Source organism: Halopolyspora algeriensis (assembly GCF_003337235.1).
Lineage (GTDB): Bacteria > Actinomycetota > Actinomycetes > Mycobacteriales > Pseudonocardiaceae > Haloactinomyces > Haloactinomyces algeriensis.
The window spans coordinates 1-57,165 of the sequence record NZ_QPJC01000014.1 but is presented as its reverse complement, the minus strand read 5'-3'; the positions used below and the strand labels follow the sequence as shown (position 1 = coordinate 57,165).

At 69.1% G+C, this 57,165-nt stretch carries 56 protein-coding genes, 1 pseudogene and 1 riboswitch; of the genes and pseudogenes, 40 read left to right on the top strand and 17 right to left on the bottom strand.

The features are described from left to right. The first annotated feature begins 248 nt into the window (after positions 1–248). The 4 genes from DFQ14_RS18465 to DFQ14_RS18450 all read left to right on the top strand — a co-directional run bounded on the left by DFQ14_RS18465 (position 249) and on the right by DFQ14_RS18450 (position 4,610). Positions 249–1,394 (top strand): cobalt-precorrin-5B (C(1))-methyltransferase, encoded by a 1,146-nt coding sequence (locus DFQ14_RS18465; protein WP_114454572.1) that lies wholly within the window; start codon positions 249–251, stop codon positions 1,392–1,394. Beyond that, on the top strand, positions 1,391–2,593 hold the full coding sequence (gene cbiE, locus DFQ14_RS18460) for a precorrin-6y C5,15-methyltransferase (decarboxylating) subunit CbiE (protein WP_114454638.1): 1,203 nt from the start codon (positions 1,391–1,393) through the stop codon (positions 2,591–2,593). Before DFQ14_RS18465 ends, cbiE begins: the two co-directional genes overlap by 4 nt. 72 nt (positions 2,594–2,665) lie before the next feature. Next, positions 2,666–4,423, top strand: coding sequence for a precorrin-3B C(17)-methyltransferase (gene cobJ / locus DFQ14_RS18455; protein WP_114454571.1), 1,758 nt, complete (start codon positions 2,666–2,668; stop codon positions 4,421–4,423). Further along, a complete protein-coding gene (locus DFQ14_RS18450) occupies positions 4,413–4,610 on the top strand; it encodes a 4Fe-4S binding protein (RefSeq protein WP_114454570.1) in 198 nt (65 codons plus the stop codon). The genes cobJ and DFQ14_RS18450 overlap by 11 nt, the downstream gene beginning before the upstream one ends. A gap of 10 nt (positions 4,611–4,620) precedes the next feature. On the opposite strand, the gene DFQ14_RS18445 is transcribed toward DFQ14_RS18450, so the two are convergent. After that, a complete protein-coding gene (locus DFQ14_RS18445; RefSeq protein ID WP_246195493.1) occupies positions 4,621–4,905 on the bottom strand; it encodes a DUF1876 domain-containing protein in 285 nt (94 codons plus the stop codon). Between the two features lie 239 nt (positions 4,906–5,144). On the opposite strand from DFQ14_RS18445, the gene DFQ14_RS18440 reads away from it, so the two are divergent. Then, positions 5,145–6,245: a pyridoxal-phosphate-dependent aminotransferase family protein gene (locus tag DFQ14_RS18440; protein WP_114454569.1), complete on the top strand. Its 1,101-nt coding sequence runs from the start codon at positions 5,145–5,147 to the stop codon at positions 6,243–6,245. A 93-nt stretch (positions 6,246–6,338) separates the two neighbouring features. Here the strand turns inward: DFQ14_RS18440 and DFQ14_RS18435 are convergent, their stop codons facing one another. Beyond that, positions 6,339–6,935 carry a TetR/AcrR family transcriptional regulator gene (locus tag DFQ14_RS18435; protein ID WP_114454568.1) on the bottom strand — a complete coding sequence of 199 codons (597 nt, stop codon included), beginning with the start codon at positions 6,933–6,935 and terminating at the stop codon, positions 6,339–6,341. A gap of 106 nt (positions 6,936–7,041) precedes the next feature. Here DFQ14_RS18435 and DFQ14_RS18430 point away from each other — a divergent pair, with 106 nt between their 5' ends. The 8 genes from DFQ14_RS18430 (at position 7,042) to cobA (ending at position 15,496) form a co-directional block, all read left to right on the top strand. Next, positions 7,042–8,022, top strand: a complete 981-nt coding sequence (locus DFQ14_RS18430; protein ID WP_114454567.1) for an ABC transporter ATP-binding protein — start codon at positions 7,042–7,044, stop codon at positions 8,020–8,022. Between the two features lies 1 nt (position 8,023). After that, a complete protein-coding gene (locus tag DFQ14_RS18425) occupies positions 8,024–8,842 on the top strand; it encodes an ABC transporter permease subunit (RefSeq protein ID WP_114454566.1) in 819 nt (272 codons plus the stop codon). A gap of 260 nt (positions 8,843–9,102) precedes the next feature. Further along, entirely contained in the window at positions 9,103–9,888 is a 786-nt protein-coding gene (erm, locus tag DFQ14_RS18420) for a 23S ribosomal RNA methyltransferase Erm (protein WP_114454565.1), read from the top strand. Between the two features lie 182 nt (positions 9,889–10,070). Further along, positions 10,071–11,234 (top strand): FAD-dependent oxidoreductase, encoded by a 1,164-nt coding sequence (locus DFQ14_RS18415; RefSeq protein WP_158546721.1) that lies wholly within the window; start codon positions 10,071–10,073, stop codon positions 11,232–11,234. 148 nt (positions 11,235–11,382) lie between these two features. Next, positions 11,383–11,515, top strand: a riboswitch (cobalamin riboswitch). A 76-nt stretch (positions 11,516–11,591) separates the two neighbouring features. Beyond that, on the top strand, positions 11,592–12,704 hold the full coding sequence (locus DFQ14_RS18410; protein ID WP_246195492.1) for a HoxN/HupN/NixA family nickel/cobalt transporter: 1,113 nt from the start codon (positions 11,592–11,594) through the stop codon (positions 12,702–12,704). Then, the gene (locus DFQ14_RS18405) at positions 12,701–13,324 is read left to right on the top strand and encodes a precorrin-8X methylmutase (protein ID WP_257233764.1); all 624 of its coding nucleotides are present in this window, start codon (positions 12,701–12,703) and stop codon (positions 13,322–13,324) included. The genes DFQ14_RS18410 and DFQ14_RS18405 overlap by 4 nt, the downstream gene beginning before the upstream one ends. Next, positions 13,321–14,226 (top strand): sirohydrochlorin chelatase, encoded by a 906-nt coding sequence (locus DFQ14_RS18400; RefSeq protein ID WP_114454563.1) that lies wholly within the window; start codon positions 13,321–13,323, stop codon positions 14,224–14,226. Before DFQ14_RS18405 ends, DFQ14_RS18400 begins: the two co-directional genes overlap by 4 nt. Continuing rightward, entirely contained in the window at positions 14,198–15,496 is a 1,299-nt protein-coding gene (cobA, locus tag DFQ14_RS18395) for a uroporphyrinogen-III C-methyltransferase (protein ID WP_246195491.1), read from the top strand. The genes DFQ14_RS18400 and cobA overlap by 29 nt, the downstream gene beginning before the upstream one ends. Positions 15,497–15,548: 52 nt before the next feature. On the opposite strand, the gene DFQ14_RS18390 is transcribed toward cobA, so the two are convergent. From DFQ14_RS18390 to DFQ14_RS18380, 3 genes are all read right to left on the bottom strand, one after another. Continuing rightward, the gene (locus DFQ14_RS18390) at positions 15,549–17,018 is read right to left on the bottom strand and encodes a DEAD/DEAH box helicase (protein ID WP_114454633.1); all 1,470 of its coding nucleotides are present in this window, start codon (positions 17,016–17,018) and stop codon (positions 15,549–15,551) included. Positions 17,019–17,291: 273 nt separating this feature from the next. Then, positions 17,292–18,035: a peroxide stress protein YaaA gene (gene yaaA, locus DFQ14_RS18385; RefSeq protein WP_114454562.1), complete on the bottom strand. Its 744-nt coding sequence runs from the start codon at positions 18,033–18,035 to the stop codon at positions 17,292–17,294. 66 nt (positions 18,036–18,101) lie between these two features. Next, positions 18,102–19,415, bottom strand: a complete 1,314-nt coding sequence (locus DFQ14_RS18380; protein WP_114454561.1) for a cytochrome P450 — start codon at positions 19,413–19,415, stop codon at positions 18,102–18,104. A 236-nt stretch (positions 19,416–19,651) separates the two neighbouring features. On the opposite strand from DFQ14_RS18380, the gene DFQ14_RS18375 reads away from it, so the two are divergent. The 4 genes and pseudogenes from DFQ14_RS18375 to DFQ14_RS22450 all read left to right on the top strand — a co-directional run. After that, complete coding sequence (locus tag DFQ14_RS18375; protein ID WP_114454560.1) at positions 19,652–21,400, top strand: proline--tRNA ligase; 1,749 nt, start codon at positions 19,652–19,654, stop codon at positions 21,398–21,400. Positions 21,401–21,537: 137 nt separating this feature from the next. Continuing rightward, entirely contained in the window at positions 21,538–22,197 is a 660-nt protein-coding gene (locus DFQ14_RS18370; protein ID WP_114454632.1) for a DUF1326 domain-containing protein, read from the top strand. Next, positions 22,194–22,997 (top strand): DUF2182 domain-containing protein, encoded by an 804-nt coding sequence (locus DFQ14_RS18365; protein WP_114454559.1) that lies wholly within the window; start codon positions 22,194–22,196, stop codon positions 22,995–22,997. Before DFQ14_RS18370 ends, DFQ14_RS18365 begins: the two co-directional genes overlap by 4 nt. A 91-nt stretch (positions 22,998–23,088) precedes the next feature. Beyond that, a pseudogene (locus DFQ14_RS22450) lies at positions 23,089–23,366 on the top strand (NF041680 family putative transposase); the annotation flags it as partial. 9 nt (positions 23,367–23,375) lie between these two features. Here DFQ14_RS22450 and DFQ14_RS18355 read toward each other — a convergent pair. Both DFQ14_RS18355 and DFQ14_RS18350 read right to left on the bottom strand, forming a co-directional pair. Next, on the bottom strand, positions 23,376–23,636 hold the full coding sequence (locus DFQ14_RS18355) for a Txe/YoeB family addiction module toxin (RefSeq protein WP_114454558.1): 261 nt from the start codon (positions 23,634–23,636) through the stop codon (positions 23,376–23,378). Next, positions 23,633–23,884 carry a type II toxin-antitoxin system Phd/YefM family antitoxin gene (locus DFQ14_RS18350; protein ID WP_114454557.1) on the bottom strand — a complete coding sequence of 84 codons (252 nt, stop codon included), beginning with the start codon at positions 23,882–23,884 and terminating at the stop codon, positions 23,633–23,635. The genes DFQ14_RS18355 and DFQ14_RS18350 overlap by 4 nt, the downstream gene beginning before the upstream one ends. Before the next feature lie 146 nt (positions 23,885–24,030). Between DFQ14_RS18350 and DFQ14_RS18345 the strand changes: the two genes are divergently transcribed. Next, entirely contained in the window at positions 24,031–24,570 is a 540-nt protein-coding gene (locus tag DFQ14_RS18345; protein ID WP_338072631.1) for a GNAT family N-acetyltransferase, read from the top strand. A gap of 57 nt (positions 24,571–24,627) precedes the next feature. Here DFQ14_RS18345 and DFQ14_RS18340 read toward each other — a convergent pair whose 3' ends face one another. Continuing rightward, entirely contained in the window at positions 24,628–25,038 is a 411-nt protein-coding gene (locus DFQ14_RS18340) for a secondary thiamine-phosphate synthase enzyme YjbQ (protein ID WP_114454556.1), read from the bottom strand. A gap of 385 nt (positions 25,039–25,423) precedes the next feature. Here DFQ14_RS18340 and DFQ14_RS18335 point away from each other — a divergent pair, with 385 nt between their 5' ends. The 4 genes from DFQ14_RS18335 to DFQ14_RS18320 all read left to right on the top strand — a co-directional run bounded on the left by DFQ14_RS18335 (position 25,424) and on the right by DFQ14_RS18320 (position 28,472). Further along, positions 25,424–25,675, top strand: a complete 252-nt coding sequence (locus tag DFQ14_RS18335; RefSeq protein ID WP_114454555.1) for a hypothetical protein — start codon at positions 25,424–25,426, stop codon at positions 25,673–25,675. Positions 25,676–26,057: 382 nt separating this feature from the next. Further along, the gene (locus DFQ14_RS18330; protein ID WP_114454554.1) at positions 26,058–26,240 is read left to right on the top strand and encodes a hypothetical protein; all 183 of its coding nucleotides are present in this window, start codon (positions 26,058–26,060) and stop codon (positions 26,238–26,240) included. Positions 26,241–26,444: 204 nt separating this feature from the next. Further along, positions 26,445–27,479 carry an aminotransferase class V-fold PLP-dependent enzyme gene (locus tag DFQ14_RS18325; RefSeq protein WP_114454630.1) on the top strand — a complete coding sequence of 345 codons (1,035 nt, stop codon included), beginning with the start codon at positions 26,445–26,447 and terminating at the stop codon, positions 27,477–27,479. A 255-nt stretch (positions 27,480–27,734) separates the two neighbouring features. Beyond that, positions 27,735–28,472 carry a hypothetical protein gene (locus tag DFQ14_RS18320; RefSeq protein ID WP_246195490.1) on the top strand — a complete coding sequence of 246 codons (738 nt, stop codon included), beginning with the start codon at positions 27,735–27,737 and terminating at the stop codon, positions 28,470–28,472. A gap of 131 nt (positions 28,473–28,603) precedes the next feature. Here DFQ14_RS18320 and DFQ14_RS18315 read toward each other — a convergent pair whose 3' ends face one another. Both DFQ14_RS18315 and DFQ14_RS18310 read right to left on the bottom strand, forming a co-directional pair. Then, positions 28,604–29,056, bottom strand: coding sequence for a ferritin-like domain-containing protein (locus DFQ14_RS18315; protein ID WP_114454553.1), 453 nt, complete (start codon positions 29,054–29,056; stop codon positions 28,604–28,606). After that, positions 29,053–29,550, bottom strand: a complete 498-nt coding sequence (locus DFQ14_RS18310) for a hypothetical protein (RefSeq protein WP_114454552.1) — start codon at positions 29,548–29,550, stop codon at positions 29,053–29,055. Before DFQ14_RS18310 ends, DFQ14_RS18315 begins: the two co-directional genes overlap by 4 nt. Before the next feature lie 307 nt (positions 29,551–29,857). Between DFQ14_RS18310 and rimP the strand changes: the two genes are divergently transcribed. From rimP to DFQ14_RS18270, 8 genes are all read left to right on the top strand, one after another. Continuing rightward, positions 29,858–30,415 (top strand): ribosome maturation factor RimP, encoded by a 558-nt coding sequence (rimP, locus tag DFQ14_RS18305; protein WP_114454628.1) that lies wholly within the window; start codon positions 29,858–29,860, stop codon positions 30,413–30,415. After that, complete coding sequence (gene nusA, locus DFQ14_RS18300) at positions 30,412–31,491, top strand: transcription termination factor NusA (RefSeq protein ID WP_114454551.1); 1,080 nt, start codon at positions 30,412–30,414, stop codon at positions 31,489–31,491. The genes rimP and nusA overlap by 4 nt, the downstream gene beginning before the upstream one ends. A gap of 181 nt (positions 31,492–31,672) precedes the next feature. Continuing rightward, complete coding sequence (locus DFQ14_RS18295; protein ID WP_114454550.1) at positions 31,673–32,002, top strand: YlxR family protein; 330 nt, start codon at positions 31,673–31,675, stop codon at positions 32,000–32,002. 115 nt (positions 32,003–32,117) lie between these two features. Beyond that, entirely contained in the window at positions 32,118–35,201 is a 3,084-nt protein-coding gene (gene infB, locus DFQ14_RS18290; protein WP_114454549.1) for a translation initiation factor IF-2, read from the top strand. 80 nt (positions 35,202–35,281) lie between these two features. Next, positions 35,282–35,575, top strand: a complete 294-nt coding sequence (locus tag DFQ14_RS18285; RefSeq protein WP_114454548.1) for a DUF503 domain-containing protein — start codon at positions 35,282–35,284, stop codon at positions 35,573–35,575. A gap of 42 nt (positions 35,576–35,617) precedes the next feature. Further along, on the top strand, positions 35,618–36,127 hold the full coding sequence (rbfA, locus tag DFQ14_RS18280; protein WP_114454547.1) for a 30S ribosome-binding factor RbfA: 510 nt from the start codon (positions 35,618–35,620) through the stop codon (positions 36,125–36,127). A 143-nt stretch (positions 36,128–36,270) separates the two neighbouring features. Then, entirely contained in the window at positions 36,271–37,248 is a 978-nt protein-coding gene (locus DFQ14_RS18275) for a DHH family phosphoesterase (RefSeq protein WP_114454627.1), read from the top strand. A 130-nt stretch (positions 37,249–37,378) separates the two neighbouring features. Further along, positions 37,379–38,716, top strand: a complete 1,338-nt coding sequence (locus DFQ14_RS18270; protein WP_114454546.1) for an MATE family efflux transporter — start codon at positions 37,379–37,381, stop codon at positions 38,714–38,716. Positions 38,717–38,806: 90 nt separating this feature from the next. On the opposite strand, the gene def is transcribed toward DFQ14_RS18270, so the two are convergent. After that, positions 38,807–39,304 carry a peptide deformylase gene (gene def / locus DFQ14_RS18265; protein ID WP_114454545.1) on the bottom strand — a complete coding sequence of 166 codons (498 nt, stop codon included), beginning with the start codon at positions 39,302–39,304 and terminating at the stop codon, positions 38,807–38,809. Between the two features lie 147 nt (positions 39,305–39,451). Here def and truB point away from each other — a divergent pair, with 147 nt between their 5' ends. The 8 genes from truB (at position 39,452) to DFQ14_RS18225 (ending at position 47,211) form a co-directional block, all read left to right on the top strand. Then, a complete protein-coding gene (truB, locus tag DFQ14_RS18260; RefSeq protein ID WP_218956407.1) occupies positions 39,452–40,306 on the top strand; it encodes a tRNA pseudouridine(55) synthase TruB in 855 nt (284 codons plus the stop codon). 65 nt (positions 40,307–40,371) lie between these two features. Next, positions 40,372–41,355 (top strand): bifunctional riboflavin kinase/FAD synthetase, encoded by a 984-nt coding sequence (locus DFQ14_RS18255; protein WP_114454543.1) that lies wholly within the window; start codon positions 40,372–40,374, stop codon positions 41,353–41,355. Between the two features lie 142 nt (positions 41,356–41,497). Continuing rightward, positions 41,498–41,986, top strand: coding sequence for a helix-turn-helix domain-containing protein (locus tag DFQ14_RS18250; RefSeq protein WP_114454542.1), 489 nt, complete (start codon positions 41,498–41,500; stop codon positions 41,984–41,986). Between the two features lie 173 nt (positions 41,987–42,159). Further along, a complete protein-coding gene (locus tag DFQ14_RS18245; RefSeq protein WP_257233763.1) occupies positions 42,160–42,669 on the top strand; it encodes a 2'-5' RNA ligase family protein in 510 nt (169 codons plus the stop codon). A 322-nt stretch (positions 42,670–42,991) separates the two neighbouring features. Further along, positions 42,992–43,261, top strand: coding sequence for a 30S ribosomal protein S15 (gene rpsO / locus DFQ14_RS18240; protein WP_114454540.1), 270 nt, complete (start codon positions 42,992–42,994; stop codon positions 43,259–43,261). A gap of 264 nt (positions 43,262–43,525) precedes the next feature. After that, on the top strand, positions 43,526–45,799 hold the full coding sequence (locus tag DFQ14_RS18235; protein WP_114454539.1) for a polyribonucleotide nucleotidyltransferase: 2,274 nt from the start codon (positions 43,526–43,528) through the stop codon (positions 45,797–45,799). A 141-nt stretch (positions 45,800–45,940) separates the two neighbouring features. Beyond that, complete coding sequence (gene dapB, locus DFQ14_RS18230; protein ID WP_257233762.1) at positions 45,941–46,705, top strand: 4-hydroxy-tetrahydrodipicolinate reductase; 765 nt, start codon at positions 45,941–45,943, stop codon at positions 46,703–46,705. Positions 46,706–46,755: 50 nt separating this feature from the next. After that, a complete protein-coding gene (locus DFQ14_RS18225; protein ID WP_114454538.1) occupies positions 46,756–47,211 on the top strand; it encodes a hypothetical protein in 456 nt (151 codons plus the stop codon). A 219-nt stretch (positions 47,212–47,430) separates the two neighbouring features. Here DFQ14_RS18225 and DFQ14_RS18220 read toward each other — a convergent pair whose 3' ends face one another. Both DFQ14_RS18220 and DFQ14_RS18215 read right to left on the bottom strand, forming a co-directional pair. Beyond that, positions 47,431–49,770: a hypothetical protein gene (locus DFQ14_RS18220; protein WP_114454537.1), complete on the bottom strand. Its 2,340-nt coding sequence runs from the start codon at positions 49,768–49,770 to the stop codon at positions 47,431–47,433. A gap of 285 nt (positions 49,771–50,055) precedes the next feature. Next, complete coding sequence (locus tag DFQ14_RS18215; RefSeq protein WP_338072630.1) at positions 50,056–51,018, bottom strand: sporulation protein; 963 nt, start codon at positions 51,016–51,018, stop codon at positions 50,056–50,058. Between the two features lie 174 nt (positions 51,019–51,192). On the opposite strand from DFQ14_RS18215, the gene DFQ14_RS22445 reads away from it, so the two are divergent. Further along, positions 51,193–51,321 carry a hypothetical protein gene (locus DFQ14_RS22445; protein ID WP_257233765.1) on the top strand — a complete coding sequence of 43 codons (129 nt, stop codon included), beginning with the start codon at positions 51,193–51,195 and terminating at the stop codon, positions 51,319–51,321. Between the two features lie 111 nt (positions 51,322–51,432). On the opposite strand, the gene DFQ14_RS18210 is transcribed toward DFQ14_RS22445, so the two are convergent. From DFQ14_RS18210 to DFQ14_RS18200, 3 genes are all read right to left on the bottom strand, one after another. Next, on the bottom strand, positions 51,433–52,473 hold the full coding sequence (locus tag DFQ14_RS18210) for a sodium:calcium antiporter (RefSeq protein WP_114454536.1): 1,041 nt from the start codon (positions 52,471–52,473) through the stop codon (positions 51,433–51,435). 223 nt (positions 52,474–52,696) lie between these two features. Further along, entirely contained in the window at positions 52,697–53,185 is a 489-nt protein-coding gene (locus tag DFQ14_RS18205; RefSeq protein ID WP_114454535.1) for a VTT domain-containing protein, read from the bottom strand. A 94-nt stretch (positions 53,186–53,279) separates the two neighbouring features. After that, the gene (locus tag DFQ14_RS18200) at positions 53,280–53,843 is read right to left on the bottom strand and encodes a GNAT family N-acetyltransferase (RefSeq protein WP_114454534.1); all 564 of its coding nucleotides are present in this window, start codon (positions 53,841–53,843) and stop codon (positions 53,280–53,282) included. Positions 53,844–53,937: 94 nt separating this feature from the next. On the opposite strand from DFQ14_RS18200, the gene DFQ14_RS18195 reads away from it, so the two are divergent. Continuing rightward, a complete protein-coding gene (locus DFQ14_RS18195) occupies positions 53,938–55,164 on the top strand; it encodes a winged helix-turn-helix domain-containing protein (RefSeq protein ID WP_114454533.1) in 1,227 nt (408 codons plus the stop codon). Between the two features lie 21 nt (positions 55,165–55,185). Here the strand turns inward: DFQ14_RS18195 and DFQ14_RS18190 are convergent, their stop codons facing one another. Continuing rightward, positions 55,186–56,865: a C69 family dipeptidase gene (locus tag DFQ14_RS18190; protein WP_246195489.1), complete on the bottom strand. Its 1,680-nt coding sequence runs from the start codon at positions 56,863–56,865 to the stop codon at positions 55,186–55,188. Positions 56,866–57,165: the final 300 nt, after the last annotated feature.

Here is a 57,165-nt window from a genome sequence, read left to right as displayed (position 1 = left end):
GATCCGAGCCCGCGACCGGTTCCGCGGATCGGTCGGGATCGACGGCGGCACTCCCGACCGAGGGTGGTGACGGCGCCGCACAGGACGGTGCGGAGGCCGCGCCGAAACCGCGCAAGACCAAGTCGGCGGGCTCCGCGACGAAGTCCTCGGCCAAGGGGTCCGGGGGCGGCAACGGCAGGAAAGCCACGGGCAAGCAGGCATCCGGGAAGGCGGATCGGTCCCGTGGCCCGTCGCAACAAGGCTGATCCGTGTCGGAACCACCACTGAAGGAACCGGACCTTCCGCGTACGGCCAAGGTCCGGCCCAAAGCACTGCGCACCGGGTTCACCACCGGCGCCTGCTCGGCTGCGGCCGCGAAGGCCGCCGCGACCCTGCTCGCCGACGGTCACCTTCCGGCCACGGTGGACATTCCCTTTCCGGATGGTCGTCGGCGGCGCTTCGACGTGGACGGCGCGGCCATCGGGGAACCCGGCCGGGCCACGGCCGTGGTCGTCAAGGACGCCGGTGACGATCCCGACGTGACTCACGGCGCCCGGATGACCGTGACGGTCGAACCCCGCGGGGACGGTGAGGTCACCGTGCACGGCGGTGAGGGGGTCGGCACGGTGACCCAGCCCGGGCTCGGTCTCGAGGTCGGTGGTCCCGCGATCAATCCCGTCCCGCGCGAGATGATCACCGGCGCCGTGCGCGAGGTGCTGGGAGAGCGCGGTGCGGCGGTCACGATCACCGTGCCCGGCGGGGAGAAGATGTCGCGCAAGACGACCAACCGGCGGCTGGGCATTCACGGCGGTATCTCGATCCTGGGCACCACCGGCATCGTGCGGCCGTTTTCCACCGCCTCGTGGCGCTCCAGTGTCGAGCAGGCGGTGTCGGTGCTGGCCGCGCAGGGCGGAACCACGGCGGTGCTGTCGACCGGCGGGCGGACCGAGAAGGCCGCGATGCGGTTGCTGCCGGACGAGCCGGACGTGGCTTTCATCGAGGTCGGCGACTTCACCGGCGCCGCCCTGCGCCGGGCCGTCGAACACGGTCTCGAGCGGGTCGTGTTCGTGGGCATGATCGGCAAGCTGACCAAGCTGGCCTCGGGAGTCGTGATGACCCACTACACCAGATCCAAAGTGGACACCGAGCTGCTGGGCGGGATCACGGCCGAATTCGGTGGTGACGCCGAGCAGGTGGCCGAGGTCGAGCAGGCGAAGACGGCACGGCGAGCCTACGAGGTGTGGGAGCACAACGGTTCGCTGTCCGAATGTGCGCAGCGGTTGTGCGTGATGGTGGCCGGCGTGCTGGAGAGGTTCGGCGAGGAGTGCGGTCGCCGGTTGCACGCGTCGACCGCGATGGTGGACTTCACCGGTGAGCGGGTCGTTGCCGCCACCGAGGAGAGGTGGGTGACGTGACCGTCACGGTGATCGGTATCGACGGTGGGCCGCTGCCCGACGGAGCCGAGGATGCGCTGCGATCGGCGAAACTCGTGGTCGGAGCGCACCGCCACCTGCAGGCCCACGCGCCCGAGCACGTCCGCGCTCTCGAGCTCGGCTCCCTCGACTCCGCGCTCGGCGCGCTGTCCTCGCTCACCGGCGACGAGAACGGCGTCGTCCTGGCCTCGGGGGATCCCGGCTTCTTCGGGATGCTGCGAGCGCTGCGGGAGAAGGGAATCCGCTGCTCGGTGCTTCCCGCGGTCTCCAGCATCCAGCGGTTGGCGGCCCGCCTCGGGCGTCCCTGGGACGACGTGTCGGTGGTCAGCGCGCACGGGCGCGACCTCACCCGGGCCCTCAACGTCTGCCGGGCACGCTCGGCGGTGGTGGTGCTGACCGCGCCCGGAGCCGGGCCCGCGCAGCTCGGTTCGGGACTCGCGGGCTGGCGGCGCACCATGATCGTCGGTGAGGACCTCGATGGTGCGCACGAGAAGCTGACGACCGTCGAACCGTCCGAGGCGGCCGAGCGGACCTGGCGGGACCCCAACATCGTGCTGTGCCTGAGCGACCCCGACACCGTTCCCGCACGGGGATGGCATGCGGGCGGTGAACCACTGCCTCCGGACGGATGGGCACTGCCCGAGGACGATTTTTCCCACCGCAACAGCATGATCACCAAGTCCGAGGTGCGGGCCGTGGCGGTGTCCAAGCTGGCGCCCCGGCCCGGCACGCTCGTCTGGGACGTGGGTGCCGGATCCGGTTCGGTCGCGGTCGAGTGCGCCCGCTTGGGCGCGGCGGTCATCGCGGTCGAGTCGGACCAGGCGCAAGTGGTGCGGCTGGTCGCCAATGCGGCCGGGCACGGTGTGGACGTGCGCGTGGAGGACGGTGCTGCTCCCAGGGCGTTGCGGGAACTGCCGAGGCCGGACTCGGTGTTCGTGGGAGGCGGCGGCTCGGAGGCGGTCACCGCGTGCGCGCACGCCGGAGCCTCTCGGGTGGTGGTGGCGCTGGCCGCGCTCGACCGGGTGGCCTCCACGCGGGATGTTCTCCGCAATGCCGGCTACGCGGTCGAGGGCGTGCAGCTCACGGCCAACCGCCTGGCCGGGTTGCCCGACGGCTCCTCCCGTCTGGAGGCGGCCAACCCGGTGGTGCTGCTGTCCGGAACCCGCGAGGGCGACGGGTAGCGACGTGCGCACTGCGGCGGCTGGAGCAGTCACCGCAAGCCCGAAGAACAACTATGTGTCGATGGAGAAGTCATGATCGGACTGTTCGCGGTCACCGACGCGGGCCGGCGTGCGGCCGCCGAGCTGGCTGCACGGTGGCGGGAGGATGCGGTGGTCGCGGAGGGGCCGATCGGTTCCGCCCTGCGGCGCCTGTGGCCGCAGCTGGACGCCGCCGTGCTCTTCCTGGCCACCGGTGCGGCCGTGCGGCTGGTGGGCCCCATGTTGCGGGACAAGCAAACCGACCCCGGTGTGGTCTGCGTCGACGAGGCGCGCCACTTCGCCGTGGCGCTGGCCGGTGGGCATGCGGGCGGGGCGAACGCGCTGGCCGAGCAGGTGGCCGACGTCCTCGGATGCCAACCGGTGGTGACCACGGCCACCGACAGCACCGGCAGCACACCCCTGGACGAGATCGTCGAGCTGCTGGAGGCCACTGTGGAGGGCGATCTCGCCTCCTGCGGTGTCGCGATCCTCGACGGTGCACCGGTCCGGCTGGTCAACCCGCACGGTTTTGCGCTGCCCGCGCTGCCCGACAACGTCTCCGCCGACACGGAAAGTCCGCAGTGGACGATCGTCGTCGACGACCGCCGCCCGCACGAGGCCGACCCCGACAACACCCTGCGGCTGATCCCGCGCACCCTCGTCGTGGGCATCGGTTCGGCCAGTGACATCCCGCGCACCGCGGTCACCGACACGCTCGCGCGGCTCGACGGCGAACACGGGCTCGACCCGAGGGCCATCCGCGCCTTCGCCACCGTCGACCTCAAGGCCGCAGAGCGCGGCATTCTCGACGCGGTGCAGGACATGGGGTTCTGGAACTCGCCGGACGGTGACGAGCTGCCCTTGAGGCACTATCCCGCGCAGGAACTGGCCGAGGTGCGGGTCCCGCATCCCAGTGAGGTCGTGCGGGCCGAGGTCGGCACTCCCAGCGTGGCCGAGGCCGCCGCGCTGCGGGCTGCCGGGGAACTGGGCGGCGGTGCGGAAACCGAACTCGTCGCGGACAAGATCAAGGGTGACAACGTCACTGTCGCAGCGGCACGGATCCGCCCGCGGGGGCGGCTGGCGATCGTCGGTCTCGGCCCCGGTGCGCAGGAGGAGCGCACTCCCCGCGCCGATGCCGAGTTGCGCCGTGCCTCGGTCGTCGTCGGCCTCGACCAGTACATCGAGCAGGTGCGCCACCTGCTGCGTCCGGGGACCGAGATCCGCGCGAGCGGTCTCGGCTCGGAGGAGGCCCGGGCGGCCGACGCGGTGTCGCTGGCCCGGTGCGGCCGGGCCGTGGCGTTGATCGGTTCCGGTGATGCCGGGGTGTATGCCATGGCCAGCCCCGCGCTGGAGCAGGCCGGCGACGATATCGAGGTCGTGGGCGTTGCCGGCGTGACCTCGGCACTGGCGACCTCGTCCCTGCTGGGGGCGCCGCTGGGACACGATCACGCGCTGATCAGCCTGTCCGATCTGCACACGCCGTGGGAGGTGATCGAGCGGCGCGTGCGTGCGGCCGCCGAGGGGGACCTGGTGGTGTGTTTCTACAACCCGCGCTCGGCCGGGCGGCACTGGCACCTGGGCCGCGCACTGGAGGTGCTCGGCGAGCATCGCCCGGCCCGTACACCGGTCGGTGCGGTACGCCAGGCCGGCCGGGACGGTCAGCGCGTGTGGTGGGCACCGATCGACGAGTTCGATCCTGCCGAGGTGGACATGCTCACCACGGTCGTCGTGGGCTCGTCACACACCACCGTGAGCGCCGGACGGATGGTGACTCCGCGCGGATACCGCTGGATGAGCACGGATGGCGGATGAGTTCCGCACGAGTGCGCCACTGAGCATCTCCTCCGACTGCACGGCGTGTGGGGCGTGCCTGCTGACCTGCCCGGAACATGCCCTGCGACCCGCGGCGGGCCGCCCGCGCGTCGTGGCGGAGCAGTGCACCGCCTGCGGCGAGTGCGTGGAGATCTGCCCCGCCGACGCCATCGACCTGCTCGTGTAGGTACTTGCTCTCAGGCGGGTAGCCGAACCCTGGTGTGCTGACGTTCGCCGATCTCCTGGGCTGCGGTGTCCAGGAGCTTGTGGGCCAGTTCCGACAGGGCGCGGGCCGCCGCGATCTCGTCGCCGATCTGGGGGATGTCCGGATCGTCCGGATGACGCCGTGCCATGCCGTGGCCGTGTACGACCCGACCCGTTCCGGTGGCCATGGTGGCATCCGCCGTGGTCTTCATCCCCGATTCGGTGACCTGCATGTTCAGCGTGAGGGTCCGCGTGTCGTGCATCCGTTGCTCGTCCATGATCGCCTCCTTGGGCAGGCGTGACCGGTCCGTTCCGGCACGGCCACGACACCTCCAGGATGCTCCTGTCACGCTGCGGATGCACGTTTCCACGCTATGTATATGTGTACTTACTCACATGTACTGGCATCGCCGTAATGAAAGCGCGATTCCGCCTGTCGGAAAGGGGTTTGTCCAGGGGAAACGGGCCCACGCAGGGCATGGGCTGCGAGAAGTGGTGATATGCCTAGTCTGGCCGTATGGCACTGGTTGAACGCTCACTACTCGGGCCGGGCCCCTCGAACGCGTATCCCGAGGCGACCGCGGGGCTGGCCGCCCCGATGCTGGGGCACCTGGATCCCGAGTTCCTCGCAATGCTGGACGAAACGGGAAATCGCCTGCGCACGGTGTGGGGCACCGCGAACCAGCGGACGCTGCCGCTGTCGGGGACCGGCTCGATCGGGATGGAAGCCGCCTTCGTCAACTTCGTGCACCCCGGCGACGTCGTCGTGGTCGCGGTGAACGGCCTGTTCGGTGAGCGGATGTGCGATGTCGCCGCCCGCTACGGCGCCGAGGTCGTGCGGGTGGACCACGAGTGGGGCACGCCCGTGGACATCGAGCGGGTGCTGGCCGCGCACCCGGCACCGGCCATCGTCGCCGCCGTCCACGCCGAGACCTCCACCGGCGTGCGCAGTGACATCAAGCAGCTCGGCGCCGCGTTGCGCGAGCGCGACGAGCGCACCCTGTTGCTGGCCGACTGCGTGACCTCCATCGGCGGTGAGCAGATCGAGCTCGATGCCTGGAACGTCGACATCGCCTACGCGGGCACCCAGAAGTGCCTCGGCGTGCCTCCCGGTCTCGCCCCGTTCACGGTCTCCGAGCGTGCCTGGCAGCACCGGGTGGAAAAGCCCACGACCTGGTACCTGGATCTCGGTCTGATCGGCAACTACGTCACCGGCGGCGCTTCCGGGGGACGTGCGTACCACCACACCGCGCCCACCGCGATGGTGGCCTCGCTGCACGACGCGCTCGGGCGGATCATCGCCGAGGGCATGCCCGCCGTGGCCACGCGCCACCGCGAGGCGGGTGAGGCGCTGCAGGCCGGTCTGCAGGAGATGGGTCTGGAGCTCTTCGCCGCCGAGGGACACCGGTTGCACCAGCTCACCAGCGTGGTCGTGCCGGAAGGCGTGGACTCCGCCGACGTGCGCAAGCAGCTGCTCACCGACTACGGCATCGAGATCGGCGGCGGTGCGGGCAAGTACGCCAGCAGCGTGTGGCGCATCGGCCTGATGGGGCAGAACGCTCGTCTGGACCGCGTCGAGATGCTGCTCGGTGCGCTCAAACGGGTGCTGGGCCGCTGAGGCCACGACCGCATCGATCCCCACGGCCCGGCCGCTGCACGGCAGCGGCCGGGCCGTTTCGTGGCCGGGGAAACGCCGTGGGGCCGCACGGCATCATCCGAACAAGCGATCGAGCTGTCCGTCCACGGCGGCCAGTGCCTCCTCGACAGTGTAATGACCGACCATGAGGTGCGACACCAATCCGTCCGCCAGAGCCACCAGGGCGGTCGCCTCCTGTTCCGGGGCCACCTCGGCCGAGATCTCGCCGTTGTCCTGAGCGCGGCGGAGCTGCTCCACGACGAGGTCGCGGGTTCCGGTCCAGGCTCGGCGAATGAAGGCCGCGAGTTCGTGGTCCCCGGTGGCTCTGTTGAGGAATGCGAGCCAGACACCGGTTCCGACGCGTTGCTGCTCGTCCAAGGGCAGGGTCTGGGCGAATACGCCGCGCAGGACCGACCGCGGCGTTTCCGTGCCGTCGGCGGCCGTGGCGAGCTCCCGCGCGCCCTGTTCGGCGAGTTCGACCATGTGCTCGCAGGCGAAGAGGATCATCCGGTCCTTGCTCGCGAAGTAGTGCTGGATTCTGCCCATCGAGACACCGGCCTCCGCGGCGACCTCGCGAAGGCTCGCCGCCTCCAGCCCGCGGTCGGCTGCGATCCGCCACACGGCCTCCGCGATCTTTTGTCGTCTCTCCTCGTGGTCCACCCGTTTCGGCACGCGCCCTCCAACGCCCTCAATTTTTCAATGCGGCCGCATTGCAAAACCGTCACCCGAATTATACGATGCACTTGTATTGTAAAACGGGGCGACCGGAAAGACCACGATGATCGAGGTCAGAGAGCTGTCGAAGCGCTACGGGGACACGGTGGCGGTGGACGCATTGTCCTTCGACATCACCCCCGGCGTGGTGACCGGCTTTCTCGGTCCGAACGGGGCGGGGAAGTCGACGACGATGCGCATGCTTCTGGGCCTGGACCATCCGAGCGCGGGTTCGGTCACCGTGGACGGGCGAAGCTACCGGGACCTACCGGCCCCGATGCACGAGGTCGGGGCGCTGCTGGATCCGAAAGCCGCCCATCCGGCGAGAACGGCGCGAGCGCATCTGCGTTGGCTGGTCCGGGCCGGCGGCCTCCCGCGAAGCCGGATCGACGAGGTGCTCGCTCTCGTGGGGCTGAGCGAGGTCGCGGACAAGCGGGTGGGCGGTTTCTCCCTGGGGATGTACCAGCGGCTCGGGATCGCTGTGGCACTGCTCGGCGACCCCGCGACGCTGCTGCTCGACGAACCGGCGAACGGTTTGGATCCCGAAGGCATCCGCTGGATGCGAAACCTCCTGAGGGGTCTGGCCGCCGAGGGGAGAACCGTCTTCGTCTCCAGCCACCTGATGACCGAGATGCAGCAGACCGCGGACAGGGTGGTGGTGATCGGTCGCGGCCGCCTCATCGCGGACGTGGACACCGCAGAACTGGTACGCCGTGGTTCGGGTGGGCAGGTGAAGGTGGTCTCCCCGCAGCCGGCGGCACTGAGTGCCCTGCTCACCGACGAGGGAGCGACAGTCCGCGGCGACTCGGACGGTGCGCTGCTGGTGAGTGGCATGGACTCCGCACGCGTCGGCGACATCGCCATGGCTCATGGTGTTCGGCTGCACGAGCTGACCCCCCGGAGGGTCAGTCTGGAGTCGGCGTTCATGGAACTCACCGACGACAGCGCCTCGTACCGTTCCCGTGGTCTCGGAGCTGTCGACACCGAGGAAACGGCCACGGTCGCTCACACACCGGCGACAGGCCGTCCCGAAGGGAGCGACTGACGTGACCACCATGACTGCCGAGCACAGGCCGGCCTCTCCGGCGGCCTCTCGCTTCGTCAGGACACTGGCCGCGGAGTGGACCAAGCTGTGGTCGTTGCGCTTCACCCGCGCGATGCTGCTGCTGGCACTGATTCTCGCCGCAGGCGCTGCCGCGGTCTTCCTGCTGACCACCGAGACGACGCGCGGCGAGCCACTCGCCGAGATGAGTCCCTTCGAGATCGCCGGGGCGAGCTTGCTCGGCGTCGACTTCGCGGTCGTCGTCCTCGAAGTGCTGTGTGCGAGCGCTGTGGCTTCGGAGTACTCCACCGGAATGATCCGGCTCACGCTCTCCGTCGCCCCGCACCGCTGGAGGGTACTGGCGGCGAAAGGGCTCGTTGCCACGATGATCGCTCTCCTGGCCGGCCTGGCCGCCACCGCCGCAGCGGTCGGTGCCGGTCAGCTCGTCCTGCTGACACAGGGCCTGCCCGGGCTGAGCCCGGAACCTCGGCTGTTGAGGTTGGCGGTCGGAAGCATGCTGATGGTTCCCCTCTACTCGCTGCTCACCGTTGCTCTCGCTTTTCTCACCAGGAACGGGGGCGGAGCCATCGCGGTGGTACTGACGATCATGTCCGTACCGACGCTCGTCGGGGCGCTGCCGCCGGGATGGCAATGGTCGCTCCTGCCATGGCTGCCTGCTTCGGCGCTGCACAGCCTGTCCGGCGCGGCCTCCCCGCAGGCTCCCGAACATCTCGCACCGGGCTGGGCCGCTGTCGTCCTCGTCGCGTGGGCGGCGGCGCTTCTGCTGCTCGCCTACGTTGTCTTTTCCCGGCGAGACGCCTGAGCAAAGCACGCGTCGCCGACCTGCTATGGCTGCTAGAGTATCGCCCGATGAGTATCGATATGGGCTCCGTGTTCTCCATCAGGATCCGCCGCGCCTAGCGGCGGGCTGTCGCTGCTGGAGTGCTCACCATGGGTACGTTGTTCTCCGCCGCGCCGTAGCGGCGGACCGAACTCGCTTTCGCCAGCTCCGCCGCATTCCGGGCCACCGCCGGTGCGGCGCTTCATGCTGCCCGGCTCCGTCTCTTTCTTCGCGGAGCACCCATGTCCTCCCCGTATCAGGGTGGCCGACACGAGCTCGGCCAGAACTTCCTCACCGACACTTCGGTGATCAACACGATCGAGAAACTCGTCGCGCACACCACCGGGCCGATCGTCGAGATCGGTGCCGGTGACGGTGCTGTGACCATGCCGCTGAGCCGATCCGGCCGTCCGATCACCGCCGTCGAGATCGACCCGAAGCGCGCACGGCGACTGCGTCGGCGCGCACCCGAGCACGTCACGGTCGTCAACGACGACATGCTGCGCTTCCGGTTCCCCCACCACCCGCACGTGCTCGTCGGGAACCTTCCTTTCCACCTCACGACCGCCCTCCAGAAGCGTCTCCTGGCCGCGGAGCACTGGCACACCGCGATCCTGCTGGTGCAGTGGGAGGTCGCCCGCAGGCGGGCCGGTGTGGGTGGTGCGAGCATGCTGACCGCGAGCTGGTGGCCGTGGTACGAGTTCGCCGTGCACGCACGGGTGCCCGCTCGGTCCTTCCGGCCGGTTCCCTCCGTGGACGGTGGGCTGCTGGTCATGTCCCGCAGGAGCAACCCCCTGGTGAGGGACCGAGTGCGCTACCAGCGTTTCGTTCAGCAGGTCTTCACCGGGCGCGGACGCGGCCTGAGCGAGATCCTCGTCCGAACAGGACGGATCGGCCGTACGGTGCTGCACGGCTGGTCGGAAACCCATCGTGTGTCGCCCCGGGCACTGCCGAAGGACCTCACCGCCGAGCAGTGGGCGGACCTGTGGAACCTGGTCTGTGCGGACCGGCGAACAGCCGGACGCTGAGGGACTCTCGAACGGTCCGGCCGCCGCAACCACCAGCGGCCGGACCGTTTCGTGCTCGACCATCCGCGATTCGAGCCGGCCCCGGTCGGCTACTGACACGCGGCCGTGCCCCTGGTCGAGTGGATCCGCCACGGACGATGCTCGCAGAAAACCAACCGGGAACGTTCCGCGAGGAGGACAGGATGCGTGTGGTGATCGTCGGTGCCGGGCCTGCGGGGCTGAGCCTGCATCATCTGCTCCGTGCCCGCGGGCACGAGGTGCACCTGATCGAGCGGGCACGGAGTTTCGACCGTATCGGCTACGGAATCGGTCTGTGGGGAAACGCGTGGCGGATCCTGGAAGAGCTCGGAGCCGCCGATACCGTGTCGCGGTCCGCGACGGCCGTCGATCACTGGCAACTTCGCGACGCGGCCGGACGGGTGCTCGGCGATATCCGACTACAGCCGACTCCGGGGCGGAAAACCACTGCGGCGGACGCGGAACCGCGGCCCTTCAGCGTGATCCATCGTGCCGAGCTGCACGATGCCCTGTGGACGGGCGTGCCCGATGCGGTGGTGACGATGGGCACCACCGTAGAAGCCGTGGAGCAGGACGACGGCGGCGCCACCCTGACGCTCTCGGACGGAAGCAGGCAGCGAGCCGATGTGCTCGTCGGCGCGGACGGAGTGCACTCGCGGGTGCGGCAGCTCGTGTTCGGGGTCGAACCGCGCGATCTGGGAACGGCGGCATGGGGCTTCCGAATCCCTCCCGGGGTCGACCTCCCCGACGGATTCACCGAGCTGCTGGGCGAGGACGGCAAGGCACTGCTCCTCGTGGGGATGCCCGGCACCCGGATGGCGACCCTGTCCATGCGGGTGCCCTCGGAGAGGGTCGTCGAGGATCCGCTCGCCTACCTGCGGGCGCACTCGCGCGAATGGATCCTTCCCGAGATCCTCGACGCTGTCGCCGCGACCGATGCGGAGATCTTCTTCGATCGCAACCGTGAAGCCGACCTGGCGCGGTTCGACCGAGGCCGGGTCGTCCTGATCGGCGACGCCGCACACGCCCTGCATCCCATCGTCGGGATGGGAGCATCTCTCGCGCTGGAAGACGCGTGGGTGCTGGCTGATCAGCTCGGTGCTGCCGGGATCGGGCAAGAACCCGCTCTCGAAGGATTCACGCACCGGCGCCGCGGGCCCGTGCGGCGGGCCCGCAGGGAGGCGGCGCTTGCTCGGCGGCTGGTTCTCACGGAGAACGCGGCGATGCGCCGGCTCCGCGACTTTCTCGCAACCCGCGCCTCGTGGTTCGGCGGGAGCTTCGCCCGCAGGGCCGCCCGGCTCTCCCGACCGCCCTCCGAGCGGTTGTGATCGGCAGCCGGGCCTGTGCCGACCGTCGAGTCCGCGGTCTGCTCGCGGATGCCGCGCAGCTTCGCGGTGACGTGCTCGCCGCGTGAGCATTTTCACCGGAATTGACCTTTCGGCCTCCGACGGGTGAGGATGCCGGGTGCCGGTAGCGGAGGAACTCGGTGCGAATCCGAGACGGTCCCGCCACTGTGACCGGGGAGCGGCCCCCAACCACGCAACGCCACGGCTCGACGACGAGCTGGAAGGCATGGGGAGCCCGCTGTGATCCGGGAGTCAGGACACTCGCTGACGGCCCCGCGTCGCGCCGCGACGCGCGGATCGACGATCCCCTCGGGCGGGAGAACCCAGGAGGTCCATCACGTGACGTCGCTGGACGACCAGCCGGAGCAACCGCCGGCGCCACAGCGAACTACACAACAGCAGCTCACGGAACGGCCGGCCTCGGGCTGGGGGCAACCGGAGCGCCGGAAGGTCACGATCGTGGTGGCCGCTGTCGGCCTGCTGCATCTGTTCGGCTGGGGTGCCTACCTGCTGTCGCAGGACTCGTTCACCGCTGCCGGCGGGCTGGCCGGTGTGGGAACCGCCGCCTATCTGCTCGGCCTGCGGCACGGCTTCGACGCCGACCATGTCGCGGTGATCGACGACGCGACCCGGCTGCTGATGCAGCGCGGGCGGCGCCCGGTGTCCACGGGGATGTGGTTCGCGCTGGGACACGCCGGCGTCGTGATGGCCCTCGCGGTGGCGGTCGCCTTCGTCGCCGGATCGGCGGCCCAGGACTGGGCGGAACGGACCGGGATGCACACCGCGCCGATCGTCGATGTGGCCGTGGTGCTCGTGGTCGGCACGCTGGCCGTCCTCAATGGCCTGGTGCTGCGCGACACCGTCCGGCTGCAGCGCCGGGCGCGCCGGGGCGAGGTCGACCACACCGAGATCGAGCAGGTGCTCGGCAGGCGAGGACTGCTCGCGCGGGTGCTGCGAGGGCGGATGCGCCGCTTCGTGAGCCGGTCCTGGCACCTGTTCGGCATTGGGCTGCTGTTCGGTCTGGGTATGCAGACCGCCACCGAGATCACCGTACTCGCCCTGGTCGCTCCGAAGGGCGGTCTGCCCGTGGTGACCGTGCTGAGTCTGCCGCTGTTGTTCGCGGCGGGAATGTGCACGGTCGACAGTGCGGACGGGATGCTCATGTCCCGGGCCTACACCTGGTCGCTGGCCGAACCGCTGCGCAGGGTCCGGGTGAACATCGTCACCACGGCACTGACCGTGGCCCTGGCCGGAGTCATCGCGGTGGTGGTCCTGTCCGGGCTGCTCTCGGAACTCGGAATTTCCGTCGTGGATGGTGTCGCGGCTCTCGGTGACCACTTCGAGCTGCTCGGGTACCTGACGCTCGCGGCGTTCCTGACCGTCTGGGGCGTCGCCGCGCTCCGGGGGAAGCTGTCGGCGAAGAAATACCAGTACGGACCGGAAACCACGTGAACAGACGAGAGCGGCACCCGATCGAAATCGAGTCCTACCGGATCATGCGAGCGAGGGCGGACTTCGCTCATTTCCCCCCGCTGACCCGTGCGGCCGTGGAACGTGTCGTGCACACCACCGCGGACCCGAGCTGGGCAGGGGAGGTCCTCGCCGACGAGGCAGCGCTGCGGGCCGGGCGGCAGGCCCTGCTCAGCGGTGCCGGGCTGATCACCGATGTGCGCATGGTGGCGGCGGGGGTGACAGCGCGGGACTCGCGGATCGGGCTGGAATGCGCCGGAATCTCCGACCTGGCCGCGCGCGAGGGGATGACCCGTTCGGCGGCCGGTATCCGACTCGCGGCCGAGGAGTTCCCCGACGGTGCGGTGTGGGCGATCGGCAACGCGCCCACCGCGCTGGAGGAACTCCTGCGGCTCGCTGCCGCGGGCGCGATGCGCCCGGCGCTGGTGATCGGCGTGCCGGTCGGTTTCGTCGGGGCGGTGGAGTCCAAGGCCGCGCTGCGCCGCAGCGGGCTTCCGGCGCTGAGCACGCTGACCGAGCGGGGCGGCGCGGCGATCGCCGCCGCGGTGGTCAACGCCCTGCTGTACTTCGAACATGATCAGGAATCGGGAGGTATCCGGTGACCGAACAGCCACCACTGCTGGTTGTGGGCCACGGGACAGTGGATGACGGCGGGGTCGCCGAGTTCCGCTCGTTCATCGAACGGCTGCGCGGGCGGATGGCGCCGTCCGGGGTCGAGACATCCGGCGGATTCATCGAGTTGTCCGCCCCCGCGGTCACCGACGTGTGGTCGGAACTGGGGCAGCGGCACCGGCGGATGGTCGCCGTCCCGCTGGTGCTGGTCGCGGCGGGCCACGGCAAGGGCGACATTCCCGCCGCGCTGGAACGAGAGGTCCGGCGCCACCCCGGCACCTCCTACACCTTCGGGCGCCCCCTCGGGCCGCACCCGATCCTGCTGGAGCTGCTCGGCGAGCGCATCGGCGCCGTGGTGCCGAAGGAGGAATGGGCGGAGACCGCCGTGGTGCTCGTCGGGCGTGGCTCCACCGATCCGGACGCGAATTCCGAAGTGTCCAAGGTGTCCCGGCTGTTGCAGGAAACCGGAGGATTCGCCACGGTGGAGACCGCGTTCATCTCGCTGGCGCCGCCGGACGTGCCCACCGGGATCGAGCGGGCACGTCGCCTCGGTGCGACGAAGGTCGTGGTCGCCCCGTACTTCCTGTTCGACGGGGTGCTGCCTCAGCGGGTGGTCCACCAGTCCGAGGAGTACGCCGCGACCGCACCGGGCATCGACGTGCACGTGGCGAGCCATCTCGGCGACTGCGACGCCCTGGCGGACCTGGTGGTGGAGCGCTACCACGAGGCGATGCACGGCGACATCAGGATGAACTGCGACACCTGCGCCTACCGGGTGCTGCTGCCCGGCTTCGAGGACAAACTGGGGGCACCGCAGACACCCCACCACCACCCCGACGACCCGACCGGACACGGTCACGGACATGGGCACGCACATGGCCACTCCCGCTGAACACGACCCGAACCGACACGACCCGAACCGACACGAGCAGGACCGGCACGAGCAGGACCGGCAGGACCCGGAGGAACGGCACTATCTCGCCGGGCTCGATCTGGCGGGTCGCCGCGTGGTGGTCGTCGGGGCGGGCACCGTCGCGCAGCGGCGGCTGCCCCGCCTGGTGGGGGCCGGTGCGGTGGTCGAGGTCGTCGCACCGGAGGCCACCCCCGGCGTCGAGGCGATGGCCGATGCCGGCGACGTCACCTGGACCCGGCGCGGCTACACCGACGGTGACCTCGACGGCGCCTGGTACGCGGTGGCGGCCACCTCGGATGCGCAGGTCAACGCCGCTGTCGGGGCCGAGGCCGAACGCGAGCGGGTGTTTTGCGTGCGTTCCGACGACGCCACCAGGGGCAGCGCGGTCACCCCTGCCGTGGCCGAGCACGAGGGCCTGCTGCTGGGAGTGCTGGCAGGCGGGCGGCCACGTCGGTCGGTTGCGGTCCGCGACGCGATCCTGGAAGCCCTGCACTCCGGTGTCGTCGACGAGCACGCCGAGCCCCCGGCACCCGGCGTGGCGCTCGTCGGCGGGGGTCCGGGGGCTCTCGACCTGATCACGGTGCGGGGGCGGCGGCTGCTGGCCAAGGCCGACGTGGTGGTGACCGATCATCTCGCTCCTCGGGAGCTGCTCGACGAGCTCGGACCCCACGTGCAGGTCGTCGACGCCTCCAAGATCCCGTACGGCCGGGCCGCCAACCAGGAGGTCATCAACAGCACCCTGATCGAGCACGTGCGCGCGGGCCGGTTCGTGGTGCGGCTCAAGGGCGGCGATCCCTACGTGTTCGGCCGCGGTTTCGAAGAGCTGCTCGCCTGCTCCGAGGCCGGGGTGCCGGTGACCGTGGTTCCCGGCATCACCAGTGCGTTCGCGGCGCCGGCCGTGGCCGATGTACCGGTCACGCATCGGGGGGTGGCACACGAGGTCGTCGTCGTGTCCGGACACGTGGCTCCCGGCGACGAGCGCTCCCTGGTGGACTGGCCTGCGCTGGCGCGGCTGCGGGGCAGTCTGGTGCTGCTCATGGCGGTGCAGCGGATGGAGGCCATCGCCGAGGTTCTGCTGGAGCACGGTCGCCCCGCCGACACTCCCGTCGCCGTGGTGCAGGAGGGCACGACCTCCGGTCAGCGAGCGCTGCGCAGCACTCTCGCCTCGGTCGGTGCAGCGATCCGCGCCGAGGGCGTCAAACCGCCCGCCGTGATCGTCGTCGGCCCCGTGGCAGGACTGGCACCGTGATCGGTGCCGTGCGTCCTGTGGCGGCCCACAGGACGCACGGCACCTGCGGTGTCTATGTCCGGTGTGCTCCGCGCTGGGCGTCGCTGCGCCGTCCGCCGCCGTTGCGCGACGCACCCGCACGCCCGCGCGGAGCGCTGCGCGACGCGCCCGAGCCGGACTTGCGACTGGTCTGCGGTTTCGGCTCGGCCACGGCGACTCCGCTGGGCTCACGCGCGCCCGTCAGACGGGCGAGGCCCTCGCCCTGCGGTCGCACCTTCGTGATGGTGGGTGTGATCCCGGCCTTGTCCGCCATGGTGCGGAACGCGCGGCGCTGGTCGTCGGTGACGAGCGTGACGACGGTCCCGGTCGCTCCCGCCCGGGCGGTGCGGCCCGCGCGGTGCAGGTAGTCCTTCGGGTCCGCAGGCGGTTCGACGTGCACGACGAGACTGACGTCGTCGACATGGATCCCGCGCGCGGCCACGTTGGTGGCCACCAGCGCCGTCGTGGTGCCCTGGCGGAACTCGTCGAGGATGCGGGTTCGCGCGTTCTGCGCCTTGCCACCGTGCAGCGCGCCGGCGTGGACGCCGGCCGCCCGCAGCTTCCTGGTCAGCCGGTCGGCGTTGTGCTTGGTGCGCACGAACAGGATCGTGCGACCGTCCCGAGCGGCGATGCGGGTGAGCACGTCGTGCTTGTCCGCGGCGGCGACATCCAGTTGGTGGTGGTCCATGCTGTCCACACTGGCCGCCGAGGGGGTGAGTGAGTGCACGACCGGCTCCGACATGTACTCGCGCACGAGCCTGTCCACGTCACCGTCCAGGGTGGCGGAGAACAGCAGGCGCTGTCCCCCGGTGGGAACGTGGTTCAGTATCTCGCGGATCTGCGGCAGAAAGCCCATGTCGGACATCTGGTCGGCCTCGTCCAACGTGGTGCGTTCCACATCGGAGAGCACGCAGGTGCCCTGACGCACGTGGTCGTTGAGACGTCCGGGGGTGGCCACGACGAGGTCGACACCGCGCCGCAGCGTGTCCGCCTGCCGCGAGAACGACATCCCGCCGACGATCTCGCGGACATACAGGCCCAGGGCCTTGGCCATCGGTTTGAGGGAGTCGGTGACCTGGGTCGCGAGCTCACGAGTGGGGACCAGCACCAGGCCGCGCGGGTGCAGCGGCCGGGTGCTCGTTCCGTGGAGATCGGCCAGCATCGGCAACCCGAAGGCCAGCGTCTTGCCCGATCCGGTCTGAGCGCGGCCCAGCACGTCGGAACCGGCCAGTGCATCGGGGATCGTGGCGGCCTGAATCGGGAACGCTTCGGTCAGGCCGGTCCTGGCGAGCTCACGCACCAGGGCTTTCGGTAATCCGAGCTGGTCGAACGGGGCGGGATCGACGGCGGTCACTCCGACTTCGTCGAAGAGGGTCGGTTTCGGTGCGGCCGGGGTTCGGGGGGAACGGTTGTTGTTGCGGGAGCGCGGCGCGCGGCGCCGGGTATTGCCGCCCTGGGACGCGCGTGAGGGGGACTGGCGGGCGTTCGGGGGACTTGTGGGCACGAAGAAACCTCCGGAGGAGAGTGGCACGTCTCGGGGAGGCTTCGCGGGGACCGCGTGCTGATCACAAGGACGAGCCCGGCGCGGCAACAGCGCCGTTGGATGGGTATGGGCGCACCGGTGCGAACAGGAAAGCCCAGTGCCATGAGATCCGGGCGAAGCAAGCGCAATCGAACAGCGGGCCGATGCGGACACAGTCTATCAACGTGCGGATGGTGACCGGTGATGGCCGGGCCGGAGCAGCACGATGCGGTTGTCGGCGTCCCCGAGGCCGCCTCACGCCTCGACGACGACGCAGAGCCCGTGGTCGCCTTCCCGCTCGACACGCAGCCCGGCCTCTTTGGCCACGGTGAGGACGTCCTCGATGTCTCGTGGCTCGTCCGGAACCTGTGCCAGTGCGCGGGCGAGCCTGCCCTTGTGCGCCTTGTTGTGGTGACTGACCACCTTGCGCGTGCCGTGGGCGTCCTCCGAGAGCACGCGGACGGCGATCGCCCCGGGGATTTTCGCCAGCGCCGCGTACGCGCCCGAACGCAGATCCACGACGGGTCCGTCCACCGCGCCGAGCACGGGTTCCAGCACCGGCCGCCACATGCCGCGCAGCGTTCCGAGCCCCGGCAGGCTGCTGCTGGCCGACAGCCGGTAGGCCGGAATCGCGTCCGTGCCGCGCACCAGACCGAACAGGGCCGAGGCAACGGCCAGCCGCTCGTCCGCCCGGGCGCGTTCCTCGCCGGGCAGGGAGCCGACATCCAGCGCGTCGTAGAGCACACCGGTGTAGCGCTGCAGCGCCGGTGCCGTCGGTGCGTCCCACAGCTCGGCGTTGCGGTGCACCTCCTCCACCTGGCGCTCGGACAGTCCCAGCGCGTCCAGGCTCGCCGGGATGTCGTCGGCCAGTGCCGACAGCGTCTCGAGCAACGTGCGCCGGACCGGAGTCAGCTCCGGCGTGGACAGATGTTCCAGATCCAGCGGCGCTCCCTCGCCGCCTGCGGCCTTGGTTTCCGAAGGGGGTAGCAGAACCAGCACGCCGCCGAGGCTAGAGGAATGGTTCCGAAGGTGTGCGCAGGTGGTCGCCTCCGCCGCCCGGTTCGCTCATCCCGCCCGCACTCGCGCATTGCCGGTGGCCACCGGCAGGGAAGCGAGACCGTGGATGATCGTGGTCGGTCGCCGCGAGACCGGTCCCGCCCGGTGCAGTCCGGGGTACCGGGTGGCCAGGGTGCGAAACACGACCTCGGCTTCCATCCGTGCCAGCGGTGCGCCGAGGCAGTAGTGGATGCCGCTGGAGAACGCCAGGTGGGTGGTGTCGCCGCGCGTGATGTCGAAGCACCCCGGCGCCGAATGCACGGCAGGGTCGCGGCCCGCGGCGGCCAGCAGGACCAGCACCACACTGTCGGTGGGTACAGTCCGGCCCGCGACCTGCACCGGCTCGTGCGGGATCCGCGCGGTGGCCTGCACCGGCGGGTCCCAGCGCAGCGTCTCCTCCACCACGGCCTCGGCGAGTTCGGGCTGCTCGCACAGCCGCTCCCACTGCGCGGGGTGGTTCAGCAGAGCCAGCGTGCCGTTGCCGATCAGGTTGACCGTCGTCTCGAAGCCGGCGACCAGCAGCAGCGTGCACAGCTGCACGAGCTCGCCTGCGGTCAACCGGTCACCGTCCAGACCGGTGAGCAGGTCGCTGACGATGTCGTCGCCCGGTGTCGCCCTGCGCTGTTCGAGCAGTTCGGAAAACATCGTCTCGAGCTCGGCGAACGATCGGCGCAACCGCTGCAGCTGCCGCGGCGAGCGGATCCCGTCCAGGGAGCTGCCCAGGACGGCGCCGTGGTGGGCGAGTTGCTCGGCATCGACGGCGGGCAGGCCGAGCAGGTCACCGATCACCCGTACCGGCAGCGGGGTCGCGAGATCGTCGACGAGGTCGAACGAGCCCCGGTCCGCGGCGGCATCCAGCAGTTCGTGGGTGGTCTGCTCGATGCGCTGCCGATGCTGCGCCAGTTTGCGCGGCCGGAAGGCGGGGGCGGCCAGGCGGCGCAGCCGCGTGTGGTCCGGGGGGTCGAGCTCCAGCAACGACAGGTGCATCCCGGCCGTGGCCGCCAGTGGATCACCCTGGCGGCCGTCACTGGTGCGGACTCCGAACCGGGGGTCGCGCAGGACCGCATCGCAGGTCGTCAGGTCGGACAGCGCCCACAGGCCGAGCCTGCTGCGCACGAGTGGACCTTCGGTGCGGAGTCGTTCGTAAACCGGGTAGGGGTCGTCGCGCCACGGTGCGTGCAGCAGCCGCGCGATCGGGTCGCCGCGCCATGCGAAGGTCCGGGTCGCGATCCCGCCCGCGAGCATGCGCAGGCGCAGGCCCCATTCGGTGAGCACGGGAAGTTCCGGAAGGGCCTGCTGTTCCCGGGCAGCTCCTGTGGCCATGACCGTTCCCTCCACCGTCGCCGTATCGCCGGGTGGTTGCGTGCTGTCGCCGCGAGCACACCGTACGAAAGCACCGGCCGCAAGGGCCGGCCGTGTGAGCGCAGCGAGCCGAAGGAGAATCCGCTGGCAGGCAGCCCGAGCGGGATCGCTACGCTTTTGTTGCGTCGAAGCCCGTTGCTTCGAAGCAACGAACATCGACGCGACCAGGCGAGGCGGCAGACAAGGAGCGAGCAGCCGTGATCACGAGGATGTCGACGTTGTTCCTGCGTACCCTGCGCGAGGATCCGGCCGACGCCGAGGTGCCGAGCCACAAGCTCCTCGTGCGCGCCGGGTACGTGCGCCGCGTCGCTCCGGGGATCTACTCCTGGCTGCCGCTGGGACTTCGGGTGCTGCGCAACATCGAGCGGATCGTGCGCGAGGAGATGGACGCCATCGGCGCGCAGGAGATCCATCTCCCGGCGTTGCTGCCCAAGGAGCCCTACGAGCAGACCAACCGCTGGACCGAGTACGGCCCGAACATGTTCCGGCTCAAAGACCGCAAGGGCGGTGACTACCTGCTCGGTCCGACGCACGAGGAGCTGTTCGCCCAGACCGTCAAGGGCGAGTACAACTCCTACCGGGACTTTCCGGTCATCCTGTACCAGATCCAGACGAAGTATCGCGACGAGGAGCGGCCCCGGGCCGGAATCCTGCGGGGTCGCGAGTTCGTCATGAAGGACTCGTACTCCTTCGACCTCGACGACGAGGGGCTCGGCGAGTCCTACCGACGGCATCGCGAGGCCTACATCCGCCTGTTCGACCGCGTGGGGCTGCGCTACGTCATCGTCGCCGCGGAGTCCGGTGCGATGGGCGGTTCGGCCTCCGAGGAGTTCCTCGCCGAGAGCACCACCGGTGAGGACACCTTCGTGCGCAGCACCGAGTCGGGTTTCGCGGCCAATGTCGAGGCCGTGGTGACTCCGGCGCCGGAGCCGAAGCCGATCGAGGACCTGCCCGCCGCCGAGGTGCACCACACCCCGGACACCCCGACCATCGAGACGCTGGTGGACTTTCTCAACGCCTCCGAGATGGGGCGGACGTTCACCGCTGCCGACACGTTGAAGAACGTGCTGGTCAAGACCCGGCAGCCGGGTACCCGGGAATGGGAGCTGCTGGGAGTGGGCGTGCCCGGCGACCGTGAGGTCGACATCAAGCGGCTCGAGGCGGCGCTGGGGCCGGCCGAGGTGGCCCTGCTGGAGGAGGCCGACTTCGCGGACAACCCGTTCCTGGCCAAGGGCTACATCGGCCCGAAGTCGCTGCAGGACAACGGGGTGCGCTACCTCGTCGACCCGCGCGTGGTGACCGGTACCGCCTGGGTCACCGGCGCCGACAAGACCGACCACCACGTGGTCGATCTCGTGTGCGGTCGCGATTTCACCCCGGACGGCACCGTCGAGGCCGCCGATGTCCGCGAGGGCGACCCGTCGCCGGACGGGCAGGGCACTCTGGAGGCCGCGCGCGGCATCGAGATCGGTCACATCTTCCAGCTCGGCCGCAAGTACACCGACGCGATCTCGTTGGACGCGCTCGGCCAGGACGGCAAGCCCCAGCGGGTCACGATGGGGTCCTACGGGGTTGGTGTCTCCCGGCTGATCGCCGCCATCGCCGAGCAGAGCCACGACGAGCTGGGGTTGTGCTGGCCGCGCGAGGTCGCTCCCGCCGACGTGCACGTGGTGATCGCGGGCAAGGACGACAGTGTCCGGGACGGTGCCGAGCGGATCGCCGCCGAACTGGACGAGGCGGGGGTGCGGGTGATCCTCGACGACCGGGGCGTTTCACCCGGGGTGAAGTTCGCCGATGCCGAGCTCGTGGGCGTGCCGACGATCCTGGTGGTCGGCAAGGGGCTGGCCAAGGGAGTCGTGGAGGTCAAGGACCGCGCCACCGGCGAGCGCACCGAGGTCGCCGCCGACTCCGCGGTGGGCCACCTCGTCGGCCTCGTGCGGGGTTGATCACGAGTCACGGTGCCTTCCCCGCGGGTGTTCGGAGCGCGGGGCGAGAAAGTTCTCCGGTCGTATTCCCGGGAAGGCGATCCGGAGCGACAATCGAGGAGTAGTCCGTGTTGACGCACACCTGGGGAGGGGGCGTCATGACTACTTCCACGATCCCGAAATGGCATCTCGAGGGCGACTGGTTCGATGCGTGCAAGTGCGCGATCCCGTGCCCCTGCTCGTTCGCCCGGCCACCGACCTACGGTGACTGCGACGGTGTCCTCGTGTGGCACGTCCGCGAGGGCACCTACGGGGACACTCGGCTGGATGGTTTGAACGTCGTCATGCTCGGCTCCTTCGTCGGCAACGTGTGGAGCGGCGAGCACACCGACCCCTACGCCGCCGTCTTCTTCGATGAGCGGGCCGACGACGATCAGCGTGTGGCACTGCAGACGGTCTTCGGTGGTGGTGCCGGGGGCTGGCCCGCCCGATTCGGCGAGATGTTCCACCCCGAGATGCGGGGCATGGAGTACGCCCCCATCGAAGTGTCGATCGACGAGAATCTCGCCGAGTGGAGTGTGCGAATCCCGGGCAAGGCGGAGGCCACGGTCGAGGCGCTGACCGGCCCGACCATCGCGGAAGGCGAGCGGGTGCAGGTGCACAACCTGCCGGGCGCCGAGGTGGGGCCGGGGCAGGGGCCCTCGACCTGGGGCGAGGCCACCACGAACCGGGCCGACTCCTTCGGTTTCCGCTGGGATCGTTCCGGCTACTCCAGCAAGCTCATCCCGTTCGACTGGTCCGGACCGGACGGATCGTGACCCGTCCGGTGGGGGCTCGCGGCATCCCGTCACCGCGTACCTGGTCGAGAGTGGAGGTGTTGCTGGCCGGGATCCTGCTCGTGCTGGCGGCGGTGTCCTGGCTGCTCACCAACAGCCTGGCCATGCCCGACATGCGGGCGGGGATCCTCACCGGGCTGCAGCCGATGCGGCTGCAGCCACTGGTGTCGGTGAGTGGGCTCGGCCTGTTCCTGGGCACCTGGACCGTGATGATGGCGGCGATGATGCTGCCCGGCATCGCCCCGTTCACGGTGGGGATCAGTCGGCTGATGGGGGCGCGTGCCGGGCACGGCATCCTGCCCATGCTGACGATGGGCTACCTGCTCGTGTGGGGGGCGGCCGGGGTGTTCGGCTACCTCGTCGCGCGCGGTTTCGACGCTCTCGCCGTGGGCGGTGGCGCGACCGGAGTGCGTGCGGGAGCCGCCGTGCTGCTCGCCGCGGGTACCTACCAGTTCACCCCGCTCAAGCGGTGGTGCCTGGTGCGCTGCCGCTCACCGCTGGCACTGGTGGTCCGGTACGCGGACCTGGCCGCGCGGAGTCGGCCGGGAGCGCTGCTGGTCGGTGCCCGCCACGGCGGGTACTGCCTCGGCTGCTGCTGGGCTCTGATGGTGGTCCTGCTGGCAGCGGGAATGATGAGCCTGGTCTGGATGGCGGTGATCGCCGCGGTGATCACGGTGGAGAAGGTTCTTCCCCGCGGCGAGATGTTCGGTCATGTGGTCGGCGTACTGCTGGCCGGCCTCGGTGCGGTCCTGCTGATCGCCCCCGGGCTGGTGATGGTGTAGGACCGCGCCCGGCGAACCGGTCCGCTTCTTCGGTGCTGCGTTCGCCGCTTCTCCTTCGCGGTCTCGGCGGGGCCTTTCATTCCACGTTGACACCCAGCTGCGGCTGGCCCGCCCCCCTCGCCGAAGACCTCCGCCGCCCCTGGGAGAGCGCCGCCAGGCCCGGGCGACTCTGCCCAGCCCGCGTACGGCGAGGGTTTCGCAACATCCGACCAACGACCGCCTTTGCCGGCCAGCGCACCGAAACCCTCACGAGCAGGACCAGGACGAAAACGAGGATCGAAAAACGTCCACTGCGCCACCCGCCATGACCCAGGCAAAACGATCAAAACGGACACGACGCCCAACGCAAGGAAGAAACAAGCAACTTAAACAACAAGCTCAGCTTCCGCAGTGATAGCGGCATGCGGCGATGCGGATCTCGTCCTCGTCGACCTTGTAGACGAGGCGGTGCTCGTCGGTGATCCGACGTGACCAGTAGCCGTGGAAGCCGTGCTTGAGGGGTTCGGGTTTGCCGATCCCCTCGTTGCCGTTGCGCTGCACGTCCTTGATCAGTGTGTTGATCCGTTTGAGGGTCTTGCGGTCCTGGGTCTGCCACCGGACGTAGTCGTCCCAGGCGTTTTCGTCCCAGACCAGCTTCATTCGGTGAGGTCCCGCTCGGTGCCTCCGCCGTGCTCGAGTCGATCGATCGAGGCCAGCAGTCGCCGGGCGTTCTCGGGGCTCTTGAGCAGGTATGCGGTCTCTTTCAGTGCTTCGTAGTCCTCGAGCGCGACCATGACCACCGGGTCGTGACCGGCGCGGGTGATCACGACCTCTTCGCGGTCGTCGACGACCGCGTCGAGAGTCTCGGCGTACCTCGCGCGCGACTCGGAATACGACATCGTCTTCATGGCCTACCTCCTCAGGTATGTACAAAAAATTGTACGTCTACTGCTTCAAAGGAGGCAAATGCCTTCTCGGGGGCGAGTTCGCAGACGTCGAACCGGTGGGTGTTCCGACGATCACGGTGTCGGTGCCTCCCGGCATGCTGCGGCGCGTGAACGAGTCGATGAGGATCCGGCAGCACCTGTCCGATACCGAGGTCACCGAGGATGTTCGCCGCGCTCTGACCGACTGTTGGGTGGCCGTGACGAATGCCGGTGGAGCGGCGGGCTTCCCGTTCCCACCTGTCGACGACGATGATGTGGCCCCGGCTCTGGAACGCCTCGTCGACGAACTCCACGCCGACCGCTGCCGTCTGCTGACCGTTGTGGACGCTCGAGGACTGCTCGGCTGGCTTGTGCTCCGGCGCAGCAGCGATCCACTGATCACACACTGGGGCTCGCTGCATCACGTGCAGAGCCATCCGGACTGCCGGGGTGAGGGCGTCGGATCGCTCCTGATGCACCACGCTCGCGAGATCGCGCGGGACGAGATGAAAGTGGAGCAGCTGCACCTTGCCGCGCGTGCGGAAGTGGGATTGGAAACCTTCTACGGGCGCCTTGGCCGGCGCGAGATCGGCCGTTGGCCGGGAGCGCTTCGGTTGGCGCCGGGTGACGACCGGGACGAGATCCTCATGCACCTCGAGCCGCTGTGATCGCAAGGCTCGAGCGCCTCACACGGGCTCGGGAATTCCGCCGCACCCGGCAGGGACTCAACCCGCCAGGAAACTCAACCGCACACGGCGGCTGGTGTTGTCGGTGTTGGTGTCGACCAGACACACCGACTGCCAGGTGCCCAGCGCCATCCGGCCGTCGAGCACCGGGATCGAGGCGTACGGCGGCACCAGAGCGGGCAGGACGTGGTCGCGTCCGTGACCGGGTGAACCGTGCCGGTGCCGCCACCGGTTGTCGGCGGGCAGCAGGTCGCGCAGAGCGCCCAGCAGGTCCTCGTCGCTGCCCGCGCCGGTCTCGATGATCGCCAGCCCGGCCGTGGCGTGGGGGACCCATACGTGCAGCAGGCCGTCGCCCGTGCCGATCTCGCCGAGGAAACGCTCGCACTCGGCGTTGAGATCGCGAACGACCTCGCTCGAACCGGTCCTGATCTCGATTTCCGAACTCTGCATACCTCCACACTAGCCAGGTGCGTCGTTCGGACGGGGAGATGCCGACGTGCGGCGAGCGGCGAGAACACGGACGGCCGGCAGGCAGCACCCCGGGGCTCTCGGCGTCCGCTCGGCCGGCCGCATCGGTCGGATCGGTGATGTCCTGTGGCGTTGGGTGGTGTAGAGAACGTGGCATACCGGCAACCCTGCAGGCATGGACCGCTCGCGGGGTCATCCCGAGGAGTGACCTCCGGCTTGTGTTCGCGCGGGCGGTCGAGCTTGCCGGGATATCCGGCAGGCCGTGCACAGCACGTGACCGCACAAGACAACTCTGCCGGTCCGGGGCTTTCGCGTGCCGAGAGCGCGCGCCCGTGTCCGACCACGATCGATTTCCGGGGGTGGAATCGTGGAGGCACACAATCCCTACTACCGGGCCTACCTCAGCCTGTGCAGGATGCGCGAGGAATTGACCGACACGCTGGAAAGAACTCCGGATGCGACGGAAGCCGAACGGCTGCATGCCGGGTTGGGCGAGATCCGGTCCAGGCTGAGATTGCTGGAATCCCGTGCGGCCGGTCTCCGCGAATCCACGGTCACCGAGTCGGCGGGTCGTCCTCGCCGGGCTGTCGGCGAGCTCGAGCAGGACGCAGCCGGGTGACCGTGGCGGGCGGTCTCCGCGCTGCCGTGCGGATCAAGAGGCGGACTTCCGGGCGGGAACCCGGGAAGGAGGATCCTCCCGGAAGGCGAACGCGCTTTCCTGCGCCGCAGCGAGGAGCATGGAACACTGGGCGGACAGCGTCGTCGCTGCAAGCAGGAATCATGGCAGGACATGCTCGGTGCCGGAGTGCTTCTGCCGATGCCGAGCACACCTTGCCGCCCGCCCTCGTCCTCGCCGGAGGGGCCTGTGCGAGGGATGCCGCCAGGCGTCCGCTTTCGATCGATGTGGCAGCCGGTGCGCGGCCATGGCCCGGCCCCATGGCCGTGGTTTCACCGGGCCGGATGCGTTTTCGCAGGCACGGAGAGAGCCCGATGATGAACCGATGACCGAGACGTGGGAGACACAGCGCGGGGCGCTCGAGTTGCTGTCGATGGTCGTCATCGGCACCGGAGTACCGCTGGCAGGGGAGTCGACGGCCCTGCAGGTCATCTGGCTTCTCGCGCTTGTCGTCGCGGCCTTCGTGGCACGGCGCCAGCTCGGGCAGGCTTCGCCCGCGCCGCATTGACGAACGAGTCCCGGCGCCCTCTGCGGTCCCCGGATCAGGGAGCACCCCGCAGCGCTCGTGCGGTGGGCCCCGCTGTTGCTCCCGTCGTCGGTTGCGGCCGGCCGCGAGTCCGTCGATCAGAGCGTCCCGATCGCTGATCACGGTGCTGCCACTGTGCGCGGACTGCGCACGCTGTTCGGCCGGCGCATCGGTAGGTTGATCGGTATGCGCGAGGCCTTCGGTGCGAGATTCGACGTGGCTCCCGGCTACCTCGACACGGCGAGTATCGGTATCCCACCGGAGCAGGCCACGACGGCCGTGGCCGAGTCGGTGCGGCGGTGGAGCCGGGGTCTGGACAAAGCCTCGGACTTCGACGTTTCCGTGGCCACGGCCAGGGCGATGTTCGCCCGGCTGATCGGTGTGCCCGCTGGGCGCGTCGCGAGCGGTGCCACGGTCTCGCAGCTGGTCGGGCTGGTCGCGGCCGGGGTGCCGGACGGTGCCCGTGTGCTTGTGGCCGAGCAGGAGTTCACCAGCGTGACGTTCCCGTTCGCCGCACAGGCCGAGCGCGGTGTTCGGGTCACCGAAGCCGAGTTGACCGAACTTGCCGAGCGGGCGGGGGAGTACGACGTGGTCGCGGTCAGCGTCGTGCAGTCCCGTGACGGGCGCGTGGTGGATCTGGAGGGGCTGCGCCGGGTGGCGCGCGTGCACGGAACGCGGGTCCTGCTGGATGTCAGCCAGGCGGCGGGATGGATGCCGCTGCACCTGGACTGGGCCGATTGGGTGGTCGGTGCCGGGTACAAGTGGCTGCTTTCGCCACGGGGTGCGGCCTGGCTCGCGGTGCATCCCGCAGCCGGGGACTCGATCCGGCCGCACAGCGCGAACTGGTATGCGGGGCAGGACCCGTGGGAGAGCGTCTACGGGTTGCCGCTGCGCCTGGCCGCTGATGCCCGCGCCCTGGATCTGTCGCCTGCGTGGTTCGCCCAGGTCGGTGCGGCCGTGGCGTTGAGCCGGCTCGCTGAACTCGACATGGCGGCCGTGTCACGGCACTGCGTGGGGCTGGCGGATGCGTTTCGCGAAGAGCTCGGCATGCCGCCCGCGGGATCGGCGATCGTGGCCGTCGATGCCGCCGGGGCGGCGTCGAAACTGGCCGAGGCGGGAGTGCGGTGCTCGACCAGGGCCGGCCGGGCTCGGTTGGCGTTCCATCTGCACAACACCGACGAGGACGTCGCTCTTGCCGTGCGCGCGCTGCGAGCGGCATGAAGGTGATCGTCACCGATGTGGTGTTCTCCCGCATTGCGGTACCCGATACCGTAGGTGCTCGTGTCGGATCGCCAAGGTCCCCCCGAACGGATGACAGGATCGTTGGGAAATGTCGAACGCGGTGACACCGCGCCACTGAATGCTGCTCGAAATGCCCCCCGGGGGAACGATCAGAAGCCGGAACCCGGCGCCGACGTTCCGCCGGATGCCCGGCAGCGGACCCGTCCTACGTTTCCGCCGCCTCCACAGGGAGCCATGGCCAACGTTGCCGGTGGTTCCCCGCCCGCGATGCCGCCGTATCCGAGCAACCCGCCGGCCGGGCAGGCGCCCTCGGGCCCGCCTTCGGGGCCGCCCCGAGGGCCGTCCGAGCCGCCGCGGGAGGGCCGGAGCGGTTCACGAGGCGGGATCACGCCGACGGGGTGGCTCCTGCGCGGCCTCGGGCTGTGCGCGGTGTCGGTGGTTTCCGGCCTGCTCTGGCTCGTGATCAAGCCGGATGCCTCCTCGAACGGTGTCTCCGAGAACCGCGACCAAGCCTCGAAGGGCGTGTACGCGTTCGAGCAGTACTCGCGGGAAGAAGGACCCCATTGCCAGGAGTTCTCGACCGACGAGATCGCCGAGTACTTCTCCGAGCATCCGTGCGGGCACCTCACTCGCGCGCTCTACACGACCGCCCTGCCCAATGGAGAGCGCGTGCTGACCTCGGTGGTCACCGCCCTGATGCCGAACGAGGCCAGTGCGGCGCAACTGGAGAAGCTGACCACCAGGAACGGCACCGGCAACATCGAGGACCTCGTCTCGGCCGGGCGTCCCATGCCCGACGACTTTCCCGAACTCGACGGTGACCGCGGCTATGCCTCACAGCAGCAGGGCCGGTTGGTCGTCATCGGCGAGTCGGCCTACTTCGCGAACCCGGATCACGACGACGCGCGGTTGAAGAAGGTCACCACCGACGCACTGCGCCTCGGCTGGCCCCAGGACAAAGCACCGGAGTAGCAGGCAGAACGACCGCACCAAGGGGCGCGGATCGGTGCGGTCCAACTACTCGATGTGCCGAATCCCGGAGTCGAGGCGGCGTGGAGAGTTCCGCCACCGCACTGCTGCGCAAATCCTTGAAGCGCTCTCCATCACGGTCGGCCGGGGAAGGGCAGGGCAGCCGGCTGCTCCCCGATGGTGATGCGCCAGCGCGTGGCTTGCGTGGCGGTCGTGGTGAGCCCGTCGAGGGCGTGCTGCCGGATCCGGGAGATCTTGGTCGTTTCCAGTACCGAACGCCAGCCGGTCGCACAGTCACTTTCGGCGGTGATCAGCAGGCGGATCGCCGAGTTCCGGTCGGTGACCGGTTGCGGCGGCGAGTAGGCGGGTTGGGCGACCGGTGGTTCGACTCCGGCCTCCCGCAGCAGCTGTTCCGTCCTCTCGCGGAAGCGCCGATGGTTGCTCGCTGCTTCCGCGACCGCGGATTCCGCCTGCGCCTCGTCGACGAAGGCTCCGGCCAGGCCGTACACCCACACGGCGGCGTGTTCCGCACCCAGCGCCCGACGCAACGCGGTCGAGGCCTGCTCGGACAGTGGCAGTGTGCTCACGCCAGGACCTCCAGCAGACTCGCACAGCTCGCCGCGAGCGAACCGGTCAGGCCGGCGCGGTGCGGGGGCATCCCGGGAACCAGGTCGGCAGCCTGCCGCTGTGCCTCGCGCAGTGCCTGCTTCAGCGCCGCCGCGGCCTCGTCGGCCTCCTGCGGTGCGGGCGGTGCGGGAGTGGGGGGTATCGAGGTGGTCGTTTCCGCTGTCTGCGGGTTCACCCGATCGATTTCCTGCCGGAGAGCGCGGGCATGGTCGGAGCGGACTGCCTCGACCGCGGCCGTCTCCTCGGCGAGATCGGGATGTGCCTGCTGGATGGCGCGCGCCAGGGCCGCGTCGGAGCGCGCACGCTCGGCGACGGCCTCCAGCGGGTCCGGCTCCTCGGGTTGCGAGAAAGCCGTGCATCCGGCGGTGAGCGCGGCCGTGACGGGGAGCAGTGCGGCCGTGCGCAGTATGGCCCGGCGCCCGAGAGGCGTACCGTCCTGCGGGGGAGATTCCACGGGGCCTCATCCTGCCAGCTTGCTCGTGGCCGCCGTCCTCGCCCGGTGCCCGTGCCCGGATCCGTGCCACTGCGGTTGTGCACCACGCCCGTGTGATCGGTGCGGTACGGCGAGCGGGGGCCGTGGCGCGCCGGGATGCGGGTGGACGCGATACGCTGGAGAGCCCACGACCGGCATGGTGCAGCGCCGGCCGTGGGGTCGCGCTGTCCTGCCGACCGGTTCGGTGCCTCGGCAGGAGGGGCTGGGATGCCGCGCGGTGTCCCGCTGCACCCGAACTGACGACCGGACGAACCTCGGGAGTGCCAACGTGTCCAGCCCGCCGCGTAACGAGGTCGTCGCGCGCCTGGAGCCCACTGTCGCCGACACCGTGGCGACCCTGGGTTTCGACCTCGAAGAGCTCGATGTGCAACAGGCCGGGCGCCGCCGCCTGGTCAAGGTGGTCATCGATGCCGATGACGGGGTCGGCCTCGACGACATCACCGACGTGAGCCATGCCGTTTCCGACGTGCTGGACACGCACGAGCACGTGCTCGCCGGTTCTTACACCCTGGAGGTGACCTCGCCGGGGGTGGATCGTCCGCTGACCAAAGTGCGCCACTGGCGCCGTGCGCGCAACCGTCTGGCCAAGCTCCGGCTGACCGACGGTAGTGAGCTGACGGCCCGCGTCGGGGATGCCGAGGACGGCACGGTGGTGGTTCTGGCCGGTGGCCGGATCCGGCAGCTTGCCTATCGGGACATCGAGCATGCGGTGGTGGAGGTGGAGTTCCAGCAGCCACCGGCGAAAGAACTGGCCGAGCTCGACCGGGCTGCGGACGCCGTCGGTCGCCATGACGACGACGGGGAAGACACGGAGGACTCGAGGTGAACGTCGATATCGCCGCGCTGCGGGCGATTGAACGCGACAAGGACATTCCATTCGAAACCGTTCTGCAGGCGATCGAATCCGCGTTGCTCACTGCGTACCGGCACACCGAGGGGCATCAGCCGCACGCCCGGGTGGAAGTCGATCGCAGGACCGGCATCGTGCGTGTGATCGCGCACAACCTGACCGCGGACGGTGAGGTCGCCGAGGAATGGGACGACACGCCGGAGGGCTTCGGCCGGATCGCGGCGACGACCGCACGGCAGGTGATCCTGCAGCGCCTCCGTGATGCCGAGCACGAGAAGACCTTCGGGGAGTTCTCCACGAAGGAGGGCGAGATCCTCGGTGGTGTCATCCAACGCGACGCCAAGGCCAACTCGCGTGGCATGGTCGTGGTGCAGGTCGGTGAGAGCGAGGGTGTGATCCCGGCGGCCGAGCAGGTTCCGGGGGAGCGGTACGAGCACGGTACGCGGATCAAGTGCTATGTCGTAGGGGTCTCGCGCAGTGTGCGCGGGCCTCAAATCACCTTCTCCCGGACGCACCCCAATCTGGTGCGGCGGCTGTTCGCGCTGGAGGTTCCCGAGATCGCCGACGGGACGGTGGAGATCCCCGCCGTGGCCCGTGAGGCCGGTCACCGGTCCAAGATCGCGGTGCATTCGACGATCAGCGGCGTCAACGCCAAGGGTGCCTGCATCGGCCCGATGGGGGCACGGGTGCGCAACGTGATGAGCGAACTGGGCGGGGAGAAGATCGACATCATCGACTTTTCCGAGGACCCGGGCACCTTCGTGGGCAACGCCCTCTCGCCGGCCAAGGTGGTCTCGGTGGAGGTGGTCGATGAGCAGGCCAAGACCGCACGGGTGATCGTGCCGGATTTCCAGCTCTCTCTTGCGATCGGCAAGGAGGGGCAGAACGCTCGTCTCGCGGCCCGATTGACCGGTTGGCGGATCGACATCCGCAGCGATGCCGATCCCAGCTCGCCGGCCACGACGGCCGGACATCCCGGTGCCCAGCCGCCCACTGCAGTGGGATGGGAACCCGCTGTCGACGATCTGCCTGCCGTGGGGTCGACGGAATAACGATCCGATGTCTCGGGTTCCGGTTGACGGGTCCATGACCGCCGGCCGGAGCCGGCGGTCACCGTCGAAAGCAGCGGACCGGACCGTGGTCACGGCCTGCTTCGACGGCAAGGCGACCTGTTTCGGTTCGGCGGCAACGGCGAGTTAGAATCACAGGTGGCCCGACGTAAGGGGGACGAGAATCCGCACACGGTCCGTTGGTGCTCATGGTGTTCGCCACGAGCCCATCCGCACGTGTGTCGGTTGTCGGACCCGGGCGTGGGCCTCCGAGCTGCTACGTGTGGTGGCCGAGGACGGTCGCGTGGCCGTCCCCGATCCTCGACGCAGGCACTCGGGCCGGGGTGCGTGGGTGCACCCCGATCCGGCGTGTTTGCGTCAGGCCGAGCGGCGTCGGGCGTTCCCTCGGGCGCTTCGCGTCCCCGGGCGGCTCGACACATCGGCGGTGCAAGCTCACGTGGAGCACGTGGCTCACGAGGTGACCGGTGCGGAACCCCCCGCATTCGGCAGTTGAAGGAAGCAGGTCGACCCGTCATGAATCAGCCGTGAAGCTGACGCCATGAACGCGCACCGGCAATAGGACGAGGTCGAGCGGGTCTGCCGCCCGACCTCACCAGATGAGGAGAGCAGTGGCAGGCAAGGCCCGCGTGCACGAGCTCGCCAAAGAGCTCGGCGTCACAAGCAAGGAAGTACTCAACAAACTCGCCGATCAAGGCGAGTATGTGAAGTCTGCGTCGTCCACCGTGGAAGCGCCGGTGGCGCGCAGGCTCCGTGATGCGTTCCCGAAGGCGGACGCGTCGCAACAGGGCGAGACCAACGGCAGGCAGGCACAGGACCGGGGCACGCAGTCGGCGCCGTCCGCCTCAGCGCAGGCAAGTGATTCCGCTGCGGGCACCGCGGCCGAGTCCGGCCCGAAGCAGTCCGACTCCGGGCGCCCGAAGCCGGGCCCCAGGCCCGGGCCGAAGCCGGGCCCTCGTCCCGCGGCGAAGCCCGAACCGCAGCAGTCGGCCGCGGAGTCTTCTCCGGCCGCGGAGTCTTCTCCGGCCGCGGAGGCTTCCCCGGTCGCGGAGACTCCCTCGTCCGAGCAGGCTCCCGCGGCTCGTTCCCAGGGGCAGGCTTCCGGAACGGAGACATCCTCGACCGGGCGTCCGGCTGTACCGAAACCGGGCCCCAAGCCGGGACCGAAGCCGGGCCCCAAGCAGGGCTCGCAGTCCGGAACGGACGGGGACGGCTCCGTTGTGCCGCCGAAGCCCCAGGCCCCCAAGCCGGGACCGCGCTCCCCGCGTGCGGGTAACAACCCGTTCGGCGTGGGCAGTGGCGCGCCTCAGCAGCGCACTCCGGGTGGCAAGCAGGGCGGCCCCGGTGGTGGCGGGCAGCGCTCGGGTCCCGGTCGTGGACAGGGACAGCGTCCGGACCGCCAGGGCGGCCAGCGTCCCGACCGTCAGGGTGGTGGCCAGCAGGGTGCCGGTACGGCTCCGGCCGCCGATTCCACGTCGGGTGGCGACGGTGGCAACCGTCCGAATCCCGGCATGATGCCGCCACGCCCGAACCCCGGCATGATGCCGTCGAAGCCGGCGGGTCCCGGTGGTGGCGGTAAGCCCGGCAACAAGCCAGGCGGTGGCAAGCCCGGCGGTGGCAAGCCCGGCAACAAGCCCGGTGGCGGAGCCGGCGGTGGCCGGGGCGGTGGCCCCGGCGGCGGCGGTGGCGGCGCCCCGGGTGGTGCGCCTCCCGGCGGCGGTTTCCGTGGCCGTCCCGGTGGCGGTGGCCGTCCCGGCGGTGGCCGTGGTGGCACGGCAGGTGCCTTCGGTCGTCCCGGTGGTCCGGCGCGTCGGGGCCGCAAGTCGAAGCGGCAGAAGCGCCAGGAGTACATGGACAACATGCAGGCGCCGTCGGTGGGCGGTGTCCGTCTGCCGCGCGGGGGCGGCGAAGCCGTGCGCCTGCGCCGTGGCGCCTCGCTGACCGACTTCGCCGAGAAGATCAACGCCAACCCGGCCTCGCTGGTACAGGCGATGTTCCATCTCGGTGAGATGGTCACCGCGACCCAGTCCGTCTCCGACGAGGTGCTGGAACTGCTCGGCCAGGAGATGAACTACAAGGTCGAGATGGTCAGCCCCGAGGACGAGGACCGGGAGCTGCTGGAGTCCTTCGACCTCAGCTTCGGTGACCCGGACAGTTCCGAGGAGCAGTTGTCCTCCCGCCCGCCGGTGGTGACCGTGATGGGTCACGTCGATCACGGTAAGACCCGGCTGCTGGACACGATCCGCAAGGCCAACGTCCAGGAGGGCGAGGCCGGTGGTATCACCCAGCACATCGGTGCCTACCAGGTCCAAACCGAGCTGGAAGGCAAGCAGCGGCCGGTGACCTTCATCGACACCCCCGGTCACGAGGCGTTCACCGCCATGCGTGCCCGCGGGGCGAAGTCGACCGACATCGCGGTGCTGGTCGTGGCCGCCGACGACGGCGTGATGCCGCAGACGGTGGAGGCGATCAACCACGCGCAGGCTGCGGAAGTGCCGATCGTGGTCGCGATCAACAAGATCGATGTCGAGGGTGCGAACCCGGACAAGATCCGTCAGCAGCTCACCGAGTACAGCCTGGTCGCCGAGGAGTTCGGCGGCGAGACCATGTTCGTGGAGATCTCGGCCAAACAGGGGCACAACATCGAGGGCCTCCTGGAGGCGATCCTGCTGACGGCCGACGCCACTCTCGATCTCCGGGCGAACCCGAAGATGGAGGCCCAGGGTGTGGCCATCGAGGCACACCTCGACCGGGGCCGCGGTCCCGTGGCCACGGTGCTGGTGCAGCGCGGCACGTTGCGGGTCGGCGATTCCGTGGTCGCCGGTGGTGCGCACGGCCGGGTGCGGCGGATGATCAACGAGCACGACCAGGACGTCACGGAAGCGAATCCGTCCCGTCCTGTCCAGGTCATCGGGTTCACCTCGGTACCGGGTGCCGGTGACACGTTCCTCGTGGTCAACGAGGATCGGGTCGCGCGGCAGATCGCCGATCGGCGTGCCGCTCGCATCCGGGAGGCCCAGAACGCGGCCCAGCGCAAGCGCGTCAGCCTCGAGGACCTGGACAAGGTGCTCAAGGAGACCAACCAGCTCAACCTGATCATCAAGGGTGACAACTCGGGTACCGTCGAGGCTCTCGAGGAGTCGCTGAACAAGATCGAGGTCGGTGACGAGGTCGAGCTCCGCGTCATCCACCGCGGCGTCGGCGGTATCAACGAGAGCGACATCAATCTCGCCACCGCCGAGAACACCATCGTGCTGGGCTTCAATGTCCGTGCCGAGGGCAAGGCGGCCGAGGTCGCCAACCGCGAGGGCGTGGAGATCCGGTACTACTCGGTGATCTACCGGGCGATCGAGGACATCGAGCAGGCCCTCAAGGGCATGCTCAAGCCCGAGTACGAGGAGGTCGAACTCGGCAGGGCCGAGGTCCGCGAGGTCTTCAAGTCCTCGAAGGTCGGCACCATCGCCGGTTGCATGGTGCAGTCCGGCATCGTGCGCCGTAACGCCAAGGCCCGGCTGTTGCGGGACAACGTCGTGGTCGTCGAGAACCTCAGCGTCAGTTCGCTGAAGCGGTTCAAGGACGACGCCACCGAGGTCCGCGACGGTTTCGAGTGTGGTCTGACCCTGGGGTCGTACTCCGACCTCAAGGTCGACGACATCATCGAGACCTACGAGATGCGAGAGAAGCCGCGCATCTGAGTCGTGCCTCGTCGGGGCTCGGGTCGCCCAGTGGCCCGAGCCCCGCCGGGCGGACTCGCCTCCCGCGGTGAGGTGACGCCATGTATGTCGGCGCGCTGGAATTGGACGTACTGCTCGGGGACGTTCGTTCTCTGAAGCAAAAGCGCGGTCTCGTGCGGCCGTTGGTGGCCGAGCTGCGGCGGCGATTCGAGGTGGCGGCGGCGGAAGCCGGCGATCCCGAGCTCTATCGCAGGGCACTGATCGGGGTGTCGGTGGTTTCCGGCGATGCTGCGCATGTGCGTGAGGTGCTCGACTCGTGTGAGCGCACGGTCGCCGCACACCCGGAGCTGGAACTGTTGTCCGCCCGGCAGCGAATGCTGGGTCCGGAGGATTGACTCGCGCCCGTATCGGGCTGTGATCGACGGAGGAGGTGCGCCGTGGCTGATACGGCGCGCGCCCGCAGGCTTGCCAAGAGGATCGCTCAGATCGTGGCCTCCGGGCTGGAGTACGAGGTCAAAGACCCGAGGTTGGCGATGGTGACCATCACCGATGCTCGTCTGACATCCGACCTGCGGGACGCGACGGTGTATTACACCGTCTTCGGTGACGACGCCGACTACGATTCCACGGCCGCCGCGCTGGCCAGTGCCACCGGTGTACTGCGGACACGGGTCGGGCAGCAGACGGGAGTCCGGTTCACGCCGACGTTGACGTTCGTCGCCGACACCGTCCCCGGTGATGTACGGCGTCTCGACGAGGTGCTCGCCCAGGCCAAGGAAGCCGATGCGGAGGTGGCTCGGCTGGCTTCCACGGCCGCGCCCGCCGGGGAGGCCGATCCCTACCGCACGGCGGAGCCGGGCACCGAGGGCGGTGCCGAGCCGGCCGACGACACCGATTCGGAGACGGTCTCCGAGGAGGATGTACGGCGCGGGCCGGATGGTGGTTGAATCCTGCCGCCTGCCGGATGCGCCGAACCCGGGTTGCCGATCCGGGGAGGAGTACCGGTTGTGCTGGAGGTGAGTGAGTGAGCGAGCGGACCGGAACCGCCCCGACCGACGATACCGAAGGCGGCGATCTTCTCGGGGACGCTCTGTCCGAGGTGGCCGATCTGTTGTCTCGGGCCGGCGACGTGACGCTGCTGGCGCATGTGAATCCGGATGCCGACACGCTGGGTAGTGCGTTGGCTCTCGGGAGGGTGCTCCGTCACCGCGGCGCCACGGTCCGGGTCGCTTTCGCCACCCCCGAGGAACCCCCGTTCTCGTTGCGCGGGCTCGATGCCGACGCGCTCGTGGTTCCCGCGGCCGATGTGCCCGCCGTCCCTTCGACGCTGGTCGCCCTGGACACGGGAAGTCTGCAACGGTTGGGGGCATTGGCCGATCGGGTCGGGGCGACCATCGCCGCGGGCGGCGACGTGGTCGTCATCGATCATCACGTGTCGAACACTCTCTTCGGCACTCACCACCTCATCGACGAAAGCGCCGAGGCGACCGTGATGATCGTGCTGCGGTTGCTCGACGCTCTCGGCGCGGAGGTGGACCTGCCGACCGCCCGGTGCCTGTATGCCGGGCTGGTCACCGATACCGGCTCGTTCCGCCGGGCCGGTCCTGCCACTCATCGGGTGGCGATACGGCTGCTCGAAGCCGGCGTCGAGCCGGAATCGATCACCCGTCAGTTGATGGACACACACCCGTTCGGCTGGCTGGGCATGCTGTCGAAGGTGCTGGGGGAGGCACGGCTGGAGCCGGAGTCGGCTCGCGGGTTCGGGTTCGTGCACGCGACCGTGCGGTTCGAGCACTCGGATGGTCTGCGTGGTGAGGAACTGGACAGCGTCATCGACGTGGTGCGCACGACCGCCGAGGCCGATGTGGCTGCCGTGTTGAAGGAGATGAGCCCGGGGCACTGGTCGGTGTCCCTGCGGTCCGACGGCCGAATCGATGTCTCCCGGGCCGCTGCCGCCTGCGGTGGTGGTGGGCACCGCCTTGCCGCGGGCTTCACCGCCGATGGCCCGGCCGAGGACGTTCTCGCCTCTCTGCGCAGTGCTCTCGCCGAGGCGCCGCTGCTCGGCTGAGGGGTGGTACTGCTCACTCGATCGGTACCCGTTCCCATCCCGGCGACGGCGCCGTGGTTTCTTACAGTTTCGCGTGGAGTTGCCGCCCCGCCGCCATGCCGGGGTGGATGTGAAGGGATCAGGAGAGGCAGTGACCGAGACGGGTGAACGGGTGTCGGTGCGGCGCCTGCTGGCGCTGGCGGTGCCCGCGCTCGGAGTCCTGGCCGCGGAGCCGCTGTACGTGCTCGTCGATACCGCCGTGGTCGGCCACCTCGGCGCGGTCCCGCTGGCCGGGCTGGCACTCGGCGGCACCCTGTTCACGATCGTCTCGCGCCAGCTGACCTTCCTGTCCTACGGCACCACGGCGCGGGCCGCCCGATTGCACGGGGCGGGCCGCAGGACCGACGCCGTGTCCGAAGGGGTGCAGGCGACCTGGCTCGGCCTGGCTGTCGGCGTGGTTCTGCTGCTGCTCGTCCAGCCACTCGCCGGGCCGGTCGCTCGGCTGCTGGCCGGGCCGGGAGAGATCGCCGATGCCGCGGCGAGCTGGCTGCGCATCGCCGTGCTCGGCGCGCCGATGGTGCTGGTGGCCCTGGCCGGGCACGGCTGGATGCGTGGCGTGCAGGACACGGTTCGCCCGCTGCGCTATGTGCTGGCGGGCAACGCCGTGTCGCTCGTGCTGTGTCCACTGCTGGTGTACCCGGCGGGTCTGGGGCTGGAGGGGTCGGCGCTGGCCAATCTCGTCGGTCAGGCGATCATGGCTTCGCTGTTCGTGCACGCACTGGTCGCCGAGCGGGCGGCGTTGAAGCCCGAACTCGCGAAGATGCGCGCCCAGCTCGGTCTCGGCCGCGACCTGGTGCTGCGCACGTTCGCGTTCCAGGCGTGCTTCCTGTCGGCGACCGCGGTCGCGGCGCGCACGGGTGCGGAGACGGCGGCGGCGCACCAGGTCGTCTGGGAGCTGTGGATGTTCCTGTCGCTCGTGCTCGACTCCCTCGCGATCGCCGCGCAGTCCCTGGTCGGTGCGGCACTCGGACGGGAGGCGGCGCGGCAGGCCAAGGGCATCGCGCGGCAGGTCACCTGGTACGGGCTGGGCTTCGGGATCGTGCTCGGGATGCTGTTCGCCGCGTTGTCCGGTGTGCTGCCTGCCGCGTTCACCTCCGATCCCGGCGTGCTCGCCGAGATGCCGTACGCGTGGTGGTTCTTCGTCGCGCTGCAACCGATCGCCGGAGTCGTGTTCGCACTGGACGGTGTCTTCCTCGGTGCGGGGGACGCGGCGTACCTGCGGACCGCGACGATGCTCAGCGCGGCGATCGGTTACCTGCCGATGATCTGGCTGTCGCTGGCCTTCGACTGGGGGCTGGCCGGGATCTGGTTCGGTCTGAGCCTGTTCATGCTGGGCAGGTTGTTCACCCTGCTGTTGCGGGTACGTTCCGGCCGCTGGGCCGTCACCGGTGCCGTACCCGCCGATTCCTCCGCGCCCTCGACGGCGTGAGCGACCTCCCTGATGTCGGGGCTCCCGGAGTGAGGCGACGCCGGAGGTTCCGTCACCCGCACCGCTCCGCAAGCCAATCCGTGCACTCTCTCACTGCTCCCAGAACCAGTCGGTGGCGCGAATCTGCTTCAACGCCTCGCGACGCTTGTCCGACTCGAGACGCTGGATGTAGACGATGCCGTCGAGGTGATCGACCTCGTGCTGCAGGCAGCGCGCCATCAGGCCGGAACCCGACACGGTGATCGGCTCGTTGCGCAGATTCACCCCGCGCACGACCGCGTGGTCGGCACGGTGGGTGGGAAAGCTCAACCCCGGCACCGACAGGCAGCCCTCGTCACCGTCCTGCTCCCCGGACAGCTCGACGATCTCCGGATTGAGCACGTAACCCATCTCGCCGTCCACGTTGTAGCTGAACGCACGGAGACCGACCCCGATCTGCGGTGCGGCCACGCCCGCGTGTCCCGGTGCGTCGACCGTGTCCAGCAGGTCGTCGACCAGCTCCGCGATCTTGTCGTCGAATACCGTCACCGGGTCGGCGACCGTGCGCAAAACGGGGTCCCCGAAACGCCGGATCGGTCTGAAAGTCACTGCACACCCTCCTGTCGGTCGGTCGAAACTCTAACCGCTGCGGTTGCCGACCCGACGCCGGGAGGTGTGCGTCGTGGTGGAGGATGGACAGCCGTGTCACAACGGTCCCGAAGCTCGCGTCCCGCCGTTCCGCCCGGTCTGCTGGTGATGGACAAGCCGGCGGGGATGACCTCGCACGATGTCGTGGCGCGCGTACGCCGGATCATGGGCACGCGCAAGGTCGGCCACGCGGGCACGCTCGATCCGATGGCCACCGGTGTCCTGGTGCTGGGGCTGGAGCGGGCCACGAAGCTGCTCGGTCATCTCGCGATGGACACGAAGGCCTACCTGGCGACCATCAGCCTGGGTGCGGCCACGACGACCGATGATGCCGAAGGAGAGGTGCTGTCCTCGGCGGACGCCTCCGGCGTGACCGAGGAGGCGATCAACGCGGGCATCGCCGCGCTGACCGGGGATCTCCGGCAGGTTCCGAGCGCGGTCAGCGCGGTGAAGGTCAACGGCCGCCGTGCCTACGAGCTGGCTCGTGCGGGGGAGAGCGTCGAGCTGGAGGCCCGGCCGGTGACCGTCTCGCGGTTCGACCTGCTGGCGCTGCACCGCACCGGGACCACCACGGAACTGGATGTGCTCGTGGAGTGTTCCTCGGGAACCTATGTGCGTGCGCTGGCACGAGACCTCGGTGAGCAGCTCGGTATCGGCGGGCACCTCGGGCAGTTGCGCCGCACCCGGGTGGGTCCGTTCGGGCTGGCGACGGTGCGCACCCTGGAGCAGCTGGAGGCCGAGCCCGACCTGTCGATGGACATGGATGGTGCCGTGGCCACGGCCTTCCCGCGGATCGACGTGAACGCGGTCACCGCGCGCGGCCTCGCGCACGGTCAGGCGGTCACGAGTGCGGGCGTGCACGGCACGTACGGAATGTTCGGGCCCGACGGCCATGCCGTCGCCCTGGTCCGTGATCAGGGCCGTGTCGCCAAACCGGTCCTGGTGCTGCGTCCTGCGGGGTGACGGATGCGTGCGCCCACGGGTGGTGTTGCGGACACGTTCGCGGTGAGCGGATAGGGTGGTCAGCCGTGCAGCGTTGGCGTGGCTTGGAGCAGCTTCCCGGTGACTGGGGCCGGTGCGTGGTCACCATCGGCGTGTTCGACGGGGTCCACCGTGGACATCAACAGTTGATCGAGCATGCCGTCCGGCGAGCGCAGCAGCGTGAGCTGCCGTGCGTGCTGGTCACCTTCGACCCGCATCCGGCCGAAGTGGTGCGCCCGGGCAGCCATCCGGCCCAGCTGACGACGCTGCGGCGGCGTGCCGATCTGGTCGAGCAGTTCGGCGTGGACGTCTTCTGCGTCCTGCCGTTCACCTCGGAGCTGTCGCGGATGCCGCCCGAGGAGTTCGCCCACGAGATCCTGGTGGAGCGCCTGCACGCCGCCGTGGTCGTGGTGGGGGAGAACTTCACCTTCGGGCACAAGGCGGCCGGCGATATCGAGCTGCTGAGCACGTTCGGGGAGCGGTTCGGGTTCGAGACGGAACCGGCCAGCCTGCTGGCGGGGCCTGCGGACGGGGCGGACGTGGCCGAGCAGGCGGTCACCGTCTCCTCGACCTACATTCGCTCCTGCATCGACGCCGGAGACGTCGAGGCGGCAGCGGCCGCTCTGGGGCGTCCCCACCAGCTGGAGGGCATCGTGGTGCGCGGTGCCGGGCGTGGCGGCCGCGAGCTGGGATTTCCGACCGCGAACCTGTCTCCTCCGCAGTATGCGGCGATTCCTGCCGACGGTGTTTACGCGTGCTGGTTCACGCATCGCCGCCGTGGTGCGACCGAGGCGCCACGGACACTGCCCGCGGCGGTGTCGGTGGGCAGCAATCCGACGTTTTCCGGCAGGGAGCGCACGGTCGAGGCGTTCGTTCTCGACGTCGATGCCGATTTCTACGGCGAGTACGCCGAGCTGGAGTTCGTGCGTCGGCTGCGGGGGATGGTTCGATTCGATTCCGCCGAGGAGCTCGTCGAGCAGATGCATCGGGATGTCGATGCCACTCGCGAGTGCCTGCGTATCGGCGGGTGAGGTCGCGCTGACGGAAGAAGGCGCCGCCGGGGCCGGTACCGGTTTTCCCGCCGATTTCGCCTCGCCGGTCGTGCCCGCACTGGCAGTATTCGGTCATCGAGGCGACATGTCCGGATCGAGGCCGGCACCGGGGGAGTGAAGGTTGGAAGAACACAGGATCGTTCAGCGGAACCTGGCCCTGCAGCGCCAGTGGTATGGAGAACCTCTGGGCGACCGGGTGCGGCGGTTGATCGTGGCCTTCCGGACTTCGCAGGCTCACCTTGCCGATGTTCTGGGCATCAGCGCTCCCATGCTCAGTCAGGTGATGAGCGGGCGCCGGGCGAAGATCGGTAATCCGTCGGTGCTGGCTCGTCTGGTCATGCTGGAGCGCAAGGTCCTCACTCCCGGTGTGGCTGCGGGCGAGTCCGAGGCGATCCGGCAGGCATTGGAGGACGTGCGGCATTCGCGCCCGTCGGTGGCGCGGGACGACCTGCCGGTCGGATACGTCATCAGCGGGGAGGAGTCGGCGTGGCCGGTGCTGCGGAAAACGGCCGGTCCCGGTGAGCTGCAGTCCGCGGCGGAGATGCTCGGCAGCGACTACCCGGCGCTGGCGGACCTGCTGCGTCGCGCCGCAGCCGGCGAGGGTGCTTAGGATCGTTGGTCGGAAGAGCTCTGCGGGCACGACCCTGTGGAGCCGGCCGCGGCCGGTTCTCCCGCGGCGTGCCGGAGTCGACGAGAGGTGGCCGCACAGATCCCATGCGTCTGTTCACCGCACTCTGGCCCTCGCAGGAGGCCGTCGGGCACCTCGCTGCGGAGGTGCGAACCGTGCGGTCCGCTCGGTCGCGGCAGCTGGAGCGGGCCACGGGGGGACTGCGCAGGTTCCGGTTCGTTCCCGCGCAGCGCTGGCACCTGACGTTGTGCTTCCACGGTGACGAGGCCGACCCCGACCGGTTGGGGGATCGGCTGGCTCACCGGGTCGGGCAAGCCGGCCGTGCACAGCCGGGATTCGGCCCACCACGGTTGCGGATGGCCGGAGCAGGCGTCTTCCGGGGGGTCCTGTGGATCGGTGTGCAGCCTGCCGGCGACGCCGATGCCGACGTGCTGGCCACGGTGGCGGGGATGGCGGGGTCCGACCCCCGTTCCTTCCGGGCGCACATGACCGTGGCGCGGTGGGCCGCGGGCCGCGCGGACCGTGACCTGCTGGCCGGGCTCTTCGCGGACTACGAGGGGCCGTGGTGGGAGGCCCGCGATGTTTCGCTGGTGTGCAGCGAACAGCAGTCGGGTGGCCCCGCCTACCGGACGGTTCGCCGGGTTTCGCTGGCGGTGACCTGCTGACGGCGATTCCGCGATGACACCTCCAGCAGGGGCCGACATGCAACCCGTTCGGGGAAGCGGAGAGCGAAGTGCAGTTGCTGGTATCCTGGGTGGGAGTCCGGCTGCAGTCCGTGGCGGCCGATTGCCGATCATGCTGATGACATCCATGCGGTGGGGGAATCTCCGGTGGGTGGATGACATGGTGATGGCCGGACGGTGCCGAACCCGGCGGCGGTGAAGTCCGCGGGGTCCACCGGACGGCGACGACTCGAACCCCCGGCGTGGTTGTGTGCCGCGCATCTTTCAGGGGTATCCACGGGACACGTAACAAGGAGAATCGCTCGTGGCTTTGTCCACTGCCGAGAAGAAGCAGATCCTGTCCGATTACGGGGTGCACGAGACCGACACCGGTTCGGCAGAAGCCCAGGTGGCCCTGCTGACCCACCGGATCTCGGGCCTGACCGAGCACCTCAAGGTGCACAAGCACGACCACCACTCGCGTCGTGGTCTGCTGCTGATGGTCGGCCGTCGGCGCCGGATGCTCAACTACCTGATGAAGGTGGACATCAGCCGTTACCGTTCGCTGATTCAGCGGCTCGGTCTGCGCCGTTGACAGGTTCCGAGGGGAGTGGCCGCAGGGCCACTCCCCTCGGTGCATCGGCGGGCGATTGCCACGAGCGCGAGAGCGCGATAACAAGGACGAGGGGCTTACGCCGCCACGGGCAGGCGTCCGCCGGTCCTCGGTAGTGGTTGCCGGGAGCGCGAGGAGCAGTATCGCGTGCCCGGGAACTTCGATCGATGACCGGCCTCGTCGGACCACATCCCGTGCGGTTGCCGTGAGCCCTTGGGAACAACCCCACAAGACGAGGAGTTCACGTTGACTGATCCGCAGTCATACGACGACGGCGTGTACGAGAGCACCGCCGTCCTGGACAACGGTGCGTTCGGCACCCGAACGGTCCGTTTCGAGACCGGCCGGCTGGCCAAGCAGGCCGCGGGCAGTGTCGCCGCGTACCTGGACGACGACACCATGCTGCTGTCGGCCACCACGGCCTCCAAGCAGCCCAAGGAGAACCTTGACTTCTTCCCGTTGACGGTGGATGTCGAGGAGCGGATGTACGCGGCCGGGCGGATTCCCGGCTCGTTCTTCCGGCGTGAGGGCCGCCCCTCCACCGATGCGGTTCTGACCTGCCGCCTGATCGATCGCCCACTGCGGCCGTCGTTCACCGACGGCCTGCGCAACGAGGTGCAGGTCGTCATCACGGTGACGAGCATGAACCCGCAGGACGCCTACGACGTGCTGGCGATCAACGCCGCCTCCAGTTCGACTCAGCTCTCCGGACTGCCGTTCTCCGGCCCGGTCGGTGGCACCCGGATGGCACTGATCGACGGGCAGTGGGTCGCCTTTCCCACGCACGAGCAGCTCGAGCGAGCCGTGTTCAACATGGTCGTCGCCGGTCGGGTCGTGGGTGACGACGTGGCCATCATGATGGTCGAGGCCGAGGGCACCGAGCACACCACCGACCTGGTGGCCCAGGGTGCGCAAGCCCCCACCGAGGAGATCGTGGCCGGTGGCCTGGAGGCCGCGAAGCCGTTCATCCGCACCCTGTGCGAGGCGCAGCAGCAGCTGGCGCAGGCGGCGGCCAAGGAGAGCGCCGCGCAGTACCCGGTCTTCCCGGCTTACGCCGAGGACGCCTACACCGCCGTCGAGCAGGCCGTCTCCGACGAGCTGGCCGAGGCGCTGGCCATCGGTGGCAAGCAGGAGCGGGAGAACCGTCTCGACGAGATCAAGCAGGCGGCTCTGGAGCGGGTCGGCATCGAGGAGGGGCAGCCCTTCGCCGGCCGGGAGAAGGAGATCGCAGCGGCGCTGAAGGATCTGACCAAGAAGCTGGTGCGGCAGCGCATCATTCGCGAGAAGGTTCGCATCGACGGCCGTGGTCCCACCGACATCCGTGGCCTGTCCGCCGAGGTCGGCGTCATCCCCCGCGCGCACGGATCGGCGCTGTTCGAGCGTGGTGAGACCCAGATCATGGGCGTGTCGACATTGAACATGCTGCGCATGGAGCAGTCGATCGACAGCCTGGGCCCGGAGACGGCCAAGCGGTACATGCACCACTACAACTTCCCGCCGTACTCGACCGGGGAGACCGGTCGTGTCGGCACTCCGAAGCGGCGCGAGATCGGGCACGGTGCGCTGGCCGAGCGTGCTCTGGTGCCGGTGCTGCCGAGCAGGGAGGACTTCCCGTACGCGCTGCGGCAGGTTTCGGAGGCACTGGGGTCGAACGGGTCGACCTCGATGGGGTCGGTGTGTGCCTCGACGCTGTCCCTGCTCAATGCGGGTGTCCCGCTGAAGGCGCCGGTGGCGGGCATCGCGATGGGCCTGGTCTCGGCCGAGGTCGACGAGCAGACCCAGTACGTGGCGCTGACCGACATCCTCGGCGCCGAGGACGCCTACGGTGACATGGACTTCAAGGTCGCCGGGACCAAGGACTTCATCACGGCTCTGCAGCTCGACACCAAGCTGGACGGCATCCCGTCCGAGGTGCTCGCGCAAGCACTGGGCCAGGCCAAGGACGCGCGGCTGACCATTCTCGAGGTGATGGCCGAGGCGATCGGCTCGCCGGACGAGATGAGCCCGCACGCGCCCCGAGTCACCTCGGTGAGCATCCCGGTCGACAAGATCGGCGAGGTCATCGGCCCCAAGGGCAAGATGATCAACACGATCACCGAGGAGACCGGCGCCGAGGTCACCATCGAGGACGACGGCACGATCTACGTCGGTGCCGCCGACGGCCCCTCCGCGGAGGCCGCGATCGACAGGATCAACTCGATCGCGAACCCGCAGCTGCCCAAGGTCGGCGAGCGTTTCCTCGGCACCGTGGTCAAGACCGCCGCGTTCGGTGCTTTCGTGTCGTTGCTGCCGGGCAAGGACGGCCTGGTGCACATCTCGAAGCTGGGCAACGGCAAGCGCATCGGCAAGGTCGAGGACGTGGTCAATGTCGGTGACAAGCTGCGGGTCGAGATCGCCGATATCGACAACCGCGGCAAGATCAGCCTGATTCCCGTCGAGGAGGAGGGCGAGGGCGAGTCGTCGGCCCAGGGCGAGGTCGAGATGTCCGAGTCCGCCGCTCCCGAGGCACCCGCCGAGTGATCCGACACTGAGTCGGAGCCCTCTGTCGTGCGGCCCGTACCGGATACCGTGGCCGGTGCGGGCCGCACGTGTGTGGTGGCGCGACGCGCCCCGCAGGCGAGCCGTTCGATCAGCACATGCCCACGGAAGGGAGAGGATCACGTGAGCCAGGCCGGTGGATCGTCGATCAGGGTCGGCATCCTGGGCGCCCGGGGACGGATGGGGTCGGAAGCGGTGCGGGCCGTCGGTGAAGCGCCGGACCTCGAACTGGTCGCCGAAGTCAACCGGGGTGATTCACTGCAGGACCTGAGCGCCGCCGGAGTGCAGGTGGCCGTGGACCTGACCCATCCCGACTCGGTGCTGGACAACGTCACTTTCTGCGTCGACCACGGCATTCATGCGGTGGTCGGCACCAGCGGGCTCGGCGAGGCCGAGCTGGAGACGGTCCGTTCCCGCCTGGGGGACGCTGCGGGGACCGGGGTGCTGGTCGTGCCGAACTTCGCGATCGGGGCCGTGCTGTCCATGCGTTTCGCGGAGATCGCCGCGAGGTTCTTCGAGTCCGCGGAGATCGTCGAGCTGCATCATCCCCGTAAGGCCGACGCGCCGTCCGGGACGGCGGCGCGTACGGCACAGGTGGTCGCGCAGGCGCGTGAACAGGCGGGGGCGGCCGAGGCGCCGGACGCGACCACCAGGGAACTCGACGGGGCGCGGGGGGCTTCCGTCAGCGGCGTACCGGTGCATTCGGTACGCATGGCGGGGCTGGTGGCCCACCAGGAGGTGCTGTTCGGTACCGAGGGCGAGACCCTGACGATCCGGCACGATTCCTACGATCGCAGGTCGTTCATGCCCGGTGTGCTGCTGGCGGTGCGCGAGGTGGGCACCCGGCCGGGGCTCACGGTGGGCCTGGACGCGTTGCTGGGGCTGTAGTGCCCGGACAGGAGCCCGTGGTGTCCGAAGGAAAGGGCCGGCGGCCCGCGATGGGGCCACGCACTTCGGCATTCGTGCTGGCCGCCGTGCTGGCTGTGTATCTCGTGCTGATGGGCAGCCGGGCGGCCATGATGATCGTCACGGGCGATCCCGTTCTCGTGCTGCTCGGCCTGGCCGTCCTGGTGCTTCCGCTGCTGGGTGCGCTGCTGGTGTTCGACCAGATCCGGTTCGGTGCGCAGACGGAGCGGCTGGCCCGCCGGCTCGACGCCGAGGGCGTGCTGCCGGACGTGTCGCATCTGCCGCGTCGCCCCTCGGGTCGTGTGCGGCGCGAGGCCGCGGATGCGTGGTTCGACGAGAAGCAGGACGAGCTGGAGGCGGCACCGCAGGACTGGCGAGCGTGGTTCGCGCTGGCGCAGGCCTACGATCTCGCCGGTGACCGCAATCGGGGCCGTAAGACCATGCGCACGGCGATCGAGCTGGAGCGCACGGACCGTCCCGAGCAGTGACGGTCGCTGCCCGATGTGGCCTGCGACCGCCCGCTCGGAAGCAGAGGTTTCCGGCTGATTCCCGATGGTTGTCGGTGCTCGTCGTGACCTGCGCAGAGGATGTCCTCGAAGTACCGGTCGGTTACCGGTGGTGGACAGTTCTTGCGGTCGTTTTGCGGGGGAGCAGTGCTCCGGCCTCGCTCCTCCTGCAGCCGTCTGCGGAAGGCCGGGGATGCGCGATCAGTTCGTGCGAGTGGTGCCGTGGGCGCTGCCTGCCTGCTTCGGGGCGGCCTCGGCGGTGGTGGTGGGCCCACCGCGGTCTCCGCTGTCAGCAGGGTGTTTCTGGCTGAACCAGTAGCCGTAGGAGACGTAGTCGGGCAGGGGGCTGAGGAGCTCGTCCGGTGAGCCCAACCGGATACGTGCGCTGTTGTCGGTGAGGAACCGGGCGGGGACGGTGAAGGTGGATTCCGTCCAGCCGGCACGGCCCTCCTCGCGATGCCAGAGGCCGACGTGGCGACCGTCGACGTAGACGTCGATGCCGTGGGGAGCGATCTCGTTGTCGACAGCTTCGATGCGCCCGGTGATCGTCAACGGCAGCCCCGGGGTGAGACGGCGGACCGTCATGATCTCGCCGCCGAGGACCTTCCGGCCGCTGTCGACGATCTCCCCGCGCCGGGTGCGTTCGGTGTCGAGATCGGTGGTGGGTTGGAATCCCGTGTGCGCCGGGTCGACCCGGTATCCGTGCTCGTGTTCGTCGTCGAGGTCGGCCACGTTGACGTGGTCGCGGACCGTGCCGGCTCGGACGGCTTCGACCGGGGTGGTGTCGGCTTCGGCCGCGTCCCAGTCGGCTCGGTGGATGTGGACGACGTCGCAGTAGCGGGCTGCCTGGCAGATGCTGCCGCCGCCCGGGGCGATGCGCGAGTAGGTCGGCGAATCGAGCCGGAACGTCGCCAGTGGCTCGTCGCCGAAGACCCCGCCGTGCACGAGGTCGTGGACCGACCAGCTGGGAAAGACCACGAAGTAGTCCGGACGCCGGTCCTTCGGCATGTCCCGCAGAGCTTCGTAGAGGCTGCCCGGACCGTGGGTGCTCGGCACAGTGAGCTTGTTCGTGGTCAGACCGATGAGGTCGACGATCCGGTGTTCGCCGAGGAAGGCGGGCGCGCCGACGTCGTTGACCGCCACCACCGCGTCCTCGGGCAAGTGCTGATCCGTCCAGGCGGTGATGGACACCTGCTGATCGCGGATCCCGGCCGCCTGCTGTCCGAGCCGAATGCCCCACGCCGGTATCTGTATCAGGGTGAACAGCAGCGCGCCGGAGAGCACGAACGCGCCCGCCCGTCCACGTCCGCGCTGCGAGCCGAGCGCGGAGGCGAGAGCGTACAGGCCGACCGCGGTCAGCAGCACCAGCATCGGCAGGAACGGCTGGACGTAGCGCAGGTGGTGCATCGTGGGCGTGCGCATCGTCGAAATCGCCAGCAGCACCAGCAGAAACCCGCCGAACAGCGCCAGCGCGATCGGGAACCGATCCGATTGTCGCCGGGCGAACCAGATCACGCCCGCCAGCGCGGCGATCGGGGCTGCCGGGATGACGTAGTCGAAGCCCTCCAGGCCGGTGAACACGCGCACGAACTCGTTGAAGTGGCTCAGCGCGGCGCCTGCGAATTCGGTGGGATAGAAGATCGGCTCGTGCAGCAGTGATTTCGCCCGCATCCCGTTGGCCGAGGAACTTCCGGTCGCGACGAGGTAGAACAGCGACTGGCCACCGTAGGCGAAGAACGGCAGCGGCAGCAGCGCCGAGCGTGCGAATCTGCGGGGCCGCGTCGCGTCGCCACGACCGTGCCGGAGGGTGATCCAGGCCATCGCGATCGTCAGCACGACGACGAAGATGAAGGCCTCCGGACGGGCCAGCGAGGTGAAAAACCCGAGAACCGGGGCGAGAACGAACCGTCCGCGCGGTGCTTCGGCGACCACGGCCAGCGTCGTCGCCGCGAGCAGGAGGGCGACGAAGCCGACCTCCATGCCGCTGACGCCGCCCCAGACCAGCGCCCCGTTCGTCGCGACGAGCAGGCCGGCCCAGATGCCGACGGTGCGGTTGACGAGCCTGCCGCCGATAGCGCAGACACACACTGCAGTAAGTGCCATGCACACGGCCCCGAAGATCATCGCCGTGATCAGCAGAGCGTGGCCGTGCACTCCGAACGCGGCAAAGCCCCCGAGCACGACCATGTACAGCAGGCTGCTCGCGCCTTTGCTGACCGGATCGCCCGTGTTGTATTCAAACGGATGTCCGGTGCCGAACTGTTGAGCGTACTGCAGGTGGATGTAGACATCATCCAGCGGCGGGATGAAGGCCCAGCCGTTGTAGGAGAGACTGACGAGGATGAAGCACGTCGACAGCAACGCCGACAGCGCGCCGATCGCCCAGTGCACCGGGTCGAACCGTCCGGCGAACCACCGGCGCCATCTCGCCGCGCCCGCCGGGTGATCAACCGGCCGGGCGGTCGTGTCGGCTGCGTGCTCACCGAGTATCGCAGACGGCGGCAGGTAGGCACTTCGTTTGCGCATCGTCTCCATGCTCATGCGGCGGCTTCTCCCCTGCTCGACACCCGGAAACATAGCGTCGGCAGGCTGAACGAGTGAGCATTCTATGGGGCGGGAGCCCCGGGTGAGTTTCACCCGGGGTTCCCGCGGAACGGAGTGTGACAGTCCCGTCACTGCGCTCGTGCCACCCTGATCACCAGGTGCTCGAGATCCATGCCCGGCGGCGCAGAACCTGGGGTACTGGCGGGTGATGCATCGTCGGCACGCCGGGGACAGCATGGTCATCCGTAGGTTGCGACCCGGGTTGCCCAGCTGAGCAGAGTCTCAGCCTTCGTCTTCCATTTCTTCGGCGACGTCCTCGGCGATTTCCTCTTCGTCGACGCCTTCGTCGAGCATCTCACCGAGGACCATGCCTCCCACGGCGCCGGTGGCCAGTCCGCCGGCACCGGCGGCGAGCATGCCTCCCATGCCGGGACTGGAGCCGTGTTGCCGATGTTCGTGGTGTCCGTGGACCATGTGGCCTCCGCTGTGTTCGGCCACAGCCTGCAACCACTGAGTGATCTCGGCTTCCCAGTCGGTGGCCAGTGCCTCCTCGTGGCCGCGGTGGATCCGGCCGAACGCGTCGCCGCCCGGCGTGAACAGGTCGCCGCGCTTGTCGGCCTCCAGCACCACGTCCACGCTGTCCGGCCGGCTGATGAAGGTCAGTTCGATCTCGCCGACCTGCCCGGCGAACTGCGGCGGCGGGAAGAACTCGATCTCCTGATAGAACGGGAACTCCTGGTGCACACCGTGGATATGGCCGTGTTCGAGGTCGGCGCTTTTGACGTGAGCTCCCATCGCCAGCAACGCATCGATCACCGGCTGCTGCGAGGCCAGCGGCTCGACCCGGACCGGATCCATATCGCTGGTATCCACGGCCTTGGCCACCGCAACCTGCGTGCTCACACCGAGTCGCATCCCCCGCAGCGGCCGGCCGTGCACGGCGGTGATCGGAGCCTCCCACGGCACCGGGATGGTGAACGGAATGGTCCGGTGCTCCTCGGCCTCCAGTCGGAAGTCCTCGGCGGCCACGACCTGCTGAAACTCCAGCCCCTGCTTCTCCTCGTCGTCGGTCTCGACCTCCGCGATCAGACTCAGCACGATCTTTTGAATGTCCGCTTCGCCGCTCGCACCGCCGATGCGCACCTCACCTATCAGATGTCCGCCCGGTCGGGACGGCTCCTCGCTGAGAACCGTGTCCACGGAGGGGCCACCGACCCCCACGGCCTGCAACATCTTCTTGAACACCAGGAATTCCTCCTCACGACAAGTGCCGACATCGATCGCGGGTCTTCGGATGTGCAAGCCCGCACCACACCAACGAACGCCGCACAGGCGCCCGTTCCCCGTGAAAACCCGCTGCCGATGATCGTTACCTTCCCGAGAGGCGGACTGGTGTCACTGCACGGATCCGCCTTGACCGTGACAGTCAGCTCTGTGGGCAACGCCGCGTTGAACCTTGCCCTGGTACTGCTTTTCGTACTGATCGGCGGATACTTTGCCGACTCGGAGATCGCGCTGGTCTCGCTACGAGAGGAGCCGGTGCGGTAACCATGCTCATGTCCGGTCTTCGCCCCGGGGAGTCCTTCGGTAGAAGGCCGCTCAAGCCGACTGCCGGTAGGAGACATGCTGGAACGGACGTAGCAGCCGCTCTCACGGCTGCTAGAAGGCCAGTACGACGACGGTGCCGGCGTAGATGCCGATGAGCAGGACTCCTTCGAAGCCGAGTCGCCACCAGCCGCGTGCTTGCCGCATCAGGAGCCCGCCGAGCAGGATCGTGGTCATGAGCAGGGCTGCGGCGGTGAGGAACAGCTGGTCCTGACCGGCTGTGTGGTACAGCGAGCCGCCGCGGTAGGCGAGGTCGCCGACGACGAGGTTGAGCACATCGAGACTGTTTCCGCCGATCACCGCCGCGATGGCGAGGGTGGCCGCACCCCGGCGTACTGCTGCGATGGCCGTGACCGTCTCGGGAAGGGCGTTGACCACTCCCATGAACACGGCGCCGACCAATCCGGCGCTGAGGCCCGTGGCCGTGACGATGCTCTCGGCGGCGCGGGCGATGACCGCGCCGCCGACGGCGACCACACCGCCGACCACGATGAATTGCGCCCACAGTTTCGTGTTGCTCGCTCCCGCGAAACGGTCCTGTTCCTCGGGGACGTCGGGCAGGGTCTCCCGGGTTCGGACGGCCCGCCACATGGGCTGTTCGCCCTGGTTCTGAATGAGTCTCAGCCCACCCAGGTAGAAGGCGACCAGCATCACCGAGCCCGGGTGCACGGCCCAGAGGGTGTAGTCGGGGCTGAAGGCCGCCAGCAGAGCGGTGGCCAGCAGTGTGATGAGCAGGGTGCCGAACGACAGGTTCGACAGCGAGGCGGCGGCGTGCTCCAGGTTGGAGCGCCGGTAGAAGAAGTCGGCCGCCGCGACCGCGAGGGTTTGGGCGGCGATTCCGCCGATGGCGTTGCTGTAGGCCAAACCGACCTGGCCCGTCGCCGCGCTGACTCCGGTCATGACGATGCCGGACAGCGAGGTCGCCAGACCGAAGAACACCGCACCGAACAGCGCTTCGCCCCACCCGGTCCGATCGGCCAGCGTGTCACCGAGACCGGCCATGCGCACACTGCCCGCGACCGTGACGGCAGCAGCCACCGCGAACAAGGCCACGCTCCAGCCCAGCGGCCACGGCGACGTCAACAGCTCGAACACGTCAATCCAACCCGACTGCGTACAGGATCATGGACATCACGACGGTAAGGGGCCGCATGCCGCGCTGCCCGGCAGAGCTTGGAAACGGGAAAAACACGCCCGCGCCGAAACGAGAGGTACTCGGTCGTGAGGTCAGTGGCAGGCGGCTGGTGGATGGTGATCACCGGGTGCGGTGTATCGCCGTTGGGGGATGGAAGAACGTCAGCCCATCGGAACTGTTCGTCTAGAACCAGACGGTGAGGGTGCCGGGGAGCAGGATCAGGGCGGTGAACCGGGCGAACCTCCCGGCGAGCCCGGTGAGGATGAAAGCGGGCAGCGGGATCCGCGCCCATCCGGCCGTCACGGCGGTCGCCGCGTACGGCGGAAGGCTGGTTGCTGCGCTGAACAGCAGCATGCCGTTGGTCCACACCGGTCGTCGGTGGCAGCGCTCGCGGAACCGCTTCAGCCGCCTGCTCCAGCGTCCGTGGCTTTTCCGCTCGCTGGTGCGGCGCAGTAGCCGCGGGAGCCGGAGCACTCCCCGCGCGGCGAAGTAGTGCAGGAGCTTGCCGCCGATCTGGCCCACGGTGACCACGAGAGCCAGCAGCCACCAGGGCAGTTCGGGGCCCTTGAGCACGGCGCCGACGAGGAAGAGTTCGATGCTGATCAGCGGAAGCAGCGCGGACAGTATCGATACCCCGAAAGCGGTCGAGGTCAATCCGATCGCTGCCAGCATGTTGCTCCCTCGGGCCGGGGATGGACGACCCAAGGCTAACAATGACATAACGACCACTGCCGGAAGTGCGGTCGACGATTCGTGCCGGGCGCGGTCACTCCTGCTCGAAGCGGAGGTCGAGACTGCCCGACAGACGCAGTTCCCGGATCGGTCGCCCACCCGCATCCAGGGTGCGTACGGTGCCGTCCGGGGTCCATCCGACACTGTGGAAGAACGCTCGGGAGGCCTCGTCGGCTTCGGGGGTCCACACGATGCCGCGGCGTGCCCCGTTCGCGGCGAGTCGCTGCGCCATGACACCGAGTAGTCGGCCACCGTGGCCCCGCCGTCCCCAGCGTGGCTCCACCAGCAGCGTGCTGACCAGAATCACCGCGTCCGCATCGGAGGGTGATGTGCCGTCCGCCGCGGCGGTCTCCTGCTCGGGGGCCGGGCCGGCGGCGCAGAACCCCACGGTCCAGCCGCCCTCGGTCGCCACCAGCACCGAGGCCGGTCCGTGCGAGACGGTCTCCTGCCACTGTCGCTCGGTCTCGGCGGCGTCGAGCCCGTCGAGGACCTCGGCGGGAAGGAGCTCGCTGTAGGCGGTGCGCCAGGTCGCCAGCTGGATCCGTGCGATCTCGGCGGCGTCGGAGGGTTCGGCGGTTCGCACATCGGCATCGGCCATGCCCGACAACCTAACGCGGACACGCCACCGCCCGGGTCCGTGGCGGTGCGCCGGTATCGCCGGATGTCGGGGGATGCTGGCATGATCCGCGTCCGTGCAGACGATGAGTGCCGCCGCAGCGCGGCGAACCGTGCTGGCCGCGCAGGGATTCGCCGATTCTCGTCCCACGGGCGAGGTCGACCGCAGGCATCTGCAACGCGTGCTCGGCCGGACCAAGCTGCTCCAGCTCGACTCGGTCAACGTCGCGGTCCGGGCGCATTACATGCCGGTGTACAGCCGGCTCGGGGCCTACTCGCCCGAGCTCCTCGACGCGGCCGCCTGGCCGGACGGGCAGCGAGCGCGGGGACGGAAATCGCGTCTGCTGGTGGAGTACTGGGCACACGAGGCCTCGCTCGTCCCGGTGCGGGATTGGCCGTTGCTGCGGTGGCGGATGCGCCAGTACGGCAGCGCGTCCCAACGGCGCTACCGTGACCTGTTGGAACGCTCTCCGAGCCTGATCGACGATGTGCTCGCGGCGGTCAAGGAGATCGGCCCTGTCGGTGCCGGGCGGCTGGAACGGGAACTCGGCGGCGGGCAGCGTCAGGGCCGGGGGCCGTGGTGGAACCGGACGGACACCAAACGCGCCTGCGAGCTGCTGTTCGCCACCGGCGAGCTGACCACCGGAACGCGCCGGGGCTTCGAGCGGCTCTACGAGCTGCCCGAGCGTGTGCTGCCACCGGAGATCCTGTCCGCGGACTTCGAGGAGGACGAGGCGGTGCGTGGGCTGGTCGAACGCTCGGCCCACGCCCTGGGAGTGGCTACGGAGGCCGACCTGCGGGATTACTACCGGCTGAGCCCGGCACAGTCCCGGAAGGCGGTGGCCGAGCTGGTCGACGGCGGTGTGCTGGAGCCGGTGGCGGTCCGTGGCTGGGATCGGCAGGCGTACCGGCACGCGCGGGCCCGTACGCCGCGTGCTGTCACCGGTCGAGCGCTGCTGTGCCCGTTCGATCCGCTGGTCTGGGAGCGTTCCCGCACCGAGCGGGTGTTCGGGTTCCGCTACCGCATCGAGATCTACGTTCCCCGGCCGCAGCGGGTGTACGGCTACTACGTGTTTCCCTTCCTGCTCGACGGGCAGCTGGTGGCTCGGGTGGACCTCAAGGCGGACCGGGCCGCGGGCGTGCTGCGTGTGCCGGGGGCGTTTTCCGAGCCGGGCAGCGATATCGGCAGGGTCGCCTCCGAACTCGCGGCGGCGCTGCGGGAGATGGCGGCGTGGCTGCAGCTCGGCGAGGTCGCCGTCGGAGAGCGCGGCGACCTCGCTGAGCCGCTGCGGCAGGCGGCGTGATCCGCCTGCCGTTTCGGCCGGTCACCGACCGTTGGGCAGTTTGGAATTGTCCTGGCGGTAGCAGGTGACGAAGTTTCCTTCCTCGAATCCGCCACCGTTGATGTTTTCCGAATTCGGGGGTTCGGGGATGCCGTAGCGCAGCTTGACGCGTGCCTCGATGCTCGACACCAGGCTCTCACCCAGATCCATGGCCTCGGCGGCCTGCGTGTGGCTGTATTCGGTGAGGTAGCGCTGCGCGAGCTTGCGTTGCCCCGCTTCGATGAGTGTCCGTGCGGTTTTTTCGACCTCCGGCTGTTCTCGGCGCATATCGTCCTCGAACGCCGTCAGCGCCGTGTGCACCTCGGGATAGAATTCCTTCGGTCGAGTACACGTGTGGTACATGAGTCGTTTGAACAGTCTGCCCGCGAACGTGGTCGCCTCCTGGGGTGCGTAGGCGGGATTGATGTAGGTTTCGGCCGCGTTCTTGGTGAGATAGCGGTGCTGGCGATATTCGGCCGGTTCGTCCTGCACTCCGATGTGGTAGGGGATGAACGGGCTCGTGACCGAGCCGGTGGGAGAGACCCAGAGCTGGCCGAGTGCGCGATCGATGCCGTCGCGCAGGTGGGCCACTTGACCGTATCCGTTCTGATCGCTGGAGATCCTGGGGTCGCGAACCGTTTCCATGAATTCCTCGAGCGTCACCGGGGCCTTGCTCTCGAGCTCCTGCTCGATGGTGGCCGGGGCGACGAACTTCCCTTCCGCCGGTGTGGTCCGGTAGTTCCAGCCCTGCTCGCCGTAGACCTCGTTGACGTTGAACGGCTCTCCGGAGTCGGGGTTCCACCAGCCCTGCTCCACCGCGAAGTCGATGAAGTTCTCCGAGCACATGTAGTCGGGGTGCTCCCGGCAGTTGCGTGGAATCTCCTGGATGTAGCCCGGGTAGGACATGCGGACTTCGTTCGGACCGAGCCGCTCGGCGACCCAGAGTCCCTGACCGCCGGCCAGTTCGATCACCACCCACGCTTCCTGGGGGTCGGCGATGAAGTGGGAGTTCCCGCCGTACGTCGAGTATCCGTACTCGTCGATGGTGTTGCCGATGATCTCGACGGCTTGCCGGGCGGTCTTGGCGCGTTGGAGTCCGATCCGGGCGAGATCGCTGTACTGCGGCCCCTCCTGCGGAGTCGGTGCCATCTCCACGAGTTCCTGCCGGGAGGGGGACCAGATGTCGCGAATGGCGACCTGGTGTTCGTTCATCCCGCCGTTCGTCAGTGGAGGCGGAAAGCCCGCCCATTCACTGTAGTTCATCGATATGTACTTGTACGTGTGACTCACCTGCGGAATTTCGGTGAGACTTCCCGGTATGGTGGCCTCGTCGGTGACTCCCACGGTGATGGTGGCATCCTCGGGATGGTCCTCGGCCGGGACGATCTCCAGCCAGTGACTCGACACTTCGTCCCCGGTCCCGCCGAGCATGACACTTCCGTCGGCGGTGAGATTGCGGCCGACGTAGATTCCGTAGCTCTTTTGGTCCGCCCGCTCCTTTCGTGATTCCTTCCGATCGCCCGCAGGGCTCGCACGACGATGATCGGCCGCTTTTTCGGAGGTCGATCCGAGGGCTTTTTCGGAAACGTCGTGCGGGTTGCCCGGTGCGAGATGCATACCTGCCACGGTGACGAGCACGGCCGTGACGAAGGTGGCGGGATACGAGAAAACCCGTCGGTGCATGCCAAACCTCGATCAGGCAGGGTCGCAGAACACGAACTGCGACGTTCTCGGCAGTCCTGTCGCCGTGGGAGTTTTCGTCTCCCACGGCGATGTAACCCGACCGTCGTATCACGGGCCGCTGCGGGAAGCAGGTCGAGAACGATTCGAGAGAAATCCCGAAAGAGGCTCGACGGGATTCGAGGGCAATTCGGTGTTCGGAACGGACCTCAGAGCCTGTTCCTAATCTGGTTTGATCAGGCGTTTGCTGGTGAGTCGGATCATGGCCCAGCGGACCATGGCTTCGTGGTGATGGGGTAAGCG

Excerpts from the sequence above, each read along its gene's own strand:
- DFQ14_RS18285 (WP_114454548.1), top strand. The coding sequence starts at position 35,282 with ATGTATGTCGGCGCGCTGGAATTGGACGTACTGCTCGGGGACGTTCGT.
- DFQ14_RS18355 (WP_114454558.1), bottom strand. The coding sequence starts at position 23,636 with ATGAAGCTGGTCTGGGACGAAAACGCCTGGGACGACTACGTCCGGTGG.
- DFQ14_RS18440 (WP_114454569.1), top strand. The coding sequence starts at position 5,145 with ATGGCACTGGTTGAACGCTCACTACTCGGGCCGGGCCCCTCGAACGCG.
- DFQ14_RS18445 (WP_246195493.1), bottom strand. The coding sequence starts at position 4,905 with ATGGACGAGCAACGGATGCACGACACGCGGACCCTCACGCTGAACATG.
- truB (WP_218956407.1), top strand. The coding sequence starts at position 39,452 with ATGGACAAGCCGGCGGGGATGACCTCGCACGATGTCGTGGCGCGCGTA.
- DFQ14_RS18200 (WP_114454534.1), bottom strand. The coding sequence starts at position 53,843 with ATGGCCGATGCCGATGTGCGAACCGCCGAACCCTCCGACGCCGCCGAG.
- DFQ14_RS18430 (WP_114454567.1), top strand. The coding sequence starts at position 7,042 with ATGATCGAGGTCAGAGAGCTGTCGAAGCGCTACGGGGACACGGTGGCG.
- erm (WP_114454565.1), top strand. The coding sequence starts at position 9,103 with ATGTCCTCCCCGTATCAGGGTGGCCGACACGAGCTCGGCCAGAACTTC.
- DFQ14_RS18415 (WP_158546721.1), top strand. The coding sequence starts at position 10,071 with ATGCGTGTGGTGATCGTCGGTGCCGGGCCTGCGGGGCTGAGCCTGCAT.
- DFQ14_RS18205 (WP_114454535.1), bottom strand. The coding sequence starts at position 53,185 with ATGCTGGCAGCGATCGGATTGACCTCGACCGCTTTCGGGGTATCGATA.
- DFQ14_RS18220 (WP_114454537.1), bottom strand. The coding sequence starts at position 49,770 with ATGAGCATGGAGACGATGCGCAAACGAAGTGCCTACCTGCCGCCGTCT.
- DFQ14_RS18340 (WP_114454556.1), bottom strand. The coding sequence starts at position 25,038 with ATGCAGAGTTCGGAAATCGAGATCAGGACCGGTTCGAGCGAGGTCGTT.
- cobJ (WP_114454571.1), top strand. The coding sequence starts at position 2,666 with ATGATCGGACTGTTCGCGGTCACCGACGCGGGCCGGCGTGCGGCCGCC.
- DFQ14_RS18225 (WP_114454538.1), top strand. The coding sequence starts at position 46,756 with ATGGGGCCACGCACTTCGGCATTCGTGCTGGCCGCCGTGCTGGCTGTG.
- DFQ14_RS18380 (WP_114454561.1), bottom strand. The coding sequence starts at position 19,415 with ATGGCCACAGGAGCTGCCCGGGAACAGCAGGCCCTTCCGGAACTTCCC.
- DFQ14_RS18190 (WP_246195489.1), bottom strand. The coding sequence starts at position 56,865 with ATGCACCGACGGGTTTTCTCGTATCCCGCCACCTTCGTCACGGCCGTG.
- DFQ14_RS18320 (WP_246195490.1), top strand. The coding sequence starts at position 27,735 with ATGGCCAACGTTGCCGGTGGTTCCCCGCCCGCGATGCCGCCGTATCCG.
- DFQ14_RS18330 (WP_114454554.1), top strand. The coding sequence starts at position 26,058 with ATGACCGAGACGTGGGAGACACAGCGCGGGGCGCTCGAGTTGCTGTCG.
- cobA (WP_246195491.1), top strand. The coding sequence starts at position 14,198 with ATGGGCACGCACATGGCCACTCCCGCTGAACACGACCCGAACCGACAC.
- DFQ14_RS18450 (WP_114454570.1), top strand. The coding sequence starts at position 4,413 with ATGGCGGATGAGTTCCGCACGAGTGCGCCACTGAGCATCTCCTCCGAC.
- DFQ14_RS18325 (WP_114454630.1), top strand. The coding sequence starts at position 26,445 with ATGCGCGAGGCCTTCGGTGCGAGATTCGACGTGGCTCCCGGCTACCTC.
- DFQ14_RS18370 (WP_114454632.1), top strand. The coding sequence starts at position 21,538 with ATGACTACTTCCACGATCCCGAAATGGCATCTCGAGGGCGACTGGTTC.
- DFQ14_RS18350 (WP_114454557.1), bottom strand. The coding sequence starts at position 23,884 with ATGAAGACGATGTCGTATTCCGAGTCGCGCGCGAGGTACGCCGAGACT.